Source organism: Vibrio litoralis DSM 17657 (genome assembly GCF_000426765.1).
Classification (GTDB): Bacteria; Pseudomonadota; Gammaproteobacteria; order Enterobacterales; family Vibrionaceae; genus Vibrio; species Vibrio litoralis.
Genome location: NZ_AUFZ01000018.1, coordinates 115344 through 173014, shown reverse-complemented (window position 1 = coordinate 173014; position 57671 = coordinate 115344). Strand labels below are relative to the sequence as shown.

Here is a 57671-nt window from a genome sequence, read left to right as displayed (position 1 = left end):
TGCGAGTTCAGTAAGATTAAAACAAGTTTTAGGCAAGGCAAATTGAATCGATCATAGTGATTCTATTTCTATTTAATTTAACACAGCATAAGGCTTGTTTTAACTTACCCTTTGGGAGCTTCATCCAGACCTTTATGCTGCGTCAGATTCATTTGAAAGGTAACTGACATTCCTACACGAATCTTCCTTGTTTAAAGGCCTGGATGATAGCTCTGAATTCTGCATCTTGAAGTCACTTGAGTATATATTATGCGTTATGAAAAATTATTAATGTCAAAAAATACTATTTTTGATCAAAAATAATGAGGATGAACGCAAACAACGGTGTTTGTAGATAGAAGATAGGCGCATAATCCCATACTATATAGCCACTTGTCTTTTAGTCTTGAAAATGGGCTTGATTGGCACCATATGACAAGTAGACCAAATTTATCTCAGTATTCTTAGAATTAAACTGTGAGAAGCTGAAAGCAGAGATCCGAAAGATCAGGAAGAGAGATTCGTAAATAATGTTAACTAAGTTACTGACTAGTGTCATCGGCAGCCGTAATGATAGAACGTTACGCCAGCTGAGAAAGATCGTAAATCAAATTAATAGCTTTGAACCAGAATACGAAGCATTAACTGACGAACAACTTCAACATAAGACCATTGAGTTTCGTGAGCGTTACACCAATGGTGAATCGTTAGATAAACTGTTACCAGAAGCTTTTGCAACGGTACGTGAAGCGTCAAAGCGTATTTATGGCATGCGTCATTTCGACGTTCAGCTTATCGGTGGTATGGTTCTTAACGCGGGTAAAATCGCTGAGATGCGTACTGGTGAAGGTAAAACTTTAACAGCGACTTTATCTGCTTACCTCAATGGTATTTCAGGCAAGGGCGTCCATGTTATTACCGTGAATGACTACTTAGCCAAACGTGATGCTGAGACTAACCGTGAGTTATTTGAATTCTTAGGTATGACGGTTGGTATTAACGTACCCAACATGATTCCATCTCAGAAAAAAGCCGCTTATCAATGTGATATTTTGTACGGAACCAACAATGAATTTGGTTTCGATTACCTACGCGATAACATGGCCTTTCGCCCAGAAGATCGCGTACAACGCGAACGTTTTTTTGCGGTAATCGATGAAGTCGACTCCATCCTGATCGATGAAGCGCGTACTCCGTTGATTATTTCTGGTCCAGCAGAAGACAGCTCTGAATTATACACTCGCATTAATACTTTAATTCCTTATCTAGAGCGTCAAGACGAAGAAGATACGGAAGAATATCGTGGTGATAAGCACTACACCATTGATGAGAAAGCCAAGCAAGTACACATGACTGAAACCGGTCAAGAGTTCGTTGAAGAGCTACTGATCACAAATGGCTTAATGGAAGAAGGGGAAACGCTGTATTCTCCTGCGAATATCAGCTTGTTACACCACGTTAATGCGGCACTTCGTGCTCATGTATTGTTTGAAAAAGACGTTGATTACATCGTTAAAGATGATGAAATTATCATCGTTGATGAACATACCGGCCGTACAATGCCAGGGCGTCGTTGGTCGGAAGGTCTTCATCAAGCAGTCGAAGCTAAAGAAGGCGTTAAGATTCAAAACGAAAACCAAACCTTAGCGTCAATTACCTTCCAGAACTACTTCCGTTTATATGAGAAGCTTTCTGGTATGACAGGTACAGCGGATACTGAAGCGTTCGAATTCCAATCCATTTACGGTCTTGATACGGTAGTTATTCCAACTAACCGTCCAATGATTCGTAATGATATGCCGGATGTTGTGTACCGCACTGAAAAAGAAAAATTTAATGCGATTATTGACGACATTAAAGAGCGTGTCGCCAAAGGTCAGCCGATATTAGTAGGTACGGTTTCGATTGAGAAATCTGAACTACTTTCTAATGCGCTAAAAGAGGCAAAAATTAAGCATAACGTTTTGAATGCTAAGTTCCACGAACAAGAAGCTGAAATCGTCGCTCAAGCCGGTACACCTGGCGCGGTTACCATTGCAACCAACATGGCTGGTCGTGGTACCGATATCAAACTAGGTGGTAGCTGGGAAAACCAAGTTGAGAAACTAGAAGAATCTCAAGGGTCTCCAGCAACGGAAGAGCAAATTGCACAAGTGAAAGCCGAGTGGCAAAAAGTGCATGATGCGGTTTTAGAGTCTGGTGGTTTACACATCATAGGTACAGAGCGTCATGAATCACGTCGTATTGATAACCAGCTACGTGGTCGTTCTGGTCGTCAAGGTGATCCGGGTTCTTCACGTTTCTACCTATCAATGGAAGATTCACTATTACGTATCTTTACTTCTGAGCGTATGGCTGGCTTGATTCAGAGCGGCATGGAAGAAGGTGAAGCGATTGAAAGCCGCATGCTATCTCGTTCAATTGAAAAAGCGCAGCGTAAAGTCGAAGGTCGTAACTTTGACGTACGTAAGCAATTGCTTGATTACGATGATGTCGCGAATGACCAACGTAAAGTGGTGTATGAACTACGTGACGAGTTAATGGGGGCAGAAGATATCAGTGAAATGCTTGAGCAGAACCGTACTGACGTTTTAAGTTCGGTATTTGAGCAATACATTCCGCCACAATCAATTGACGAAATGTGGGATGTAAAAGGCTTAGAAGAGCGTTTACAAGCTGATTTCGACTTACCACTACCGATTCAAACTTGGTTAGATGAAGACGACAAGCTATATGAAGAAGTATTGCTTGAGCGTGTGATCAGCGAAGCGAATACCATCTATAAGCAAAAAGAAGAAGCGGTCGGTGCGGAAGTACTACGTAACTTTGAGCGTCAAGTAATGCTACAAACTCTTGATAACTTATGGAAAGAGCACTTAGCGGCGATGGATCACTTGCGTCAAGGTATCCATTTACGTGGTTACGCACAAAAAGATCCAAAACAAGAGTTTAAGCGTGAATCGTTTGAGCTGTTTGGTGAGCTACTAGATAGCTTGAAATTTGATGTGATTTCTACCTTGAGTCGTGTTCGCGTACAACAACGCGAAGAAGTTGACCGTATGGAAGAGCAACGTCGCATTCAAGCAGAAGAAGCGGCACGTAACCAGCAGTTCCAGCATGAATCAGCTGAAGGCATGGAAGAAGAAGCTGCTGACGCTGACTCTCCAAACCAACCAAGCGTTCGCGAAGAACGTAAAGTTGGTCGTAATGAGCCTTGCCCATGTGGTTCTGGTAAAAAATACAAACAGTGTCATGGTAAGATCTAGTTATTAGATTGACTGACACAACTAAGGCCGCAGCGATTGCGGCCTTTTTATTGCTCACTTTTTTAAACTTATTTTGGGAATAGCAATGAAACGAGTTCATATTGTTGCCGCGATTATTTTAAATGCCCAACAAGACCAAATATTTATTACTAAACGCCCTGAGAAGCTGCACAAAGGTGGATACTGGGAGTTTCCCGGGGGTAAGGTCGAGCTAGGGGAATCTGCTGAGCAAGGCTTGATTCGCGAGCTACAGGAAGAAATTGATATTACTGCAACCGAGCTGTCACTGTTTGAACATTTCGATTTTGATTACCCTGAAAAAAGCCTAACCTTTGATTTCTTTACCGTGACGGATTTTTCAGGTCTGCCATATGGTAAAGAAGGGCAAGAAGGTAAATGGGTCGCGATCAGTGATTTGCATGACTACACCTTTCCAGAAGCTAATGAACCAGTGTTGGAAAAGGTTATCGAGCGTTTTTTCTGAATAAAGTTTAACGCCATCCCGTACATGAGCCTAAGCGAAGAAGATACAGGATCGCCTGCAATATGTTGAGATTCAAATTGTGGTAGGAGATCCTGAACTGCGCTCCTACGTCGCTTTTCAGGATGACAGTTTGCTTATGGTGATCATTGAGTTAGTCTGACTTCGACGCATCTCGGCTCCGCTTTTTCTTTTTTGATCTCCGAGCAGCGAAGCGCCCGAGCCTCGAGTAACGAAAAAGAGATCGCAGTTCTCACCACGATCTCTTCAAACCTAGGAACTAGAAACCAGGGACTTCCCTTTCTTTAACCTTCTGACCACCCATCTGAATCCGACATATCAGGCGCGCCCGGAATGGCTTTTTCTTCATCGGCCCATTCACCAAAATCAATCATTTGGCATTGCTTGCTACAAAAAGGGCGGTAAGCACTTACTTCCCCCCAAACTACTTCAGTTTGGCAAGTTGGACATTTAACTACGGTAACTTTCTTGGGTTGTGTTTGTGTCATATCGATGGATAACCTGAATATAAAATATTAAGTTAATTCTAACAGACTGCTAGCTTAAACTCGACATCTTGACTATAGGCCTTTGCCGTTTCAAAGCTTATAAACTTGACCACAAAGCGGTTTTTATGGCCGGATATCATAGGGTAGATCCCCAATTCTGATGGGATTTCTAGGCGTAGAATATTGGCGTCATTGGCATCGCTTTGAAAAAAACCATTATGTGCAATCTGAGATTTAAAATGACCGCCACCACGTAGAAGTTTTAACAGTAATTCAAGGGCGTGATGCAGTGGCGTTAAAGTAGAAAGCCATTTATCGACATCTAGTAAACGCTTATCTAACGGCAGGTTTTGCCAATAGTGTAGTGAGGGTAAGTCAAAGCAACAGTGGCCACCGGGCAAATTAAAACGCTGTCGAATAGCACTTAAAAAGCGGTCTTCTTTTAGTGATTGACCAAAACGTTCTGCAGCCATCACTTCACGGAAGCAAGAGTCGAGTTGCGTTAAGATGTTATCTAATAGAACTTGATCGACTCCAGGTACATTCGCCCAAGTCTTGACGGTGATTTTTTGTTTTTCGAGCTCTTTGGTGATTTCAGATTTAACATGAATTTGCTCAAACAGATCCATTAAATTAAACAGCGAGCGAAACAAAATCTGATCATCAAGCGGGGATTCAAACTTAGCGGATTTATGCAATTGAGCCATTAGAGTTTCGACTCTAAGGTAAATTCGTACTTTTTCAGTTAACGGATGTTCGAATTTAAGCATAATGCCTTCAGGTAATGGAGATACTTGTACTATTTTTACAGAAAGTGACCGGATAATGCTAGGTACTTTTTGTGTAAAACTGTGACTTGAGATAAAAGTTCCTGTTTTGACTGCTTAGTAAGCGGAGCATCATTGTTAATTACGTCATCGGCTGCTGAGAGTCGTTGTGCGCGCGAGGCTTGAGAGGCTAAGATTGAATGAACTTGCGCTTCTGGCACGCCATCACGCTGGCAAGTGCGGGCAATTTGTGTTTCAGGATTCACATCAACGACGAGCAAACGGTTGATCATGGTTTGCCAGTTATTTTCCACCAATAACGGCACTACCAGTAAAGCATAATCCGAAGTCACTTCGGTTAGCTGTTGCTTAATGCGTTGACGGATCAGTGGATGGAGTAAATTATTGAGCCACTCTTTTTCTGCGGGGTGATTGAAAATACGCTCCCTTAATGCGGCGCGATTAAGCTGTCCATCAAGGGTTAATATCTCTTGGCCAAAATGTTCGGAAATCGCCTGTAATCCTGCGCTTTGCGGTTCAACCACTTCTCTTGCCACAATATCGGCATCGACAATATTAATTGCAAATTGATCGTGGAATAGGTTAGCGACAGTGGTTTTACCGCTGCCAATGCCTCCCGTTAAGCCTACTACCATGGTCATGATTTACATTCCTAGCATATTGGTTAGATACCAAGACGTTAAGTCATTACCCCAGATTAAACAAAACCAACCGGCAATCGCGAGGTAAGGGCCAAATGGAAAAGCTTTTTCAATGCCTTTCTTTTGTAAGCGTAGCTGGATAATGCCAAAAATTAATCCAACGACCGAAGATAACAATATGAGTAAAGGGAGCTGTTGCCAACCTAGCCAAGCCCCAAGCGCTGCCAGTAATTTAAAATCGCCGTAGCCCATGCCTTCTTTGCCAGTGAGTAACTTAAACGCCCAGAAGATTGACCATAAACATAGATAACCAGCCATTGCACCAATCACCGCATCTTGCAGTGATACAGGGCTAATCTCAAACAAAGATAGCGCCAAACCTGCCCACATTAACGGTAGTGTCAGTTGATCGGGCAGTAACATAGTATCAAGATCGATAAAAGTGGCTGACACTAGGGTAAAAGTGAAAAACAGTAATGCTAGGCCATACCAATCGGCAGCAAAATTAACACCGATCACCACACATAAAATAGCAGTCAAGATCTCGATGGCTGGATAGCGAAAGCTGATTGGGTTCGCGCACTTGTGGCACTTGCCTTTGAGCATTAACCAACTAATAACCGGGATATTATCGACCGCACGAATTTGCGTATCGCATTTAGGGCAGCGTGAACGCGGCACATTGAGGTTAAAGGGCTTATTGAGTTCGCTAAGCTCTTGTTTAAGTGTAGGATCTTTTTTCAGTTGAGGAAAAAACTCGATGCACTCTTGCTTCCACTCTCGCTCCATCATGATAGGTAGACGGTGGATCACCACATTTAAAAAGCTGCCAATTAATAAGCCAAAGATACCAGCTGCAATCGGAAAGAGTGCTGGGTAATAATCAAAGATCACCATAAGATACGACAATGTCCAATAATATAAAAAATAAGTCTTGCCCTAGAATACACTAGCCATTTTAAAAATGGGAAGATAAAGTGACACAACTAAGCCACCAACCACCACACCAAGAAAGACAATGATCACTGGTTCAATAATTTTTCCTAAGTTATCGACAGTGTTGTCGACTTCAAACTCATAAATCGCCGCAACCTTGTTGAGCATATCATCGAGGTTACCGGATTCTTCGCCTATCATCACCATTTGCAACACCATCTCAGGGAAGGCATCCGCGTTACGCATCGCAATGTACATTGGCATGCCAGCGGCAGTATCTTTATGCACTTGCTCAATAGCTACTTGGTAGTGCAAATTACCTGACGTTTTCGCGGTGGTCAGTAAGCTAGTTAAAATCGGAATACCAGCACTAAAGCTGGTGGCTAATGTGCGGCTAAATTTGGCAATTGCTGCTTTAGAAAACACCCCACCGAGTACTGGCATACGCAGAGCTAATCGACTGGTTTTAAGTCGAAAAGTAAAAGATCGTTTACGCGCTTCTTTCATGGCAAAGATAAAGCCTATCAGAGCAAGGATTATGATAAATAAATAGTTTTGTAGGAAGTGTGAAAGGTTGACAACTTGTTGGGTAAACCAAGGTAGTTCAGCTCCCATGCTTTTAAACATAATCTCAAATTCAGGGATTACCATTGTCAGCATTAATATTGAGACAATTGTTGCAACAGAGATGACCATTATTGGGTAGATCATCGCTTTGACAACTTTCGATCTTAACTCTTCACTTTTTTCACGATAAGTGGCGAGGCGATGAAAAACATCGGCTAAGTTACCGGTTTGCTCACCGGTTGCCACAAGATCACAATAGAATTCATCAAAGAAAGGGCTACTGGCTAACATGGCTTTGGAGATCGGGGTACCGGCTTCGACTTGGGTACAAATTTGTGAGAGCACTGATTTCATTTCAGCTTTACGTTGGCTATCTGAGATCAACTTGATCGCCTGAACGATCGGAACGCCAGTGCCGAGCATAGTGGCTAGTTGTCTGGTGAGTACCGTAATATCTTTGCGTTTTACCTTATGGCTCATTTTGGCAAAGATCGACACACTACGTCGTTTGAGTTTCTTGATTTGGACGCGTTGTTCTTTGAGTTTGGCGCGCACCTCAACTTCGTTGATCGCCAACATTTGCCCTGATACTTTTTTGCCAGAGCTATTTACGCCACGCCATTGAAAGTTTTTGAGTGCTGGCGCTTTGAGAGTCGATGCTTGTGCCATGAGATTCTGTCCTTGTTTGGCATTCCAAATTTGTCGAAAGGTTTTAGAAGTACAGCACGCGCTGCAATTCCGCAAAGCTGGTGACACCTTGTTTTAAGTTCTCAATGCCAGATTGACGTAGTGTCGCCATACCTTGTTTTACTGCGATCATTTCAATGTCATTGGCGGAGGCTTTCTTTATCACCGCACTGGCTAGCTCAGTGGTAAATGGCATTACTTCATAAATACCCACTCGGCCTGAATAACCACCAGTACATTCCGAGCAGCCTTGCTTGGTGGCTTGATAAATCACCATGTCTTTAGGGATGTGAAACTTTTCTCGTAATGCATCAGGAAAATCATCGGGCTTTTTACAATGATTACATAAACGCCGCGCCAGACGTTGAGCAATGATCAAACTCAGTGATGAAGCCAAGTTAAACGCTTCAATCCCCATATTAGATAAACGCACCACAGTTTCAGCTGAAGAGTTGGTGTGTAGAGTGGAGAGAACTAAGTGACCAGTTTGTGCTGCCTTTACCGCAATTTCGGCGGTTTCTAGATCGCGGATCTCACCAACCATCACCACATCGGGATCTTGACGTAAGAAGGCACGTAAAGCAGCCGCAAAGGTAAAGCCAATCTTAGGTTTGACTTGTACTTGGTTGACGCCGGTTAAGTTTATTTCGACCGGATCTTCGGCGGTCGAAATATTTTTATCCGGAGTATTTAAAATCCGTAGGCCGGTATACAAAGAAACCGTTTTACCACTACCGGTGGGGCCGGTCATTAAGATCATGCCTTGTGGTTGTTGCAAGGCATCTAAATACAATTGTTTTTGCGCTTCGCTATAGCCGAGTTTATCGATATTCAGGTTAGCGGCGCTGCTATCGAGTAAACGCAATACGATCTTCTCACCCCACAAAGTTGGTAGAGTGGAGACTCGCATATCGATTGCGGTATCAGCATTAAGGCGAATTTTGATTCGTCCATCTTGTGGCAAGCGACGCTCGGCAATATCCAATTTTGATAAGATCTTGATCCTAGCAGCAAGGCGTCGACCTAAATGAGGCGCAGGGCGGTTAGTTTCCACCAAGATCCCATCACAACGTAAACGAACTCGGTAGAGTTCTTCATAAGGTTCAAAGTGAATATCCGATGCGCCTTTACGTACCGCATCGAGTAAAATTTGGTTGATAAAACGGCTGACTGGCGCTTCATCTTGGCTAAGATCTTCGGTTTCTTGAATTTCATCACTGCCAACTTCAACCAGGTTCGCCAGTTCATCTTGGGTGATATCTTTGCCTTGCGTGGCATCCGAGTTAACCGCCCGGCCATACAAACGACGAATTGCCCCTTCGAGTTCTTTACAGTCCGCGAGAATAAATTCGATTTGTTTACCGGTTGCGAAACGAAAATCGTCTTCAATATTGGTATTGGTCGGGTCGGCGACCGCAAGCAGTAAGCTATGAGAATCTACCTGTAACGGCAGCACTTGGTGATTAATGATTAAATCACGCATCCCCAGTTGTTCACATACTTGGGCAAAGCTGTAATGTTCGAGATTAGCTTGAGGTAGGGCAAATAAATGGCAAAGTTTAACTAGTAGTTGATCGCTAGAAATAAAACCAGCGTCCACGCAAGCTACGGGGACGCTTTTATTATCATTAAGAACCGTACTCACCACCATAAGCTCTTGATCGTTAGTCAAAAGCTCCGCTTGGCGTAATATGGAAGCGAGGTTGGTGTTCATTTATTATTTAGGGCAACCATCGAGTTCAACATCATTCGTTTTGAGCGGCTTGTAAACACAAGCCCAACCTGTAGTATCTCTTGTGTAAACAAGAGTATCACCGGTAGCTGAACCGTTTTTAAACTCAAATGTAATTTCATCATTTGTGTCATCAATCGTAATTTCTCCAAGTGAATTAGAGTCTTGAGCTATTCCTAAAGTTGATACAGCACTACTTAATGAGCCTTCACTTTGATACATCAATTCAGCAGGAGTTATTAAAGCTTTCATTGTTGCTAAACCTGATGCTAGTTCACCTTTCTTTACATAATCCTGATAAGCAGGAATTGCAATCGCCGACAGCACACCAATGATCGCAACAACGATCATCAATTCAATTAGCGTAAAACCTTTTTGTAGCTTCTTCTTACCTTGTTGTAATTGTTTCATTTTCATCTCCGTGAATAATTGAGTGGTATTACCACGGAAAGAGTAGAGTGAGCGGTAAAAAAGAAAATTATCCTGAGCAGCCTATTCGAGCCAGTTTGAAAACTGAGTCACTGATTACATTGGAAAAACAATTTATTGCGAGCAACATTAAACTATTGGGTGATTTGAGATGATTTTTTGACCATACGCTGACGTAAGGGAAGTATGAATTTAGTATGAAATCGGGAAAGGAAATGGGAGGGAGGTCACGGGGATTTTCGGTGCTCGTGACTAGGATGTTTCACTTCTCGTGGCTCGATGAAGATGGTTTTGGGTCCCTAGTTCCTAGTTTCTAGGAAGAGCGGATAGGTATCGCATTGTTTTTATACGCAACAATCATTTCGAATTCACTTTTGCTTTTCCAAGTAACGAGAAGCGGAGCGCCCGAGAAACGAGACACGATACAAATCCAAAAACACCTCAATCGTGAAAGCGATCGAGGTGCTAAATTTTATGATGTCAGGATCGCGTTAGCTAATCACCCTCATCGACAAATCCATCGCCCTTACATGCTTTGTCAGCGCGCCAACCGAAATATAATCTACGCCGGTTTTAGCATATTCATTTAAGGTTTCAAGGGTAATGTTGCCTGAGTTTTCTAGTGCCGCTTGGCCGGTGGTTAAGCCGTTTTCTTTACCGATTTGTTTATTGATCTCTACCGCTTTAATCATCATTTCTTTTGTGAAGTTATCTAACATGACAATGTCTGCGCCGGCACGAATCGCACGTTCTAATTCTTGTAAAGACTCGGTTTCTACTTCAACGGGTTTGCCAGGGTTTAATTGTTTAGCTGTGGCAATGGCTTTTTCGATGCCGCCACAGGCGATGATGTGGTTTTCTTTAATTAGGTAGGCATCAAACACGCCGATACGGTGATTAAAGCCGCCGCCGCAAGTTACCGCATATTTTAATGCGCTGCGTAGGCCGGGAATAGTTTTGCGGGTATCCAGTAAGCGACAATCGGTTCCAGCCAACTCTTTAGCATATTCCGCCGTTAAACTCGCGCAACCAGACAGGGTTTGGATGAAGTTCATCGCATTACGCTCGCCGGTTAATAGCGCGCGAGAGGGACCAGTTAGCGTGCAAAGCGTTTGGTTGGGTTCTACCGTATCACCATCCGCTACATGCCAGTCGATTTGTACTTGGTCGCCAAGTTGTTTGAATACTTCATCGGCCCACGCTTTGCCACAAAACACCCCGTGTTCACGAGTGATAATGGTTGCCGTGTTAGTTGCTTCAGCCGGAATTAGGCTGGCGGTAATATCTGCATTAGGATCGAGCGTGCCACCCAAATCTTCTTTTAAAGCATCACAGACCATACGGGTGATTTCAGTGGGTAATTGTTGCTTTAAATAGTCAAGACGAGATTGAGAATCGTGAGTGGTTTTCATGAGGCAAGATCCGTTGAGGTTGTTAGAGGGGGTATGATACTGCAAGGGGAAACGATTTTCGAGCGCTTCGCTCTAGAGCGTTTCACTTCTCGTTGCTAGAATTGTTTAATGAGATCTTACTTATAGGTAGAACTTTGGTTTTATCTTTACCTAGTCACGAGTAGCGCAGCGTCCGAGCAACGAGTAACGATCTTCCCACCTTGACTTAAACCTTGATTACTACAGAATAACGCCATCGAATAAATAAGGTTGCCGACTATGCACATCACCCCCGACTCTTGGCTGTCTGATACCAAACATGTGCCATCACCATTTTGCGATGCTCGCCCTGAGCAAACGCCAATCTCTTTGCTGGTGGTGCACAATATTAGTTTGCCGCCGGGGCAATATGGTGGACCTTATGTGGAGCAATTTTTTACCGGAACGTTAGATCCTAATGAACATCCATTTTTTAAAGTGATCCATGAGATGGGGGTGTCGGCGCATTGCTTTATCCGTCGCGATGGCGAGATCATTCAGTTTGTGCCATTTAATGCGAGAGCTTGGCATGCAGGCAAGTCGAGCTTTGCTGGGGTCGAGCGTTGCAATGATTATTCGATTGGGATTGAATTAGAAGGGACGGATTTAGATAGCTACAGCCAAGCGCAGTATCAATCTTTAGCGGCGATCACTAGGTTACTGATGCAGCAGTACTCTGAGATTACCTTACCGAGAATTACCGGTCATCAATATATCGCGCCGTTAAGAAAATCCGATCCCGGACTAGGGTTTGATTGGCGTTACTTTCGCAGTCTATTAAATGTTGCGAGCGATTTTCCTACCTCTGATTGAGATCACATTTTTAATAAAATTGTCAGTACTATAAAAAGTCTCTCTTTCAATTGGGAGGCTGAATCCTGATTTTGTCATTTTTTAGTAACAAATTTTCGTTACAAACGCATTCATCAGTATTGGTCGGCTTGTACTCCTTACGGGGTATTTTAAGTAAGATCAAAATCACACTTTTAACAACTTACCCCCATCTTACTTAATGAAATGACAATTTGAATGTCGACTATTTAAATGGTCTTACCAATCTTATTATTGTTTTAGTGTGATTATGTTACACGGCGGTTAACGCAGCATGCTTATTTGATGTGGGTCAATTTTGTCTGGACACTTGTGTTTGCATTCGGTAAAATTTTTGTTGTACATGGTAATTGGTCTTACCAATTTACATTCACGAGTGAGAAAATGAATTAATCATGGCTTATCAACGGATCCGTCAGCCAAAGCTTTCCGATGTGATTGAACAGGAAATCGAACGGCTGATTTTAGAAGGCACACTTTCTCCCGGGCAACAATTGCCGCCAGAGCGAGAACTAGCAAAACAATTTGATGTGTCTCGACCTTCGATTCGTGAAGCGATTCAGCGTTTAGAAGCAAAACGTTTATTAACTCGTAAACAAGGTGGCGGTACGTTTGTCACCGATACTTTGTGGACGTCTTTTTCCGATCCTTTGCTAGAGTTATTGTCGACGCATTCAGAAACACAACTCGACTTACTCGAATCTCGTCATGCAATGGAAGGTATTTCGGCTTACTTCGCCGCCTTGCGTGGCACTGAAGAAGATTTTGAACGCATTTCTCAATGCCAAAAAGAAGTCGAAAAAGCGATTGAAAATAAAGATGTGGCGCAAGAATCAAGCGCAGTAATGGCAGTGTTAATTGCGATTTCTGAAGCGGCTCACAATGTCGTGTTATTACACATTGTTCGTAGCCTCGCCCCTTTATTGCAGCAAAACGTATTACAGAATTTAGAATTACTTCATCGTCGTGATGAGGTGGTAGAAAAGGTGAGTCATCACCGCGCCAACATTGTGCAAGCGATTTTAGAACGTGAACCAGAAAAAGCACGTAAAGCCTCGCATGCCCATTTGGCTTATATCGAAGAGACCTTGTTAGATTTGACTCGAGAAGAGAGTCGCCGTGAGCGTTCACTGCGCCGAATTCAACAAGCTAACGAATCATAAGATTGGCTAGAAGCTAGTTAATCTGTCAAACCAACAAAAGGATAGATCGCCATGTCTGAAGTCATTAATAATGACGTTGATGCACTGGAAACTCAAGATTGGTTACAAGCCCTTGAATCAGTGGTACGTGAAGAAGGTGTCGAGCGCGCTCAATATCTATTAGAGCAAGTGTTAGATAAAGCCCGTTTAGACGGTGTAGACATGCCAACTGGCATCAACACTAACTATGTAAACACCATTCCGGCAGCACAAGAGCCGGCTTATCCAGGTGATACTACGTTAGAGCGTCGCATCCGTGCGATCATCCGTTGGAATGCGGTAATGATCGTATTGCGTGCATCAAAGAAAGACTTAGAACTAGGTGGCCACATGGCTTCTTACCAGTCTTCTGCTGCGTTCTACGAAGTATGTTTCAACCACTTCTTCCGTGCGCCAAATGAAAAAGACGGCGGCGATTTAGTTTATTATCAAGGTCACATCTCTCCAGGGATCTACGCACGTGCTTTCCTAGAAGGTCGCTTAACTGAAGAGCAACTTGATAACTTCCGTCAAGAAGTTGATGGTAAAGGTATCCCTTCATACCCACACCCTAAATTAATGCCTGAATTCTGGCAGTTCCCAACGGTATCGATGGGCCTAGGTCCAATTTCTGCTATCTACCAAGCGCGCTTCTTGAAATACCTTGAAGGTCGTGGCATGAAAGATACTTCTGAGCAACGTGTTTACGCGTTCCTAGGTGATGGTGAGATGGATGAGCCAGAATCACGCGGTGCGATTTCTTTCGCTGCTCGTGAAAAACTGGATAACCTATGTTTCCTAATCAACTGTAACCTACAGCGTTTAGATGGCCCTGTTATGGGTAACGGCAGCATCATTCAAGAACTTGAAGGCCTATTTAAAGGCGCAGGCTGGAATGTGGTTAAAGTGATCTGGGGTAACAACTGGGATTCACTACTTGCTAAAGATACTTCAGGTAAATTACTGCAATTGATGAACGAAACCATCGATGGCGATTACCAAACATTCAAATCGAAAGATGGTGCTTACGTACGTGAACACTTCTTCGGTAAATACCCTGAAACTGCAGCACTTGTTGCCGATATGACTGATGACGAAATCTTCGCACTTAAGCGTGGTGGTCACGAGTCTTCTAAGCTGTACGCAGCTTACAAAAACGCACAAGACACTAAAGGCCGTCCAACGGTTATCCTAGCTAAAACTGTTAAAGGTTACGGCATGGGTGAAGCGGCTGAAGGTAAAAACATTGCACACCAAGTGAAGAAAATGGACATGACACATGTTCTTCACCTACGTGACCGTTTAGGCCTACAAGAACTTCTAACAGATGAGAAAGTGAAAGAGCTTCCTTACCTAACGCTAGAAGAAGGTTCTAAAGAGTACGAATACCTACACGCTCGTCGTAAAGCTCTACACGGTTACACGCCTCAGCGTCTACCTAACTTTACTGAAGAGTTGAAAATTCCAGAGTTGGGTGAATTTGACGCATTGCTTACTGAGCAAAAACGTGACATTTCAACCACAATGGCGTTTGTTCGTTCATTAAATATCTTGTTGAAAGACAAAGGTATTGGCAAAAACGTAGTACCAATCATTGCTGATGAAGCACGTACTTTCGGTATGGAAGGCTTGTTCCGTCAAATCGGTATCTACAACCCGAATGGCCAAACTTATACTCCAGAAGACCGCGGCGTAGTGTCTTACTACAAAGAAGCGACTTCAGGTCAAGTTCTACAAGAAGGTATCAATGAGCTAGGTGCTATGTCTTCATGGGTTGCTGCGGCAACATCATACAGCACGAACAACTTGCCAATGATTCCATTCTACATCTACTACTCAATGTTCGGCTTCCAACGTGTGGGCGACATGGCGTGGATGGCAGGCGACCAACAAGCTCGTGGCTTCCTACTAGGTGCTACAGCAGGTCGTACAACGCTTAACGGTGAAGGTCTACAGCACGAAGATGGCCACTCGCACATTATGGCGAACACGGTTCCTAACTGTATTTCTTACGATCCTACTTTCGCTTATGAAGTGGCAGTTATCATGCAAGACGGTATTCGTCGCATGTACGGTGAGCAAGAGAACGTTTACTACTACCTAACCGTAATGAACGAGAACTACCACATGCCAGCAATGCCAGAAGGCGCTGAAGAAGGCATTCGTCGTGGTATCTACAAGCTAGAAACTTACGCTGGTAGCAAGTCGAAAGTTCAGTTAATGAGCTCAGGTACTATCATGAACGAAGTTCGTAAAGCAGCGCAGATCCTAAGCGATGACTACGGCGTAGCGTCTGATGTTTACTCGGTAACTTCTTTCAACGAACTGACTCGTGATGGTCAAGCAGTTGAGCGTTACAATATGCTTCACCCAGAAGCTGAGCAAAAAGTGCCTTACATTACAACAGTACTAGGTTCAGAACCTGCTATTGCTGCGACTGACTACATGAAGAACTATGCAGACCAAGTACGTGCATTCGTACCTGCTGAGTCTTACAAAGTATTGGGTACTGATGGCTTCGGTCGTTCTGATAGCCGTGAAAACCTACGTCGTCACTTCGAAGTGAACGCAGGTTATGTTGTGGTTGCAGCTCTAACTGAGCTAGTTAAGCGTGGTGATATTGAAAAATCAGTGGTTGCTGAAGCGATTGCTAAATTCAATATCGACGCAGACAAAATCAACCCACTGCACGCTTAATTCAAGAAGCGCATAGAATGACAGTGTGCTGCATTGTGAAAGACATGATGCTGCGCACTTCAATCAAAAAAGGAAAGAATAATGACAATCGAAATTAATGTACCTGACATTGGTGCCGATGAGGTTGAAGTTACTGAGATTCTAGTAAACGTTGGTGACAAGGTTGAAGAAGAGCAGTCTCTTATTACGGTTGAAGGCGATAAAGCTTCAATGGAAGTTCCTGCACCACAAGCTGGCGTAGTAAAAGAAATTAAAATCAATGTAGGTGATTCAGTTTCAACTGGTTCATTTATTATGGTCTTTGAAGCAGAAGGCGCAACAGCGGCTCCAGCGGAAGAAGCACCAAAAGCAGAAGCAGCTCCAGCGGCAGCACCTGCAGCTTCTGAATTAAAAGAAGTACACGTTCCTGATATCGGCGGTGATGAAGTTGAAGTAACTGAAATCATGGTAGCTATCGGTGATAGCATAGAAGAAGAGCAATCTCTACTGACGGTTGAAGGCGACAAAGCTTCAATGGAAGTACCGGCTCCTTTTGCGGGTGTTCTTAAAGAACTTAAAGTGAATACAGGCGATAAAGTGACGACTGGCTCACTGATCATGGTATTCGAAACCGTTTCTTCGCAAGATAACAGCGGCTCTGGTTCAGCTCCTGCTCCAGTAGCAGATCAAGCAGCAGCTCCACAAGAAACAGCAGCACCTGCGGCATCAGCAGCGAAAGAAGTGAACGTTCCAGATATCGGTGGTGATGAAGTTGAAGTGACTGAAGTGATGGTTGCAGTTGGCGATACCGTTGAAGAAGAGCAATCTTTGATCACGGTTGAAGGCGACAAAGCTTCTATGGAAGTTCCAGCGCCATTTGCTGGCGTAGTAAAAGAAATCAAAATAAATGCCGGTGATAAAGTATCAACGGGTTCATTGATCATGGTCTTTGAAGTCGCTGGCGCAGCACCTGCACCACAAGCGGCTGCTCCAGCTCAATCTGCGGCACCTGCACCGGCTTCAACTCCAGCTCCAGCAGCGGCTCAAGCACCTGCATCAACGGGTGATTTCCAAGAGAACAATGAGTACGCTCATGCTTCTCCAGTGGTTCGTCGTTTAGCTCGTGAGTTCGGTGTAAACCTAGCGAAAGTGAAAGGGTCTGGTCGTAAGAGCCGTATCTTGAAAGAAGACGTACAAAACTTCGTAAAAGAGGCACTAAAACGTCTAGAGTCTGGTGCAGCAGCATCTGGTAATGGCGACGGCAGTGCACTTGGTCTGCTACCTTGGCCAAAAGTTGACTTCAGCAAGTTCGGCGAAACTGAAGTACAGAAACTGTCTAAGATTAAGAAAATCTCTGGCGCTAACCTGCACCGTAACTGGGTAATGATCCCGCACGTTACACAGTGGGACAATGCAGATATCACTGCACTAGAAGCGTTCCGTAAAGAGCAAAACGCAATCGAAGCGAAGAAAGACACTGGCATGAAGATCACACCACTTGTGTTCATCATGAAAGCCGTCGCTAAAGCGCTAGAAGCATTCCCAGCGTTTAACTCTTCACTTTCTGAAGATGGCGAAAGCATCATTCTTAAGAAATACGTGAACGTAGGTATCGCAGTTGATACGCCAAACGGTCTTGTTGTTCCTGTATTTAAAGACGTGAACAAGAAAGGCATTTACGAGCTATCTGAAGAGCTAGCTGTGATTTCTAAGAAAGCGCGTTCAGGTAAACTGACTGCTTCTGATATGCAAGGCGGTTGTTTCACAATTTCAAGCCTTGGCGGTATCGGTGGTACAGCGTTTACTCCAATCGTTAACGCACCAGAAGTAGGTATCCTTGGGGTATCTAAATCTGAAATGAAGCCAGTATGGAATGGTAAAGAGTTTGAACCACGCCTACAGCTTCCACTTTCTCTATCTTACGATCACCGCGTGATCGATGGTGCAGAAGGTGCACGCTTCATTACTTACCTAAATGGCTGTCTATCAGACATCCGCCGTTTGGTACTGTAATGAAATAAAATAGGGTGGCTCAGCGGCCACCTTATTTTTTGAACAAGATTTTACTGTTACGCGAATAAACTATATTGATTTTTCACGTAATATGACTCAAGTAAAAAAGAATGTTGTCTAGCTCACAGGCTAACGTGAATCACTTTTCAGACCGTTAACAAGTCGATAAACTGACTGTAATTCTGAAATAGATAATTCACTCCCGTTTATTCATCATTGTACAAATGGGAACCGTCAGCTTGTCAGGGATTAAATGACTATAACGAGGTCAAAATGAGCAAAGAAATTAAAGCACAAGTCGTGGTACTTGGTGCAGGTCCTGCTGGTTACTCAGCAGCATTCCGTTGTGCAGATTTAGGTTTAGAAACGGTTCTTGTTGAACGTTACAGCTCACTTGGTGGTGTTTGTTTAAACGTGGGTTGTATCCCATCGAAAGCACTTCTTCACGTATCTAAAGTGATTGAAGAAGCCAAAGCGATGGCGAAACACGGTGTTGTATTCGGTGAGCCTCAAACTGACATCGATAAAATCCGTGTATGGAAAGATAAAGTAATTACTCAGCTAACTGGCGGTCTTGCTGGTATGGCGAAACAACGTAAAGTAACGGTTGTGAATGGCTTTGGTAAATTCACAGGTCCTAACACGCTAGAAGTGGAAGGCGAAGAAAATACAACAGTTACTTTTGATAACGCGATCATTGCAGCGGGCTCTCGCCCAATTAAACTTCCATTTATCCCACATGATGACCCACGTATCTGGGATTCAACTGATGCGCTAGAGTTGAAAGAAGTACCGAAAAAACTTCTTGTTATGGGCGGCGGTATCATCGGTCTAGAAATGGGTACGGTATACCACTCGCTAGGTTCTCAAATCGATGTAGTTGAAATGTTTGACCAAGTGATTCCAGCAGCGGATAAAGATGTTGTTAAAGTGTTCACCAAGCAAATCAAAGACAAATTCAACCTAATGCTTGAAACCAAAGTAACTGCAATTGAAGCGAAAGAAGATGGTATCTACGTTTCAATGGAAGGCAAAAAAGCCCCAGCAGAAGCTGAGCGTTACGATGCGGTTCTTGTGGCGATTGGCCGTGTACCAAACGGTAAGTTAATGGACGCAGAAAAAGCAGGTATCGAAGTAGATGAGCGTGGTTTCATCAATGTTGATAAGCAAATGCGTACTAATGTTCCTCACATTCACGCGATCGGTGACATCGTTGGTCAACCAATGTTGGCTCACAAAGGTGTGCATGAAGGTCACGTAGCGGCTGAAGTTATTTCTGGTAAGAAGCATTACTTCGACCCGAAAGTGATTCCATCAATTGCTTACACTGAGCCAGAAGTAGCATGGGTTGGTAAAACTGAAAAAGAAGCAAAAGAAGAAGGTATTAAATACGAAACAGCTACCTTCCCTTGGGCTGCATCTGGGCGTGCAATCGCCTCTGATTGCGCTGAAGGTATGACTAAGCTTATCTTCGATAAAGAAACTCACCGCGTAATCGGTGGTGCTATTGTTGGTACTAACGGTGGTGAATTACTTGGTGAAATCGGTCTTGCGATCGAAATGGGTTGTGATGCAGAAGATATTGCATTAACCATTCATGCTCACCCAACGTTGCATGAGTCTGTTGGTATGGCTGCTGAAATGTTTGAAGGCACGATCACAGACCTTCCAAATGCTAAAGCGATGAAGCGTAAGAAGTAATCACAATAACTTCTATAGGGAAAAGAGTTGTTATTAGGTTTCTAGTTTCTGGTTCCTAGTCCCTAGATGAAGCAAAAGAAGGCCGCATACTTATTTGAGTATGCGGCCTTCTTGTTATGTGTAGTGGGACTAGAGTATAGATAACCAAGGCCATCCGAAGTCTACTTTTGCTTTTCTTACTAGGGACTAGGAACTCGCTCTTTATCCCTTCTTTTCCTTAATTTTTATAAATGCACAACATATCTAAGAAGCTAGTGGTTAGCTGCGTTAGATATTGTTTATCAGGGGTACGATTCGCTTGAATGAAGAGTGAGTAACACATGCCATGGAAGAGTTTGGCGATATTACCCGGGTTATGTTTTTCTTCTAATTCACCATTTTTAATCGAGTTTGAAAACAGGTCGCGGAAGTATTGTTGATGCTTTCCATGAGTTGCCACAAATAAAGGCCAAACATCATCTCGAGTTGAGGTACTCCACTCAAACCAAATCTTAAGCCATTGTGCATCATCTAATACCGCATCAATTAATTGCTGGCAGAGGTTGTCTAGATTTTGTCTTACAGGAAGTGAATGATCGATATTTTGATTTAAAAAATTGGCAAAGTGCTGTTCAACGTCGCTTAATACCGCTTCAACCAAATCTTCGCGAGTGGGGAAGTAATTAAAAACGGTGGCGACAGAGACTTGGGCTACTTCAGCAATATCTGCATGACCACCTCGGCCAATACCGCGCCGCGCGAATACCTCTATACCAATCTCTAATAATTGTAGTTTCCTTTTCTTTGGGGTTAACCGAGTCCTTGGGCGTTTCGTAATCATATCCATACTTAAGTCCTAGCTCGCTCCCTACATAATGGTCGGAGAGCTTTATAAATAACATTATAGTTTGGGTTATTATATTTATTATATGAATGAGTCTACCTCTGTGGATTTTTGTGTCAATCGATTGAAATATCATCAGTGAGTAGAATATCTCGGGTAAAAGTTAACGTTAGGCGCTTGCAGTGCTAGAATAGGTTGCTTGACGTCAAAGTTTTACTTATTGGGTAAAACTTATTTTGTTGCAAAATCTAAATATTGAGAAAAATATGAAACACACTGTAGAAGTAATGATCTCTGAACAGGAAGTGCAAGATCGAGTGAAAGCGCTAGGCAAGTCTATTGCTGAGCATTATCAAGGATCCGAAAATTTGGTGATTATTGGCCTACTACGTGGTTCGTATGTGTTTATGGCAGATTTGTCTCGTTCTATCGAGGTTAATCATCAAATCGACTTTATGACCGCTTCTAGCTACGGTAACGGCATGAGAAGTACTCGTGATGTGCGAATCTTAAAAGACCTTGATGATGATATTAAAGGCAAAGATGTCCTTTTAGTTGAAGATATTATCGATACAGGTAACACGCTAAGTAAAGTGTGTGAAATTTTAGAAATTCGTGAACCAAACTCAATTGAGATCTGTACTCTTCTTGATAAGCCATCACGTCGTGAAGTACACGTTGATGCAAAATGGATTGGCTTTGAAATTCCAGATGAATTTGTCGTTGGTGTGGGGATTGATTACTCGCAAAACTACCGTCACTTGCCTTACATTGGTAAGGTAGTGCCACAGGAGTAATAATAAGAATTAGTAGACTATTCTTACCAGTGATGTTCACTATGAATCAAGATCATTGGTAGAGTGAAATCAAAGTCAGTATTCTTGTTGTAACAATAAAAAAGAGCGACCAAATCGGTCGCTCTTTTATTGACTATTCACTCGTTTGATTGAGTTATATGTTTAGATTTTCTGGGTTATCTTCATTTAAGATTTTAGCCAGAGATGCTTGGTGAGATATTTCAAGTGACTCACGACTGTGGCAGCGAACGCCTAGGTCATTAAGTACACCATCACCAATACCGTATACCCAACCGTGAATTTCAATGTTTTGGCCGCGTTCCCAAGCTTGTTGCAGCACGGTAGAGTTACCTAAGTTGTATACTTGTTCGGCAACGTTGATTTCACATAGTTTATTGGCCCATTCTTCTTTCGGGAATTGACCAAGCCAGTTACGGTGTTTTAGGTATAAATCACGAATGTGTAGCAACCAGTTGTTGATAAGGCCAAGGTTTGGATTATCAATCGATGCTTGTACACCGCCACAGCCGTAGTGGCCACAAATGATGATATGTTTAACTTTTAACACATCGACTGCATATTGAACGACAGATAAGCAGTTGAGGTCGGTATGAATAACTTGGTTTGCCACATTACGGTGAACAAACAATTCTCCCGAGTAGAGTCCGGTAAGACGCTCAGCGGGTACTCGACTATCCGAACAACCAATCCATAGGTATTCAGGGTGTTGTGATTCTTCTAATTTAGCGAAAAACTCAGGGCGTTCTGATTTTATCGACTGAGCCCAAGTCGAGTTATTTTGAAATAACTGTTTAATGTCTGGCATGTTATCTTCCTCATTGATCTGCCTAACTATACACAAGACTGATAAAAATCAAATCCGATTTGTGATCAAATCATCAATTCAGGGTAAAAAATATTATGTATGCATTAGAAATTCAAGCGTTACGTAAAGTCTATGCGGGTGGTGTTGAAGCGCTGAAAGGGGTTTCACTCAACGTTGAGCAAGGCGATTTTTACGCACTATTAGGTCCAAATGGCGCAGGTAAATCGACCACCATTGGCGTGATTAGCTCACTAGTTAATAAAACTTCAGGCCAAGTTAAAGTGTTCGGCTACGACATTGATACTGATTTAGTCAAAGCCAAGCAACAACTAGGTTTAGTACCACAAGAATTTAACTTCAACCCATTTGAAACGGTTGAGCAAATCGTGATGCAACAAGCGGGTTATTATGGCGTGTCAGTCTCTTTAGCCAAAGAACGTGCTCAAAAGTACCTCTCGCAGCTCGATCTATGGGAAAAGCGTAATGAGCGTGCGCGTAACCTCTCTGGTGGTATGAAGCGCCGTTTGATGATTGCTCGCGCATTGATGCATGAGCCTAAATTGCTGATTCTCGATGAGCCAACTGCTGGGGTAGATATTGAGTTGCGTCGTTCAATGTGGGAGTTCTTGAAAACGATCAACCAAGAGGGCGTAACGATTATTCTGACGACTCACTATTTAGAAGAAGCGGAAATGCTGTGTCGTAATATCGGTATTATCAACCGCGGCGAAGTGATCGAAAATACTTCGATGAAAGCCTTGTTGACTAAACTGCATGTCGAAACCTTTATTTTTGATTTGCAAGATTGCGAGCAAACGCCAGTACTTGAAGATGCTAACATCACGCATTTTTCTCCCAATAGCCTAGAAGTGGAAATTGATAAAACTCAGGGCTTAAACCGAGTATTTGAGCAATTAACGGCTCAAGGTGTACAGGTATTATCGATGCGCAATAAAGCCAACCGATTAGAAGAGTTATTTGTCACTATCGTACGCAATGGTGAAAAGACAAATACTGAGAAAAAACAAGCACAAGGAGCAACCCTGTAATGGCAGAGTTATATTGGACTGCATTTAAAAGCTTAGTTACTAAAGAGATTCGTCGCTTTATGCGTATCTGGGTGCAAACTATCGTACCACCAGCGATCACAATGACCTTGTACTTTATTATTTTTGGTAACTTAATCGGCTCACGCATTGGTGAAATGAACGGTTTTAGTTATATGGAATATATCGTGCCAGGCCTGATCATGATGTCGGTGATCACCAACTCTTATTCCAATGTGGCTTCGTCATTCTTTAGTGCAAAATTTCAGAAGAACATTGAGGAGTTGCTGGTGGCGCCGGTACCTCATCATATTATTATTTGTGGCTATGTGATGGGTGGGGTAACTCGTGGCTTAATGGTCGGTGCGATGGTGACCGGGGTATCGATGTTCTTTGTCGATTTACACATCCATCATTGGTTTATCATTATCTCGACGGTCTTTTTTACCTCGGTAGTGTTTGCACTAGGTGGGCTGATTAATGCGGTATTTGCCGATACTTTTGATGACATTTCGATTATTCCGACCTTTGTGTTAACACCACTGACTTATCTAGGTGGGGTGTTTTATTCAATTAGCTTGCTACCGGAATTTTGGCAAGGCGTGTCGAAGATTAACCCGATCGTTTATATGGTCAATGCGTTCCGTTATGGCTTCCTAGGAGTTTCCGATGTTGGTATCTACACCTCATTTGGCGTGTTAATGGTGTTTATCGTAGCTCTATATAGCGTGGCGTATTATTTAGTGTCTCGTGGTATTGGTCTGCGCAGTTAATGCTATCTACGTATAAACAACAAGGCCTGAATCAATCACTTGATTCAGGCCTTGTTGTTTAAATATCAGAAAGGAGGGTAAGCTACTCTTCTTCGCTGTTGCTATCTTGAGTGTTTTGCAGATTAAGCTCAACCACTAGATTATCAATTAAACGTGCTTTACCTAGGAATGCTGACATCAAAATCACAACTTGAGTGGTGTCTTCGTTTGGTAATTGCAGGCTTTCTGCATCACGAATAAAGATTTCATCCGGATCTAAATCTGCGGCACGTAGTTGATCGTTGCCATATTCTAGTAGCGAGGCATAATCATCACGTCCCCCACGAATTTGGCTGCCAATCCAACGCATGGTTCTTGCGAGCACTGGGGCTCTTTGACGCTCACTCAAACTTAATAGTCCGTTACGTGAACTCATCGCGAGTCCATCTAATTCACGAACGGTTGGTACGCCGATAACCTCAATATCCAAAGCAAGGTCCGTCACCATTTTTTTGATCACGGCTAGCTGTTGGAAATCTTTCTCGCCAAAGCAAGCGACATCTGGTTGAACGATATTAAACAGCTTAGTCACGATAGTGCTTACGCCGCGGAAATGCCCAGGGCGAGATGCGCCTTCTAGCATGTGTGATAACCCAGGAACTTCGATAAAGGTTTGTTTATCTAAGCCTTCAGGGTAGATGATCTCAGGTGTTGGCGTGAACACAAAATCGACGCCTTCAGTATTCAGTTTGCTGAGGTCATCATCCAGTGTTCTTGGGTAGTTGTTTAAGTCATCTGAGCGCTCAAACTGCATTGGATTGACAAAAATACTGACCACAACCAGATCGGCGTGTTCACGGGCTTTGCGAACCAGTGTGAGGTGACCTTCGTGTAAGTTGCCCATTGTTGGGACAAAAGCGATACGACGACCATCGCGACGTGCGCTTTTAAGTTGTTCTCTTAGAGAGAGAATATCGGCAAAAGTTTGCATACTTGTTCCTTACTTATATCAGCACAAAACTATTCAAAGCTATGCTCTGGGCCAGGGAAGATCCCAGCTTCAACATCTTGAATATATTGCTGAACAGCGGCTTGCATGCTGCCGGTTTCGGTTAAAAAGTTTTTTGAAAATTTAGGCATGTAGTTGGCTGAAATACCAAACATGTCATGCATCACTAGAATCTGGCCATCGGTGTCTTTACCTGCGCCAATGCCGATCACTGGAATGTGTAGCTGTTGGGTAATTTGCTTAGCCAATTGACTAGGCACGCACTCTAATACTAGAAGCTGCGCGCCAGCATTTTGTAGTGCGATGGCATCATCAATAATCTGTTGAGCTTTTTCTTGCTCACGACCTTGGATACGGAAACCGCCAAAAATATTGACCGATTGTGGGGTCAAACCAAGGTGAGCACACACTGGTACAGAACGCTCTGTCAGTTGTTTCACGGTTTCAACGAGCCAGCTTCCGCCTTCTAGTTTCACCATATTCGCGCCTGCACGCATAAGAACCGCAGCGTTGTCACAAGCTTGCTCTGGAGTGGCGTAGCTCATAAATGGCATGTCAGCCAATAACAAGCAATTAGGGCTACCCGCGCGCACGCAGCGAGTGTGGTAGGCAATATCTTCAATGGTCACGGGCAAAGTGCTTTCTTCACCTTGCAGTACCATACCGAGTGAATCGCCAACTAATAATAATGGCATTTCTTGTTGTTCAAACAACTGAGCAAAGCTAGCGTCATAAGCGGTTGATGTCGCAAACTTACGACCATCCTGTTTCCACTTGATTAAAGTGTTAATGGATACTTTTTTCATTATTTGGTCCTTATAACAACAAACTTATCGGTCTAAGCTTGCCAAATAGAGAGCCCGTTACGGTCGATACTGTCGAGCAGTGACCTGAGCTCTGTCCCATCCGGGAGAGATAAATTCGGGGCAATTTCAAACAGCGGGTAGATAACAAATTCACGTACTTTCATGCCGTAATGAGGCACGGTTAAACGTTCGTTATCAATCACTTGATCGCCATAAAGCAGAATGTCGAGATCTAAGCTTCTTGGCCCCCAACGTTCTTCTTTGCGAACACGCCCTTGTTGTTGCTCGATAGCTTGGGTGTTATCGAGTAGCTCAAGAGGTGATAATTCTGTTTGTATTTCAGCGACGGCATTAATGTAGTCAGGCTGATCTTGTGGGCCCATCGGAGTACTGGAATACAACGACGAGCAAGCAATAAGCTTAATATGGGGATGATCACGCAACGCTTCAATAGCTCGCTTCGCTTGTTCTACTGGTTCGGCTAAATTACTGCCGATAGCAATGTAGGCAGTGATCATTCTTGAGCCTTTGGTTTGGCGCTTTTTTTCTTAGCTTGTGGACGTTTACGACGGCGACCAGTTGGTTTTGGTGCGCCTAAGGCTTGTACCATATTTTGACGATGAACCGATGGAGCATCTTGGAACTCTTGCCACCACAAGGCTAATTCTTCGGTTTCGCCTTGTTCGACTTTGCCGCGCATTTCCAGCATATCAAAGCCTGCGCGGAACTTATTAAGCTCTAGCATCTGGAAGGCGCGTTTACCGGTTCGACGAGTAAGACGTAGTTGTAACTGCCAGATATCACGAATGGTCGCGCTATGACGACGTGGGATCGCTAAGTGACGCACTTGTTTATCGAGAATATGATTGCTAGCCATCATAATTGCATCGTAATGGCTCATTTTTCGAACTTCGGCTAATTCTTTAGCGTGCTTTTGCAGCGGATACCATAAGAATGCAGCAAACATAAAGGCAGGGTTAATACGCTTGCCTTCATTGATGCGTTTATCCGTCGACTTTAACGCGATTTCGACCATTTTCTCGACATCAGAATCTTGCTCTGGCGTGAAGTATTGCGCCACAATAGGGAATAGGCTCGAAAATAAATCAAATTCACGCAGTAGCTGATAGGTAGCCCAACCTTGACCTGATTGCAGTAGTTTCAGTGACTCTTCAAATAAACGCGCAGCCGGCACACCAGTCATTAAATGAGCAAGCTCTTTGATTGGAGCCGCGGTGTTAGACTCAATCGTCATATCCAGTTTAGCGGCAAAGCGAATCGCGCGAATCATACGGACCGGATCTTCACGATAACGGGTTTCCGGATCGCCTATCATGCGGATCACACCAGCTTTTAGATCTTTCACGCCATTGGCATAATCATGAATGCTGTAATCGGCAATGTTGTAATACATGGCATTGATAGTGAAATCACGACGTTCGGCATCTTCTTCTACTGTGCCGTAGACATTATCGCGTAACAGCATGCCTTCTTTTGATTGGGCTGACTGATTCTGTTCTGGCTCTTGATGGTGACCACGGAAAGTGGCGACTTCAATAATTTCACGGCCAAACATGATGTGTGCCAAACGGAAGCGACGACCGATTAAACGGCAATTGCGAAACAGCTGTTTGATCTGCTCTGGGGTCGCATTGGTGGCAATATCAAAATCTTTTGGCTCTTTGTCTAGTAGTAGGTCGCGTACACCGCCACCGACAAGAAAAGCATCGTAGCCATGATTGTGTAATCGATAGAGCACTTTCAGCGCGTTGCCACTAATGTGAGCGCGCGAAATCGTATGCTCTTGGCGAGTGATAATGTTCAGGTTAACGTCTCCATTTGAGCAGTTCTGCGCTGAGCTCGATTGGTCGGGTTTTGTGTTGGTAAATAGTTTACGACACAAATTAGCAGCTTGAGTAAAAATAACCCACCTCAGTCGTGTTGGTAATGCTGCGATGACTAAATTCTACAGCGAGAACAAATATTCAAAGCAAAGCTAAAAATTTCGCCAATGATATCCTAGCTAGCCTCATTTTAGAATGGTGAATCGACCTTTAGCGAATTGGGCAGTTGAGCAAGTGTCCAATTTTGGCATCCCCATTGCAGTATTTGCTCTATGCTAGCGGACGCAAAGTCATTCGGGGTACTAAAACCAAGAAAGCGCATCACTTGAATTAAGGTGTGCTTAGGATTTTTGATATCCACTGCTGGCGCATGGTTTTGCTTGGATAATTTATTCCCTTGCGCATCCACCGCTAAAGGGAGATGAATATAGCTGACTTCGGGCTGTTGTAAGGTGCGATACAGGTTAATTTGTCGACCAGTTGGTTCGATTAAATCCGCGCCTCTGACGACTTGTGTGACCCCTTGGTCAATATCATCGAGTACCACTGCTAGGTTATAGGCAAATAATCCATCTCGGCGTTTGATAATAAAATCTTCTTGCGCTAATTGCAGCGGGATTTGAATGGTGCCGTGTTTGTCATCGTAAAATTGTTGAATGGCTTCATCGACTTTAAGACGAATAGAGCAGTTTTCTGGGCTTTGAATAGCTTGATCTCGACAGGTCCCTAGATAAAAACCACCGGATTGCTTAATTTGTTTACGAGTGCATTGGCAGTAATAGGCATGGCCTGATTGCAGCCAAGTTTCTATTTGCTCTTGGTAGCGCTGGTGGCGTTGGCTTTGATAAACCACGGATTGATCCCAGTGCAAACCATAACTTTCTAGAGTCGATAAAATTAAGCTTGCTGCGCCCGGCATTTCTCTTGGAGGATCGAGATCTTCCATTCGAACTAGCCATTGGCCATCTTGAGATTTCGCTTGAAAATAGCTGCCAAGTGCGGCAACCAGTGAGCCAAAGTGTAACGGCCCAGAAGGGGATGGGGCAAAGCGACCGATATAGGTAGACATTAAATAAATCTTACGTGCAAAAAAATCGCCCCTAAACCCTAGATCAGATACCGTGGTATAAAGGCGACTTTGATGGTGTTATTAACCTTGCATTTGCTTTTCTTTAAGCTCTGCTAGGGTTTTACAGTCGATACAAAGATCCGCTGTTGGTCTTGCTTCTAAACGACGAATGCCGATTTCAATGCCGCAAGACTCACAGAAACCAAAGTCATCGTCTTCGATTTTGATCAGTGTTTTTTCAATTTTCTTGATAAGACGACGCTCGCGGTCACGGTTACGTAACTCTAAGCTGAACTCTTCTTCTTGTGATGCACGGTCAACCGGATCTGGGAAGTTGGCTGCTTCGTCTTTCATGTGGCTCATAGTGCGGCTAACTTCTTCATGAAGTTGGTCACGCCATGCTTTTAAAATTTTTGTAAAGTGAGCCATCTGCTCAGGTGACATGTATTCTTCACCGGCTTTCTCTTGATATGGCTCAACACCCGCAATGGCTAGAATGCCTAGCGTTTTTTTCTTGTTAATTTCTGGCATACAGCGCTCCTACTTGCTCTTTTTAACCAATCGCTGGTTAACAAGGGCGGTACATATAGCAGAAAGAATCTTGCTTGGCAAACAAATAGATTGTTGAATGTGAATCTGAATAACAAGATTGTGCTTTTAACAAAGTCTAGTCAATAAATTCAATGGGTGACGCCAATTCTATTCGCTCGGGTGATAGTTGTGCTTTATAGCAAATCACCTCGACACCAGCCTCTTTTGCTTGCTTTAAAAGTTGTGAATAATTTGAGTCTATATGGTGGGCGCAGGACACTTTTTCAATGCCTGAATGCAAAACAGCGAAAAAAAGTACCGCTCTGTGACCTGACTCCACCATTTCGATTAACTCACGCAGGTGTTTTTGCCCACGGGTGGTCACTGCATCGGGAAAGAAGCCACGCCCCACGCCAAATTCATCTTGCAGTAACGTCACGCTTTTGACTTCGATATAGCAAGCTTTGTTGGCATGTGGCGGTTGCTGGTCGGTGTTGAAGTGAGGCTCCAGCAAAATATCAATGCGGCTGTTTTCACTACCGTATTTCACTTCGGTGCGAAGGTTTTGATAACCCACCAGTTCAGGGATTTTTTGTTGTTCAATCGCTTCGACCACTAAAGCATTGGCTTTGGCGGTATTAATGCAAATAGTGTCGCCTTGTGGTGTGACCGATAGTTCCCAACTATTGGGGTATTTGCGCTTGGGATTGTCCGATGTTGAGTACCACACTTGATTGCCTGGCTCGGCGCAACCGGTCATGGCTCCAGTATTAGCACAATGCATGGTTTTGATTTCACCATCTGGCAAGGTGACATCGGCAAGAAAGCGCTTATAACGTTTGATTAAAGTGGCAGATTGCAAAGGAGGAGAAAAAATCATGATGGTTTTCGATGGCCTTTATTTTGATGGCATTAAGCTTATTGGGTAGAATCAGCGTCAATTCATCATGACATAAGGATTTACCCTTGTCACAACTTCCCATCGTTTCAGTTATCGCGGACTTGCTGTCGACGTTGCGTAGCCATTCGCAAGTGATTCTGAAAGCAGCCCCCGGAGCCGGTAAATCGACCTATCTTCCTAAAGTACTACTGCAGTCTGGTGCGGATGATATTGGGCTACAAGGCAAGATCATCATGATGGAGCCGCGTCGTTTAGCGGCTCGAAATATTGCTCATTACTTAGCAAAGCAACTAGGTGAAAGCGTCGGTCAAACGGTGGGGTTTCGAGTTAAAGGTGAATCGAAAGTCAGTGCCAACACGCGTTTAGAAATCGTCACCGAAGGGGTGATGACTCGGATGATCCAAAACGATCCTGAACTTAACGGGGTTGGCTTGGTGATTTTTGATGAGTTTCACGAACGTAGTATTCATGCCGATACTGCGCTGGCTTTTTGTTTGGAAGCTCAGCAAGCATTACGTGACGATCTAAAGGTTTTATTGATGTCGGCAACCCTAGATCAGCAAGCGCTAAAAACCCTAATGCCTCAAGCGGGTTATATTGAATCTGAGGGACGAGGTTTTCCGATTGAATATCACTATGCTCCTTTAGCGGCCAATCAATACCTAGTGCCGCGACTTACTCAACTTATTCCTTTATGGCTAGCAAAAGAGACTGGCTCGATGTTGGTGTTTTTGCCCGGAGCACGGGAAATTCGTCAATTGGCCTCCAACCTCGAGGCTCTCGATTTATCAGAGTCAGGTCTATCAGAGCAAGGCATTGATATTTGTCCTTTGTACGGCCAACTCGATGCCAAGGGGCAACAATCGGCGATCGCGGCCAGTGAATCAGGGCGACGAAAAGTAGTGTTGGCAACCAATATTGCTGAGACCAGTTTAACCATTGAAGGCATTCGCATGGTGATGGATTCGGGGGTCGAGCGAGTGGCAAGATTTGACCCGAAAACCGGTATCACGCGGCTGGAACAAACCATGATCGCACAATCTTCGGCCGAGCAAAGGGCTGGACGAGCCGGACGACTCGAAGCGGGTGTTTGTATTCGTTTATACAGCCAAGAAAACCTTAAGCAGCAGCCGGTTGTGCCTCAAGCAGAAATTCTGCATAGTGATTTAACTAGCCTACAAATGGAGTTGCTGTTTTGGGGAGCCAATGCTGCCGATGAGCTGTCTTGGCTAGATCTTCCTCCACAGTCAAATCTGCAACAAGCTAAAGGGTTATTGAAGTCGCTGGGGTTATTGACCGCTCAAGAACAATTGACCGCTTATGGTCAACACAGTCAAAAGCTAGGAGTAGAGCCTCGCTTCGCGGCGATGTTGCTCAGAGCTAAAGATTTGGGCAATGACTATTACCATAGCGCACTAGCGACACTGGCTATGTTGGAAGAGCCGGAAAAGAACAGCCAAGATATCACTCAAGATTGGCATCGTTGGAGCCAAGGTAGCCATAATAAAGCTGCTGTTTTAGCGCGCCGTAGTCAGCAAGTCGGTAGAGCTTGTGGTGTGCCATTTGATATTAAGCGGGTGGATAGCCAGTTAATTGGCGGTTGTGTTGCGCTGGCTTTTCCTGATCGCATCGCTCAGAGTCGAGCAAATGGGCAAGGTCAATTTTTATTGGCCAATGGCCATGGCGCGACTATGGATGAGCGACATGGGTTGGCGAATTACTTTTTATCGAATAAGCCTCATCTTGAGAGTGATTTAATCGTGGCGATCGATTTAATGCGTTCTTCTCATTCGATGACCAGCCAGATCTTTCGCGCGGTGAGAGTCGCAAAGCAAGATATCGAGCGGATCTTTACTGAGCAAATAGAAAGTGTCGATCATGTTCAATGGCTAGAAGCAAGAGGCTGTGTCAGCGCCGAAAAGCAACGTCGATTAGGGGCTTTAGTCTTAGAAAAGCAAGCCATTAGCGATATCGACCCGTTACTTAAGCAAGCGGCAATTCTCGATTATATTCGTCGCAAAGGTTTATCGGTACTGCCTTGGGATAAATCCAGCTCTAACTTATTGAATCGAATTAGAAATGGCATTGAATGGATGCCAGAGCAAGATTGGCCAGCGATGAGTGATGACATTCTTTTAGCAAAACTCGAACAATGGCTTGAGCCTTACATGGTAGGAATAGATAGCGTTGCCAAAATAAAGCAAATACCGTTATCGCAAGCGTTATTGTCGTACCTAGGTTGGCCGCTTAATCAAGAAATTGATAACTGGTTACCCACGCATTACCGTTTGCCTACTGGTACTAACAAAGCCATTCGTTATCAAGCGGGTGCGGAGCCAGTACTCTCGGTTCGCATGCAAGAGGTGTTTGGTGAGTCGGATTCACCATTAATTGCTCAAGGACGCAAAAAGCTCGTGCTAGAATTGCTTTCTCCGGCGCAGCGGCCTTTGCAGATCACTCAAGACTTAGCGGGATTTTGGCAAGGGGCATACAAAGAAGTACAAAAAGAAATGAAAGGGCGTTATCCCAAACATGTTTGGCCGGATGACCCTGCTAATCATGTCGCCACGACTAAAACAAAACGACATTTTTCGTAAATTGAGATGGCTCGGCCATCATATCATGGATGTTGCACGTACTATACCTTGAGTATATGCGTCGCAAATAAAAAGGCAATACATTGAACACACCAAAGAAAACCACCACAACGCGCCGTAAACCTGCGGCAAAATCAACCGCTAAATCGACTCGTAAAGCAGGGCCTGCTCGAGGGCGAAAAACGCCGCCGAAGAAAAAAACATGGCTGCAAAAGCTATGGAGCATCGGCTGGAAATTAGGCTTAGTGTTTATCGCCTTTATGGTGGCTGCAGGGTTTTATTTAAATGGTGTGGTGACGCAACGTTTTACTGGGCAATTATTTGAACTGCCCACCGTGGTGTACGCCAGAGTGATGACACTTGAGCCAGGTAGCAGCCAGACGATCACTAAGGTACGTCAGGAGCTTGATGTACTGAATTACCGTAAAGTCGCCAATCCAATGCGTGAAGGGGAATACTCTGCCTCATCAACCAAAATTGAGTTATTCCGTCGTCCGTTTACCTTTGAAAATGGCCCGGAGCCTGCACGTCATGTGATGATGTATTTTGATAATAACGGCTTGAAGCGTATCCAATCATTAGAATCAAAAGCAGATTTAGGATTTTTACGCATTGAGCCGAAGATGCTCGGTATGCTAGAAGCAAAAAAGCAAGAAACCCGCTTATTCTTAAAACGTGAGCAATTTCCTGAAGCTATGGTAGCGGCGTTACTTTCAACCGAAGACCGTGATTTTTACCAGCATGGTGGAGTCGCCCCATTAGCGATTGCTCGCGCTTTTGTGGTTAACTTAAAAGCAGGGCGTGCGGTGCAAGGTGGGAGTACTCTAACCCAGCAATTGGCGAAAAACTTATTCTTAAGTAGCGAGAAGACTTTATGGCGTAAGTTTAAAGAAGCTTATATCGCGGTGATTTTAGATTATCGTTTTAGCAAAGATAAAATTTTAGAAGCTTACTTAAATGAAGTGTACCTAGGTCAAAATGGCGGGGAAGCGATCCACGGTTTTGCCTTGGCCTCGCGTTATTATTTTGGTCAGCCATTGCAAGAGTTACGTATCGATCAATTGGCAATGCTGGTGGGTATGGTGAAAGGGCCATCTTATTACAATCCAATTCGCCACCCTGAACGTACTCAAGAACGTCGAGACTTAGTGCTTGAGTTGATGATGACGCAAAATATCTTAACCGCGTCACAGTACAACCAGGCGGTCAGTCGCGATCTTGATTTACAAAACAATCCACACCTAGGCAAACGTCAACCTGCTTATTTTGAGCAATTACAACGCGAGCTAAAAGATAAGGTCGGCGATAAATTTAAAGCCGATACTGGGTTACGTTTGTTCACGACGCTAGATCCGGTTTCACAAACCTACCTTGAACAAGCGGTGACTAAGACGCTGCCACAATTGGAGCAACGTTCTGGTAAAGGCTTACAAACTGCGGTAGTTGCCGTTGATCGCCAAACTGGTGAAATTCGCGCCATGATCGGTGGGCGTAATAGTGGCTTTGATGGCTTTAACCGTGCTTTAAGCGCTAGCCGTCAGATAGGCTCACTTGTCAAACCTTCAGTGTATTTAACCGCGTTAGAGCAACCAGAAAAATACAACCTAGGTACTACAATTGCTGATAAGCCGATCACCTTAACCAATAAGCAAGGTAAGACTTGGTCGCCGAAAAACTATGATCGTAAATTCCGTGGTGAAGTACCTTTGTATCAAGCAATGGCGCGCTCTCTTAACGTTCCAACCGTGAATCTTGGTATGCAATTAGGCATTCCAGCGGTGATGGAAACGTTGACTAAGCTCGGTATTGATAAGCAAGAAATTCGTCCTGTTCCTTCGATGTTTTTAGGTTCATTTACATTGACGCCATATCAAGTGTCACAAATGTTCCAGACAATCACCAATTCAGGTAAACGAGCGCCATTAACCGCATTAAGAACCGTAATGGATGTGGATGGTAATGTGTTATACGAAAGCATACCGAGAGCATCGCAGCAGGTACCTCAACAAGCGGCGTGGTTGACGACTTATATTATGAAAAAGGTTGTCAGTGAAGGCACAAGCCGTTCTTTACAAGGGCAGTATGGTTGGGCAACTCTCGCGGCGAAAACTGGTACCAGTAATGATAGCCGTGATAGTTGGTTTGTCGGAGTCGATGGTCGTGAAGTGGTCACGATTTGGACCGGACGTGATGACAATAAACCGACCAAATTAACCGGCGCCAGTGGTTCACTAAAAACGTATGCCAATTATTTAGCTCAGCGCGCACCAGAGCGTTTAACCTTGCCGTGGCCTAGTAAAATTGTCACCACTCATTTTGAGCAAACTCAGGCTGGTGGCTATCAAGCGGATTGCGGTGGTGATATTGAATTACCGCAGTGGGATGTGAACGGTGACCTCAAAGATCAATGTAAAAATAACCCAAGTCGTTGGCTAAAATCGTTATTTGATTTTTAATCACGGTATTTTCAATGCGTTGTGGGTAAGATAGTGGAAAGAGCTATTCAATATTAATAAGGATATGTTGTTGAAAGTCATGCGTTTGTTATTTGGGGTTGTCACGCTCCCATTAGTGTGTTGGTCGGTTAATGCCCAGCAAGTAATGCCAGATGGCTCAACCCGACCCACCATTGCGGTAGTGTTGGCGGGTGGTGGGGCAAAAGGCGCAGCCCATATTGGGGTTCTGCAAGCGCTAGAAGAAATGCATATTCCGGTCGATATTGTCACAGGCACCAGTATGGGATCTTATGTTGGCGGTTTATATGCACTAGGGATGAGTGCAGAGGAAATTCAAAAAACCTTACAAAGTATCGATTGGAATACTGGTTATAACGATCGGGTGGGTCGCAGTGAACGTCGAGTGCGTGATAAAGAGTATGACGATCGCTACCAACTGCATACCGATTTAGGGTTACGTTGGCTGGAAGTGAAAGTGCCGAAAGGGGTGGTGCAAGGGCAGAATATGCTGCAAATTTTGCGTCAGAGCACCGGAAGTTTACCTACGTTTGAATCTTTTGATGATCTGCCTGTTCATTATCGCGCGGTTGCCACCGATATAGTCAATCTTGAGCCTGTAGTGCTTGAAGATGGTGAAATTGTTGATGCCATGATGGCGAGTATGTCGGTACCGGGAGCGCTTCCGCCTTATCCATATAAAGGTATGCTGCTGGTGGATGGCGGGGTGACCAATAATATGCCGGTTGATCTTGCTCGCTCAATGGGGGCGGATATCATTATTGCCGTTGATATTAGTACCGACTATAAAACCGAGGAGCAATTAAGTACCTTTTTGAGTGTTGGTGACCAGCTATCTAACTACTTAGTTCGCCGTAGTACTCAAGATCAAACCCTACTATTAACCCCTAATGATGTATTGCTCAAACCCGCGGTTGGCAAGATGAGTACGACGGATTTCTCACAAATGCCAGAAGCCTATGGTCTAGGCTATGAAGCAGCAATTACACAACAAAACACCTTAAGTCGCTACTCTATCAACCCTAAAAATTACGCAGCTTATCAAGTTAAAAAACAGCAAAAACGCAGCGCTTTTAAGAGTGGCGCTGAACTTGAAGTTAAGCAAATCAATATTGAAAACAAAAGCCATTACAATGAGAAATTGCTGCTTAACCGATTAAATATTAAAAGTGGTGAAGAGTATACCAGCGAAGAGATTGAGCAAAAGGTGCGAGACCTCTATGCGTTGGATCGCTTTGAGCGAGTGTCTTATGACTACCAGGATAATGGTGATGGCACCACTGACCTAAATATTCAAGTAAACGAAAAAGAGTGGGGCCCCAACTACCTCGATTTTCGCTTCTTTATGGAAGATAACTTTAAGAATTCGAGTAAATACTCAATAGGGTTAACCAGTAACTTCACCGATTTAGGTGACACTGGCGCAGAGCTGCGTAGTAACCTTGAAATTGGCACCGATAAGTTATTTGGTCTCGAGCTGTATGTTCCATTGTCTTATAACCAAAATTATTTCCTGGTGACCTCTGCGACTTACAGTGATGAAAAGTCGAACTTTTTTATTCCTGTAAATGTCTCGAATACTCAAGCAGTCGATACGGAAAGTCATTTATCGGATACCGACAATGCGTTACCGGTTGATTATGTGAAACTGGTTGGTGATTTGGCGATAGGGTACCAACCGACTTTATGGCAAGAGTTGCGATTAGGGATCCGCTATACCGATGGTAATACTAGCGTAACAGGACTGCCTTTGTTTGGGGAGAGTAACTACACACGTCAAGGCGTTTATGCTCGTTATCGTTTAGATACCCTTGATGATTTTAGCTTCCCAACTCAAGGTTATTATGCCGATGCTGAGTATTTATATTCATTCGATGAGTATGATGACGCACAAGATGATCAAGTAACCGAAATTAGTACTACCTTAATGATCGCTAAAAGCTACCACAAACATTCGTTGGTTGGCCGCTTTGATTATGGTGTGGTAGATAGCGATAACACCGATCTTCCGGTCGATCCTAAAGAGCTCGGCGGTTTCTTAAACTTATCTGGTATTCCTCGTGATAGCTTGCTTGGACGAAACAAAGCCTACACTAGCTTAGTTTATCGCTATAAATGGTTTGATAATGACTTCGGCCTGTTTAAATCGCCGGTTTATCTTGGCGGCTCTGTTGAATATGGTGGGGTGTGGAATAATGCGGATGAAAAATGGGATACCGACTCTATGTATCTCGCTGGCTCAGTGTTTACCGGTGTTGATTCTCCCATCGGGCCGATTATTCTGTCTTATGGGCATACCGAAGAAGGTTATCAATCCGTGTACTTAATTGTCGGATCAACCTTTTAATTGACCTTGGTTGTCCGATTTAGGCGTATCATTAGAATAGAAAGAAGGATTTGGCCAAGTTTTTTCAGCAACTTTAGTTCCAGTTTGCTAGCTTGGTCAAACTCGCAAGATTTTAATTTTTGGTTAAATTTGTTATTCTCCAACTAACACTTTGGCTCCGACCGTATTCGATTATTAAGAATCAGCCATAATACTAATTCATAATAAAACATGGGCGGGAAGCCAAATTTCCAAGGATGTTTACCCTTTATCACAAATATAAGGGTCGACCGCAATGAGAGGAATGAGTCGTGCTTGAAGCCTACCGTAAACACGTCGAAGAGCGTGCCGCTGAAGGAATTGTCCCAAAACCTTTAGACGCAGAGCAGGTCGCTGCTTTGGTAGAACTACTGAAAACCCCACCTCAAGATGAAGAAGAGTTTATTCTTGATCTATTTGTTAACCGTATCCCACCTGGCGTTGATGAAGCCGCTTATGTTAAAGCTGGTTTTCTTACCGCTGTCGCGAAAGGCGAAGCTGAATCTCCATTAATTTCTCGTGAAAAAGCCGCTGAATTGCTAGGTACTATGCAAGGTGGCTATAACATCGAGCCATTAGTGAGCTTTTTAGATGATGAACTACTGGCGCCGATTGCGGTAACCGCACTTAAGCAAACATTACTGATGTTTGATGCTTTCCACGATGTGGAAGAAAAATCCAAAGCAGGTAATGAATCTGCGAAAGAAGTGATGCAATCATGGGCTGATGCTGAATGGTTCCTAAACAAACCTAAACTTGAAGATAAAGTAACCTTAACTGTCTTTAAAGTAACTGGTGAAACCAACACTGATGATCTATCTCCGGCACCGGATGCATGGTCTCGTCCTGATATTCCACTTCATGCTTTAGCAATGCTAAAAAATGAACGTGAAGGTATTAACCCGGATGATGCGGGTAATGTTGGTCCAATTAAACAAATTCAAGAACTAGAAGAAAAAGGTCATCCATTGGTTTATGTGGGTGATGTTGTTGGTACTGGTTCTTCTCGTAAATCAGCGACTAACTCAGTACTTTGGTTTATGGGACACGATATCCCATACGTGCCAAATAAGCGCGCGGGTGGTTTCTGTCTCGGTGGTAAAATTGCGCCTATCTTCTTTAATACAATGGAAGATGCTGGAGCATTACCTATCGAGCTTGATGTTTCTAAAATGAACATGGGTGATGTGATTGATATTTATCCTCACGAAGGAAAAGTATGCAAGCACGGCACTGATGAAGTGATTTCTACCTTTAAGCTAAAAACTGACGTACTTTACGATGAAGTTCGTGCTGGTGGTCGTATTCCATTGATCATCGGTCGTGGTCTAACCGATCGCGCTCGTACTTCTTTGGGGCTTGAGCCTTCTGAAGTATTCCGTCGTCCTGTACCAGTTGCTGAATCTGACAAAGGCTTTACCCTTGCTCAGAAAATGGTGGGTAAAGCATGTGGCGTTACAGGCGTTCGTCCTGGCACTTACTGTGAACCGAAAATGACCACAGTAGGTTCGCAAGATACTACTGGCCCAATGACGCGTGATGAGCTTAAAGATCTAGCATGTCTAGGCTTCTCTGCCGATCTCGTTATGCAGTCTTTCTGTCATACCTCTGCTTATCCAAAACCAGTTGATGTGAATACGCACCATACGCTACCGGATTTCATTATGAACCGTGGCGGTGTATCACTTCGTCCGGGTGACGGTATCATTCACTCATGGTTAAACCGTATGCTTCTACCAGATACCGTTGGTACTGGTGGTGACTCACATACTCGTTTCCCACTTGGTATTTCATTCCCAGCAGGTTCTGGCTTGGTTGCCTTTGCGGCTGCTACTGGTGTGATGCCACTGGATATGCCTGAGTCTGTTTTAGTGCGCTTTAAAGGCGAAATGAAACCGGGTATTACACTGCGTGATCTAGTTCATGCGATTCCTTACTACGGTATCCAGCAAGGTCTACTAACGGTTGAGAAAGCCGGTAAGATCAATGAATTCTCTGGTCGCGTACTAGAAATTGAAGGCCTTGAGCACCTAACGGTTGAGCAAGCATTTGAGCTTTCTGATGCGTCAGCGGAACGTTCTGCTGCAGGTTGTACAGTGAAACTTTCAGAAGAATCGATTACTGAATATCTCAACTCAAACATCGTGATGCTGAAGTGGATGATCTCTGAAGGTTATGGTGATGTTCGTACGATTGAGCGTCGTATCAAAGCAATGGAAGAGTGGTTAGCCAAACCTGAGCTAATGAACGCCGATAAAGACGCGGAATACGCTCATGTGGTTGAGATTGATCTGGCTGAGATTGATCAACCAATTCTTTGTGCGCCAAACGATCCTGATGATGCTCGCCTACTTTCTGATGTTCAAGGTACTGAAATTGATGAAGTATTCATCGGTTCTTGTATGACCAACATTGGTCACTTCCGCGCAGCTGGTAAGTTACTAGAGAAACATAAAGGTGAGCTTGATACTCGTCTGTGGATTGCTCCGCCAACGAAGATGGATAAAGATCAGTTAACGGAAGAAGGTTACTACGGTATCTTTGGTCGTGCTGGGGTTCGTATTGAAACTCCGGGCTGTTCATTATGTATGGGTAACCAAGCGCGAGTTGCTGAGAAATCAACAGTAATGTCGACTTCAACACGTAACTTCCCGAACCGCTTAGGTAATGGTGCGAATGTATTCTTAGCGTCTGCTGAATTATCTGCAGTCGGTGCCATCCTTGGTCGTATCCCGACCAAAGAAGAGTACTTAAGCTATGCAGAGCAAATTAATGCGACAGCAGCCGATACATACCGCTATCTAAACTTCCATAAGATGAAGCATTATACAGATAAAGCCGATACGGTTATTTTCCAAGAGCCAGCATAACGTTCTTGAGTTATTGTGAGTCTGATAAAACCGCTGATAATGAGTCAGCGGTTTTTTTCGTTTAGAGAGAAAGAGCTCTTGACCCCCTTTGCTAGTGTCGCTACTCGCCAAGTCGCATTTCCAATCATTACCAAGTAAACTCTCAATATCCTCCCTAAAAAGAAAAAGTGCTCCGTTATGGACTTTGAATTTAAGAAAAATACCTTAGATGGTAGTTATCGTGTGGTGTTCTCTTCAGGACATGAAGCCATTGGCCATTGGTTAATTGAAGAAATTGGTACTGATACCGCTAAGCTTGATCGCATTTTGCAACAAATTGGTGCGCAGAGAAATATTAACCAAGAATGGCGCTTATTAGGACAAGATTGGAGTTTGTTTCTTGAGCAGAATGAAGTGCACATTTCTTCTAACCATTTGTTAAGTCATGAAGCTTCCACTTATGAAGAAGAGCGAGAGGATGATCTTTCTGCTTATGATGAAGAAAGTGAATCATGGTGCGGTATTGAAGATTTTGAGCAAGTTTTGCATTCTTGGCGTGCATTTGTCGCCTAACCTTTCTTTTCCTCCCTCCTTGCTATTTTGTTGTGAATCATGCGCACTGTTATGGTGCGCGCAATTTCCCCTACAATTCCCTTTTGTTACTCATTTCTTTTAAATCAACAGCTTAAAAAGTTGGCACGCAACTTGAAAGCATTGTAAATGTTAAAGGAATGCATCATGACGAGGGAATGTAATGAAATTAATTAGTGCAATAATCAAACCGTTTAAATTAGACGATGTCCGTGAAGCGTTAGCTGATGTAGGCATTGAAGGTATGACTGTTTCTGAAGTGAAAGGCTTTGGACGTCAAAAGGGCCATACAGAGTTGTATCGTGGCGCGGAATATCAAGTAGATTTCTTACCGAAAGTGAAAGTAGAAATCGCCACCCAAAGTGACAATGTGGATCGTGTGATTGAAGCGATTATGAAAGCCGCGCAAACCGGTAAAATCGGCGATGGTAAAATTTTCGTCTTTGACCTGCAGCAAGCGGTTCGTATTCGTACTGGCGAAATGGACGACGAAGCACTTTAAAGAATAAAAGGGACGGAGAATTAAGATATGGAAATTGTAGAAATCAAATACGCGTTAGATACGTTTTTCTTACTGATATCTGGTGCACTAGTAATGTGGATGGCTGCGGGTTTTGCCATGTTAGAAGCGGGCTTAGTTCGTTCAAAAAATACCACAGAAATTTTAACTAAAAACTTTGTACTGTTCGGTATTGCTTGCACCATGTTCTTATTGGTCGGCTATAACATCATGTACGTTGGTAATGCAGAAGGTGGGGTTTTCCCATCGTTTGGCGGCCTGATTGGTTCTCAAGGTGAAGGTGCTTCACACTCTTTAGAATCAGACTTTTTCTTCCAAGTAGTATTTGTCGCGACAGCAATGTCAGTGGTATCTGGTGCGGTAGCGGAACGTATGAAACTGTCTACTTTCTTGATCTTTAGTGTGGTATTAACTGGCTTTATCTACCCAATTGAAGGTTACTGGACTTGGGGCGGTGGTTTCTTATCTGCTGCTGGTTTCAGTGATTTCGCAGGCTCAGGTATTGTTCACATGGCGGGTGCTGCAGCGGCATTAGCGGGTGTGTTACTACTTGGTGCACGTAAAGGTAAATACGGAAAGAATGGTGAAGTTCACCCAATTCAAGGTTCAAACATGCCATTAGCCACTTTAGGTACATTTATCCTTTGGTTTGGTTGGTTTGGTTTTAATGGTGGCTCTCAGCTAGCGTTATCTTCAGCGGCGGATGCAACTGCAATTGGTCAAGTTTACTTAAATACCAATGCGGCTGCGGCGGCTGGTGCAGTGGCAGCTCTAATTACGGTGAAACTGATTTGGGGCAAAGCTGATCTTACTATGATCCTTAATGGTGCATTGGCTGGTCTAGTTGCCATTACGGCAGACCCTGCATCACCATCACCAGTAATGTCACTTGTGATTGGTGCACTTGCCGGTGTGTTAGTTATCTTTAGTATCTTATTCCTAGATAAAGTGAAGATTGATGATCCAGTGGGTGCCATCTCAGTGCACGGTGTGTGTGGTGTCTTCGGTCTACTAATGGTTCCATTTAGTAACTCTGATGCAACCTTTGGCGCGCAAATTTACGGTGCGGTAGTTATCTTTGCATGGGTATTTGGTGCTAGCTTAGTGGTTTGGGGAATCCTAAAAGCAACCATGGGTATCCGAGTAACGGAAGAAGAAGAAATGGATGGTGTTGATATGCACGATTGTGGTGTTGCAGCTTATCCAGAGTTTACGTCAAGTAAATAACCTATCGTTCTGTTTTAACTACATCGTTATACTTTGTTACAAAGCCCTGCTCATTTGAGTGGGGTTTTTTATTTTTTGTGAGCTGGCAGAGGTTGAGTTAAAAGCTGCACTCTATACAATAAACGCAACTGATAATTGTTATTGTTTGTATTTGATTGAAGGATGAGTTTGATGAAAAAGCTATTTTTAGCCTCTGCGGTTGCCGCAACGACTTTTGCCCCTATTGCGATGGCGGCTGAAGAAGTGAATGTTTACTCTTATCGCCAACCATTTCTTGTTGAGCCTATGCTAAAAGAGTTTACTCAAGAAACTGGCATTAAAGTAAATGTGAAATTTGCTAAAGATGGCTTGGCGGAAAAACTAGTTCAAGAGGGCGAATACAGCCCGGCTGACGTAGTACTTACAGTCGATATTAGCCGCTTGGCTGAGCTGAGCAATAAAGATGTTGTTCAAGCCGTAAATAGTGATGTAATTAATGGCAATATCCCATCTCAGTATCGTGATAAAGAAGGCGAGTGGTTTGGCGTGACAACGCGTGCTCGTGCGGTTTATTCATCAAAAGATCGCGTAGGTAAACTACCGGCTTCATTTGATTATATGGATTTAGCGAAACCTGAATATAAAGGCAAGATTTGTACTCGTTCAGGTAAGCACCCTTACAATGTCTCTTTAGTTTCGGCGGTGATCGCTCATCATGGTGAAGCGGAAACTAAACAGTGGTTAGAAGGCGTAAAAGCGAACTTAGCACGTAAACCTCAAGGTAATGATCGTGGACAAGTTCAAGCGATTAAAGAAGGCTTATGTGATTACTCTATCGGCAATAGTTACTACTTAGGTAAAATGCTGAGCGATGATAAACAAAAAGCATGGGCTGACGCGGTTTACATTAACTTCCCAGGTCAAGAAGCCTTTGGCACACACGTAAACATCAGTGGCATGGCGATGGCCAAATATGCGCCGAATAAAGAGAATGCGCTCAAACTTATGGAGTTCTTATCTGGCGATGCTGCACAGAAAATGTATGCTAAAGACAACTTTGAATCTCCAGTTAAACCGGGTGTTGAAGCTTCAGAATTAGTGGCATCTTGGGGTGACTATAAAGCGGATGACTTGTCTTTAGATGATATCGCAGCGAATCATGAAGCAGCCGTTAAGCTACTTGATGAAGTTAAATTTGATTTATAAATTTAGCGTTATCGAGTTACTCAATAGTGACTAATAAATAGGGAGGCTCAGGCTTCCCTTTTGTCGTTTGGTACATAATATTATAATGAAAGAAAAGTATTTATCTTGGAAAATAACCAGTTGGGTCGCTGCTATCTTGCTGGTTTTGCCGATCTTGGCCATCTTTTATACCGCTATCGGTGATAGTGATGAATTGTTTGCTCACTTGTTTGCGACAGTTCTACCTACCTATACATTAAATACCTTTCTTTTAGTTATCGGCACTATGTTGCTGACATTGGTGTTTGGCCTGCCAAGTGCTTGGCTAATGGCGATGTGTAAACTGCCCGGTGAAAAAATATTGCAGTGGGCGTTAGTGCTCCCATTGGCGATGCCTGGATATATTGTGGGCTATATTTATACCGATTGGTTTGATTTTGCAGGTCCAATTCAAATCTGGCTCAGAAATACCTTTGAGCTTACCCCGCAACAATATTGGTTTCCTGATTTAAGAACCTTGCCTGGCGCGATGACTATTCTTGCCTTGGTTTTTTATCCTTATGTTTATCTTCTCGCACGCTCTGCTTTTATGGAGCAAAGCAGCTCGTTATTACAATCAGCACGCCTATTAAAATGTACCCCTTGGCAAAGTTTCTTCCGAGTCTCTCTACCTTTAGCTCGGCCAGCAATTGCGATAGGGTTGTCTTTGGTGGCGATGGAAACGATAGGTGATTTTGGTACGGTCAGTTATTTTGCTGTGAGTACCTTAACTACTGCGGTTTATGATACTTGGCTTGGCTATTCTAACTTAACGGCGGCCGCTAAAATTTCAGCGATTATGCTATTGGTGGTAGTGCTATTACTCAGCGCAGAGCGATATAGCCGACGTAAGCAAAAGCATTTTCAAGCTCAGTTCTCTAGCCATGAAGATAACCGTTATTCGCTGCAAGGATGGACAAAATTATTGGCGCTCGTATGGTGCTGGGGACTAGTGCTGGCTGGGTTTGTTTTACCAATCGCTCAACTGGTCAGTTATGCGGCGGATTACTTCAGCAGTAGCTGGACGCTCGAATTCCAATCTTATTCACTTAATAGTTTGAAAGTATCACTGAGTGTCGCATTAGTCTGTGTCTTGATCGCTTTATTCGTTAACTTCTATCAGCGCTTAAACTCTCAAGGCGGTGAGCGAGTATCGACGAGCAGTAGTCTGCCTATGCGTCTTGCTGCTCTTGGTTATGCCGTTCCCGGTACCGTGTTAGCCATTGGCATAATGGTGGCGGTATTAACCTTAGATCATAGTGTCAATGACCTTGCCAAACTGATGGAATGGGGAAGACCGGGTCTTATATTCTCCGGCACTATGTTTGCTTTGATTTTTGCTTTGACAGTACGTTTTGCAGCTGTGGCGGTGGGGAGTGTTGAAAGTAGCTTAGCCAAAGTCTCTCCAAACTTGGACATGGCAGCGCGCACGATGGGGTGTAACTCTACCCAGATGCTCAAGCGTGTTCATCTTCCGTTAGTGATGCGAGGGGCGTTGATTGCTGGTTTGTTAGTTTTTATTGAATCTATGAAAGAGCTCAACGCGTCGATTTTGCTGCGACCGTTTAATTTTGAAACTCTAGCGACCTACGTTTATAACTATGTTTCTGATCAGCAATTAGAACTAGCCGCTTTACCCGCCATATTATTAGTTTTGGTTGGATTAATCCCACTGATTTTAGTTAACCGCTCATTAGAAAAGGTGCATTAAAATGACGCAAAATTCTCAACCTTTAGAGTCAGCGGCGACCGCTTTAAATATCCAACATTTAACCTGTCGTTATTCATCGAGTGTGCAATCGAATCAGGCTACAACGCCAGTATTAGAGAAACTGAATCTGGCGGTGAACCAAGGGGAGATTGTCTGCTTACTTGGCGCAAGTGGTTGTGGTAAAACCACGTTATTAAAAGCTATTGCCGGTTTGCTACCGCTAGCATCAGGAGAAATGACCTTAAATGGCAAGGTTATCGATGATGGTGAGCATTGGTTACCGCCTGAACAGCGTAATATTGGCCTGATCTTTCAAGATTACGCGTTATTCCCACATCTGACGGTAGCGCAAAATGTGGCCTTTGGTTTATCAGAACAAAGCAAAGTTGCTCAGGCTGAGATGGTTGAAAACATGCTAAACCTAGTGCACTTAAGCGGCTTAGCAGAGCGATATCCTCATCAGTTATCGGGTGGGCAACAGCAACGAGTGGCGATTGCGCGCTCCTTGGCGTGTCAGCCAGATTTATTATTGCTAGATGAACCCTTCTCGAATATCGATACTCAAGTACGTCATGAGTTAATTCGCGATATTCGCCGTATCTTTAAGCAACAAGGGGTGACGGCGATTTTTGTTACTCACTCCCGTGAAGAAGCTTTTGCCTTCTCCGATAAAATGGCTGTCATGAACAATGGGGTTATAGAACAGTTCGGTAGTGCAGCTCAATTGTATTACCAACCTTCGAGCAAGTTTGTGGCGAACTTTTTAGGCGGCGGTTGTTATCTCCCCGCACAAAAACTCGCACCGAGCCGATTTGATACCGTACTTGGCGAATTACAAGTAGTCAGTGTTGATTCGATAGCGGTAGGGCAAGGTTGTGAAATTTTATTAAGGCCGCAGCAAGTATTATTGCAATTAGATGAGAGCAGCGAAAATCGAGTGATTGAACAGCAATTCATGGGCGATCATTGTCGTTATGTGGTGGATGTGCAAGGCGTGCAATTACTCGGTCAATCACATCATTTACTTGAAGTTGGGCAGAATGTGTCAGTGACTGTCGATTGTGATGGTGCTTTGGTATTCTAGTTTTATACCCAAGTAACTTCAAGATGCGAGTTTCAGCAAGAATAAAACAAGCTTTAGGCAAGACAAATTGAACATGATCATAGTTATTCTATCTCTGTTCAATTTAACGCAGCATAAAGCTTGTTTTAACTTGCCCTTCGGGAGCTTCATCCAAACCTTTATGCAGTGTCAGATTGGTTTGAAAGGTACCTACATTCCTTCGCCAATCTTCCTTGCCTAAAGGTCTGGATGATAGCTCTGAATTCTGCATCTTGAAGTCACTTGGGTATACACTATTTAGATTTAAGGAGAAGATGATTATGGAATTAACGGAATTTTTGCATCAAGTCACCACTGAACCGCTATCGGTAGAATTTGAGCAGACCATCGCTACGATTGATGCGAACTATAGCTTTACTCCAAGCACATTTACCAATGGTGAAGTCGAAAATGAAGCAGGGCAAAACAATGGCTCTTGTAAGATCTTTGCCTTCGCTCAAATGCATAATTTAACTCAAGCGCAAACCTTGGCTTGTTTTGGTAAGTTCTACCGTGAAGATGTATTACAGCATCCAGAAAACGATGATCATCAAAATATTCGTAATTTTATTGAGCATGGTTGGGATGGCATAAAATTCTCATCGCCAGCGCTGAATTAATTATACCAATCAAATTAATTAGGTGAACAAAAATTGCGAAGAAAAAAGCCTTGAGAACAAGGCATAAATTTCGATAAGTAGTCGCTCTACAATCAAAATTTATAACGCAGTTATCGAGGCTTTTAACAAGCAAGAGTGATCATATAATTAGTGCGATTGGTATTATTACAGCGTGCTACTCAATACATCTGGCGGCATCGGTGTTTTATTGACTCTATGTAGGCCGATGACTGCTAGTAGTGACATCGCAAGCATTAACGCCCCTAGTGGAAGCTGGTTTTGTGCTGGCATCATCGCTGCCAATAGGGTTGCCATTCCCGCGCCAAAGTTCTGTATGCCACCTAATAATGCTCCTGCCGTTCCTGCATGATGAGGAAACGGTGAGATAGCACCTGTCGTCGCCGCTGGAAATAACACACCAGCGCCTAAGAAGTAGATGGTTGCGCCACCGACTAAACTTACCGCGTTGGTGAAACCAAATACTCCCGGAATAAATATCACCAATGAGCCAATCGCAATCGCGACCAAGCCGAAGTTCAGCGCGCGCTTTTCTGAGTGACGCGCCGCAATCCAGCTCGACATTGCCGCTCCTAGCAAGTAGCCGGGAATTGGTACAATAAATAACAAACTTACCGTGGTCGCTGCCATTTTGAGCTTACCACCAAGTAGTACCCCTGCCGCGGCTTCAAATAATGCTACGCCAGCAAAAGTAGCGACTAAGCATAATAAGTAACCTTGGAATTGACGATTGCTCATTACGTAACGGTAGCTAGTTGCCACTGAGTCATAGCGACGTGATTCCTTCGGCAATGTTTCCGTCATATGGGTGAACATAATAATGGTCACGCCAATGCTAAATAGAGCCAGAAACAAGTAGCTGCTGCGCCAATTAAACGCTTCTGTTAAGTAGCCACCCAATAATGGAGCCACTAGTGGTGAAAACATCAGGCACATGCTGATCAAGCTATTGACCTTATGCAAGTCTTGCCCGGAAAAGCAATCGCGACTTAATGTTCTTGCCATCGCGCCACCACAACCAATGCCAATACCTTGGATAAAACTTGCCACTAAGAATAAGCTAAAGTTATGAGAAAAAAGCGCAATGAGTGAACCAACAATATAAATAGCTAAACCAGCCAAAATAATAGGGCGACGGCCTAAGCGATCCGATAATGGGCCATAAATAAATTGCGATAATCCATAAGGAATTAAATAGCAGGCCATCACCGCTTGCATTGAAGCTGCGGATACATGAAATTCATGTGCCATGTAACCCATTGATGGTACATACATGGTTTGCGTCATTTGGCCAACTGCCGCCAAAATGGCGATTAAGAAGGTTAGTTTGATTAAACTAAAAGGCGCAGACATGCATCTTCTCCACGATAAATTTAAGTAAGGGAAATGGGTAAATGATTGACCCTGAATTTGGCGTGGATATTAGATCTTAATGATTTATTCAGCAATAAAAATGTGAGTATCTTCACAAGAAGAAAATCAATGTGATGGATTAGTTTTTGTAATGGGTTGGTGGTTGCTATAGAGAACATTCATCCCTGCACGACCAAAAGAGAGAATTAAAAAAGATCGCAGCTCTTGATGCGAACTTTTACTTTTATACTATGTAAGTTCTATTTCAACCAAATAGCATCAATTTTACATATTTTGGATACCTTAGAGGCGTACCAAATTTTATCGCTATATAACTGAAATTGCACAGTTGATTTAGATGTGAAGATAGTGATGTGGAATAATAAATCGTAAGTCCATTTTTTCATGAAGATACATTCTTATTTTTTGTGTTTATGTTGGTAGTTATAAGCATAGCTTCCCCAATAAAATGATATTGCCGAGTTTATTAAAAACATTGGGGCTGGGAATGTTTGACCTAAAGTAAAGATGTTGATGTTTATGATGATGAATATTAAAATTGTTTTCTTTTCTTTGTATAAATTACTTTTTAATATATAATCAAGGAATATACTTATTATACACGATCCTGTTATGATTGAGCCATAAATGATATTTTCTTTTTTTAGTGTTGTTATTAAATAAACTCCTGTGGTGTAAGATATTAATATTAATATTAATAAATAGTATTTTATGTTTAGAGGGTCAGTCTTCATTCGGATAACTTCCTGGGTTTGTTTGTCTTTAAGTTTATTATCCGCATCTTGGGTTTGCGTGTTTAAAGCAATGAGCTTGCCGTCTGCAAAGACAAAGTGCTGGTTTTGAACCTCACCCGTGAGTGTGTTTTTGACTCGTTCTTAACACTTCACATACATCTGAGTTTTCAGCAATTCTCACGTAAAAGTACTTATTGAATGAAAGTGCCGTGAGTATGAGTGAGTAGGTTTCTTTAAATAGGGGGTGTGATCTTTTAAAGTCATGAAATTTTCTTCAACAAGGTTGCATTTTAGTTTTTCCTTTCCTATCTGTGCCTGAAGATAAGCTACGCCATCGGGTTTATTTGTTATATAGACTGATTTTACAACTTGTTCTCCTATACCATGACAGCTTATTTCTGAGCAGTCAGCTAAAACATTTTTAGATGTGAAGATAGTGATGTGGAATAATAATGCGTAAGTCCATTTTTTCATTAAGATATACCTTTGTTTTTATTTTTTATTTTGGTAGTTATAAGCATAGTTTCCCCAGTAAAGTGAAATTACCCCATTGATTAATACCATTAAAGTTGGAGATATATAACCTAGTGTGACGGTAGTTATGTTTACAGATATAAATGTGATAATTGTTTTTTTTCTTTGTATAATTTAGGGATGATGAAGTTATCTAATACAGCTAACAATAATGAAGATAACATAATTATTATGCTATAAATTTTATTTACTTCCTGGGCGTATATTATTAAGTAAAGTCCTGTTGAGTAAGTTAGCAGGACTGCGAGGTAATATTTTAGAGCAAGAGGATTGAGGTTTCTTTTCATGTTATAAATCTTCAGAGTTAAATTTATGGGTTATACTTCTTTCCACTCCACCAGTTATTGCATTAAAAGCTGGGCGAGCAACTGCTGGTAAGGATTTAGACAAAGCGTTCTGGCCAAATCCAATAGCTTCTGAAATAGTCATGGAGCTTATAGTTTTCTTTTATGAATCATAGTCACCAGTGGCTAAGTTTACTCCCAAAGAAGCAATACCTGTTGAGAAGCTTACAGTTGATAATGCTGCCGCTGCTGGAAAGTTGCCAACCATTAGGGCAGCATAGGCAAGATCGCCAGAAATTAAAGACGCATTATTCAAAGCTTCACTATAACCGGATAATTTTTCCTGCGATGGAGCTAGAGGGGAAATAGCGCGATCTATTGACTCCCAGCTTAAACCACCGAAAAAACCTAATGGTGGTTTATTGGGAAGATAAGCAGACCTATACTGATCATCTAGATCTGTATTATAGTAAGAATTATTAAAAAAGAAGCCAGAATTCCAATTTGTCGATATTCTATCGACTACTGAAGAATTGAATGAACCATCTGGATTATATTTTAAATTAATAATTGCTCCTGAATTTGTTATTATCCCTGTATCTTTTACATTATCCGTTCTTCCGCCATAATGGTCTGGGTCAGGACCATGCTTATTACTACCTATCGGACCTTGTGGTCTTGAATCGTTAGGAGCTCTATCTGGTCCCCCGTGCTCACCTCGACCTAAAGGATCCCTCCCTCCTCCAACATCCATCCCACCGCTTGTAAATAAAAAACCTGTAGGATCATTATATTTCAGTGGATTATTCACAACATACGCATAGCGGTTAAAACTATTAGTTAAAAATGGTGACTGAATATGTGGATCGGGACTAATAAATCGAGCTAATTCTTGGTCATAAACCCGGCCATTCATATGGATTAAGCCGATTTCACTAATCTCTTCATGGCCAGTGTAACCGCGGTTTGTTATGGCTTCTTGGGCGACGGTTAATGGATCATTGTCTTTCCATATAACTTTTCTCTGTTTACCCCATGTATCGTAACTTCTGCGTTCAACGATCAGGCCGTAGCCATCGGTGATCATATCAACCGAATTTAGGGCATCGTAATGTAGGTAGCGGACTTGTTTGTCTTTGAGTTTATTATCCGCATCTTGGGTTTGAGTGTTTAAAGCAATGAACTTGCCGTCTGCAAATACAAAGTGCTGGTTTTGAACCTCACCCGTGAGTGTGTTTTTGACTCGTTCTTAACACTTCACATACATCTGAGTTTTCAGCAATTCTCACGTAAAAGTACTTATTGAATGAAAGTGCCGTGAGTATGAGTGAGTAGGTTTCTTTAAATAGGGGGTGTGATTTTTTTAAGTCATTAAATTGCCTTCAACAAGGTTGCATTTTAGTTTTTCCTTTCCTATCTGTGCCTGAAGATAAGCTACGCCAGCGGGTTTATTTGTTACATAGACTGATTTTACAACTTGTTCTCCTATACCATTACAGCTTATTTCTGAGCAGTCAGCCAGAGCCATTTTGGATAATATGGGTATGAGGATTAATAAGATTGAAATTTTTAATCTATTCATTTTTTCTTCATTTTTATTGTTAATGTTTGAGTTGTATGGCTTACAAGCATCATCAATAGACTCTTCATCAGAAAGAGGTGTTGATTTTACTAATTTGCAATTGAATTTTAATTTTTCGAATACATCATGTTTACCTGTAAAAAATTTACTAATTAATGATATATTTCCATTTTTATTTTTTTTGGGGTACATATATGCAGTGTAATTCTTATTGTTGTTTTTTACTTTTAATTCCACGATGACATCTTCTGGTTTAAATTTTTTTGATTTTAAATTGGTTGTTAATAATGACTTTTCTTTATAAAACTCTGCTGTTAATGGGTTTAAAGTTAATGATATTTGATCAGCGACAGCTTGAAGGGTTTTTTCTAATTCGTTTTCTTTGATTTTTAATTCAAGTTTGAACGTAAATATGAAACTTTTGAAGTCGTAATGCTCTTTTGCTTCTATAAAACATAAGTTTATTTTATTTTTAATGTCATCGCAGCTTAATTTTGATTCTAAGTAAGGTTGAACCACTATATTGTATTCACTTTTTGAGTAAGTGTTGAAGGATATGAGTAATATAGCTAAAATAAACTTATTCATGTTTTTCTCTTAAAATTTATAATGTATTTGTGAAGATATTGTTGGCTCTTTGTTTCTTCTTTTAAAATCTCTTGTATTAGTTTTATAACTCTTTACGTTAGTCTTAAAAAATGTGTCACTCTTAGCCCTGAATCGATTCTCTGAGCTTTTGTGTAAATTTCTCCATCTTTGAATTGAATGGTTCGTTTTTATATTATTTTATATGCGATTGAATGTTATATAGTGTTAATACTGGTGATGTTATGATTGTAAGTATGTTTACTTTTCCTAGAATGCTGATTTTTTCGATCTTTTCCTATAATTATAGGTGTGAGTATCTAAAGTATAAATGTTAATAATATTGTAGTGGCTCTGATGTTGTTTGATGAATTAAATAATATAGTGTTATAAATAATTCACTAACTCTATTGATTCCGAAAATTTATCGCCCCAAGTATGACAAGCAGCATTATGTACATCTTTAGATATTAACTATAGTGTTTTGGCATTTCCAACATGGTTTCAAACGTGCCTATTTGGAGTGTTTTAAGACCTATAACCTTATTAACCATTTTTATATCTTTAGGCAGGAATGCTACCGCCCTCCACAGTTAAGAGGTGAATGGTTGGCGTGAATGTGTTTAATTTATATATATTTAATTTTAATAAAAAAATCAATAAGTTTCTTATGCATATATAACTTATATATCAATAATTTATGATTTTCATTTGATTTTCAAAAGGAGCAGAGGGAACTGATTGGAGGATATATAATAAAAAAGACCACGGATATCACCATGGTCTAAGAGTGTTTGTAATTAATAATTAGAAAAGGGAATTTTATCTATAACGCCAAAAACGATTTCATTTGAGCAACAACACTTTCCGCGGTTTGTTTATCTTCCATTTCCGAGAAAATACGCAGTAGTGGCTCTGTACCTGAGAAGCGGGCGATCACCCAGCCACCATTTTTAAAGTAGACTTTTGCGCCATCGTCATAGCTGACTTTTTCGACTTCGTACTCAAACTCTGGCAGTAACTTTTCAACGTAGATTTTGTTGTACAGCACTTCTTTTTGCGCGGGTTTGAATGTGCAGTCACCTTCAGCGGTGTAGGCATAACCATAGCGAGCATAGATTTCATCCAGCATTTCAGACAACTTCTTGCCGGTAACACTGATTAGTTCAACTAATAAGCTTGAGGCAAATACGCCATCTTTACCTTTGATGTGTCCACGAATGGTTAAACCGCCCGAGCTTTCACCACCAATCAAGGAATCATCAGCTTCCATTTGGCTACTAATGTGTTTAAAGCCTACGGGTACCTCAAAGCTCTTTTCGCCGTGATCGGCAGCGATTTTATCGAGTAGGTGAGTGGTAGCAATGTTACGTACTACCGAGCCTTTCCAGCCTTTGTATTCCAGTAGGTAGTAGTACAACAGCATCAAGACTTCATTTGGGTGAATGAAGTTACCTTTCTCATCAATAATACCTAGGCGATCCGCATCACCATCAGTACCAATGCCGATGTCGTAACCTTCTGCTGCCACTAGGTGCTTAAGGCGATATAATGTTGCTGCACTAGGGGAAGGCATTAGACCACCAAAGGATGGGTTTTCACCATCGTTGATCACGTCCACATCACAGCGGCCATTAATCAATACGGTTTGCAGGGCATTCTTCGCCACCCCAAACATAGGATCGATCAGTACGCGTAAATTGGCTTTTTTGATCGCTTCAATATCAATAAAGTTGATCACCGAATCGACAAAATCGTTCATTGGGTTGATGATTGCAATTCGGCCTGATTCAAGCGCGTCTTCAAAATCGACTCTTTTGACATCGCTATCATTGAGTACCGCAATTTGCGCTTCGATTTTCTGTGTGATCACTTCATCCGCATCACGGCCACCTTCAATAAATACCTTGATGCCGTTGTAGTCGGCAGGGTTATGCGAGGCGGTAATACAAGCTGAATAAGTACAACCCATTTTGTTGCTTTGAAACATCACGATTGGCGTGGGTACAAAGCGATTGATAAAGCTAACCGTAATGCCATTAGCGGCTAGAACTTCAGCAAACCAAAGGGCCGCTTTATCTGATAAAAAGCGGCGGTCATAACCAATCACGAAGCCATTATCAACGACACTTTCTTTTTGCATGATATTAGCGACAGCCTGAGCAACCAGTCGCACGTTGGCTTGGGTGAATTCCTCACCTATAAAGGCGCGCCAACCGCCGGTTCCAAATTGAATCATTTTGATGTCCTTATAAAAGAGCCGAAAAGAACGGATACTCGTTTCTCGTGGCTCGACTAATTTTGCTTTGAAAATTCCATTCTTTTAAGTTTTCTTCGAGACCCGAGACCCGAGACCCGAGACCCGAGACCCGAGACCCGAGACCCGACTATCCCATCACCACCACAACTTCATTTACACTACCCGCTGCTTGAGCAGGAATTGCACCGTCAATTGTTGAGCCATTTAGCGTGATAGATTTGACGCCTTTGCTAACGTTATTTGGGTTTTCTACCTTGATGTTGAAAGTCGCATCACGCCATTGACGAGTGACTTCAAAGCCCGGCCAGTTGGTTGGAATACAAGGATCAATATTTAAACCATCAAAGCCTAGACGTACGCCAAGGATAAAGTTGGTGACCGCAAAGTAAGCCCAACCTGAAGTACCGGTTAACCATGGGTGGTTGGCACGGCCGTGATCTTGGTGATCGCGGCCCATCACAAATTGCACGTAGGAGTAAGGTTCAGCAATGCGCTTTTCAATCATGTCGTTTTGATTGTATGGGTTTAGCGCATCATAGAATTTCATCGCTTTATCACCACGGCCCAATTTGGCTTCTGCTACCCATGCCCAAGGGTTTGGATGCGAGAAAATTGCACCGTTTTCTTTTACCCCTTGATAAACTCGAGTCACAAAACCGATATCATCGTTCGGCGTTGCGAATGAAGGTGAATTGAGGTGTAGGCCATACGGAGAATACAAATGCTCATCAACTGAGTTCATGGCAATTTCGCCACGTTCTTGTGATACTGCGCCAGACAATACCGCTAAGGTATTGGATTCAAGATGGATCTTACCTTCGGTTTGTTGGGCTGTACCGATCTTGTCGCCATCTTTGGTCAGACCACGGATATACCAGCCGCCTTCTTCATCCCATAGGTGAGTTTCACACGCCTGACGAACGCCTTCCGCCATAGTGGTGTACTTGTCGACATCTTCCATTTTGCCAAGGTATTTAGCTAGGTCGATAAATTCTTGTAGCGCCCAGTAGTGCAAGAAAGACACCATTGATGACTCACCACCACCTAGGTTTAAGCAGTCATTCCAGTCAGCACGCAAGCCTTTACAAATACCGGTATTACCGACGTATTCTGCGGAGAAATCGAGCGCCGCTTTCATGTGATCATACACAGAAGCATTGCCGCCATCGGCGTAAGGAATTTGCTCATCAAAGAACGACTCTTCACCAGTCTCCATGACATATTTACAAATAGTTGGGACGAGCCATAAGTGATCGTCTGAACAGGTATCTTCAATGCCGTGGATCTTATCTTCATCACTTGGCGTTGGGACAACAGTTGGTGATTTTGATGGTTTAACGTCAGCTTTTTCAGGATCAAACCAGTCAGGATCAAACAGGTGCAGACCATAACCGGCTTTGACTTGGCCACGGAGTAGATCGACTAAGCGCTTACGAGTCATTGCTGGGTTAGAGTGAGGCACAGAAATCGCATCTTGCGCAGTATCACGGTAACCAAGACCGGTACGGCCACCGACTTCGATAAAGGAAGCAAAGCGCGACCACACCACACAGGTTTCAGCTTGGTAAAGAGTCCATGCGTTGATCATGGTATCTAAGCCTTCATTAGGTGATTTTACCTGGAACTTGGCACAACGTTCATCCCAATGCGCTTTAATGCCCGCGAATGCGGCATCAACGTTAGCGAGATCTTGGTATTTAGTACGCAGTTTTTCGCCATTATCTTTACCAATACCTAGGATGAAAGCAAAACGCACTTCTTCACCTGGCTGGATTACAAATTGCTTATGTAGAGAGCCACAATGGTTATAACAAGTTTGCGCAGAGTTAGAGCATTTACCTTGTTCAACCGCGATTGGATTCGCTTCATCGCGGTATAAGCCTAAGAAGCTATCGCGTTGGCCGTCGTAAGAATCTGGATCAAAAGTAGAGGCTAGGTAGTAGAAGCCTTCAAAGTCATTGGTGTTGTAGTAAAGATCATATTCGATCACGCCTTCACGGTAAGCGGTGCCAGCTGAATACAAAGACATTTGGTGGTTCTGATTATCTGATTGAATATGGCTAAATGAGAATTCAACAAACGAGAAAGCACTGATGGTACGAGGTTTATCTGAAGTGTTTTTAATCACGACATCCCACACTTCCGCATCTTCTCCTTTCGGAATAAACAGAGTTTTAGTGGCGGTGATGCCGTTGTATTCACACTTGAATTTTGAGTAAGACAAGCCGTGGCGAACTTCGTAGTTGGCTTCATCTAGGCTCTTTGCCACTGGCTGCCATGAAATTGACCAGTAATCACCGGTTTCATCATCACGTAAATAAACGTAGTGCCCTGGGCGATCAAAGCTGGCATTAGGACGGAATTTGGTCACACGGTTATATTCTGGTGAGTTATAAAAAGAGTAGCCACCAGCATTGTGAGAGATCACCGTACAGAACTTTTCGGTTCCTAGGTAGTTGGTCCATGGCGCAGGTACGTCAGGGCGAGTGATGACATATTCACGACTGTCGTTATCGAAAAAACCGTATTTCATAATGTAGTCCTTACTTAAAAAATAAACCTTGGAAATGATGTTTCGTGCGTTTTATTGCCAAGGGCGAAAATGAATACCTTGGTGTGTCAAAGTGGGTAAGTGCCCATTGAGACGCGCTAAAAAATCTTCCCAGTTGCGGTGTTTCTTGTTTGTCCAACACGCCTCTGATAAAGCAAGCAGGCGAGGGAAAAGCATGTGATCAATGCGATCTTGGCTGTCGACGATTTCGCACCAAAGGCCGCATTGAATTCCAAAGA

General features: G+C 42.9%; 47 protein-coding genes (1 of these 47 only partly in view). 21 read left to right on the top strand and 26 right to left on the bottom strand.

All coding sequences use genetic code 11. The annotated features are described in order from the left end of the window. The first annotated feature begins 509 nt into the window (after nt 1-509). Together secA and mutT are read left to right on the top strand one after the other, a co-directional pair. On the top strand, nt 510-3245 hold the full coding sequence (secA, locus tag K358_RS0107965; protein ID WP_027696332.1) for a preprotein translocase subunit SecA: 2736 nt from the start codon (nt 510-512) through the stop codon (nt 3243-3245). A gap of 85 nt (nt 3246-3330) precedes the next feature. After that, a complete protein-coding gene (mutT, locus tag K358_RS0107960) occupies nt 3331-3729 on the top strand; it encodes an 8-oxo-dGTP diphosphatase MutT (protein WP_027696331.1) in 399 nt (132 codons plus the stop codon). Nucleotides 3730-4031: 302 nt separating this feature from the next. Here the strand turns inward: mutT and yacG are convergent, their stop codons facing one another. The 8 genes from yacG to nadC all read right to left on the bottom strand — a co-directional run bounded on the left by yacG (nt 4032) and on the right by nadC (nt 11427). Then, nucleotides 4032-4235, bottom strand: coding sequence for a DNA gyrase inhibitor YacG (yacG, locus tag K358_RS0107955; RefSeq protein WP_027696330.1), 204 nt, complete (start codon nt 4233-4235; stop codon nt 4032-4034). A gap of 38 nt (nt 4236-4273) precedes the next feature. Next, the gene (gene zapD / locus K358_RS0107950; RefSeq protein WP_027696329.1) at nt 4274-5005 is read right to left on the bottom strand and encodes a cell division protein ZapD; all 732 of its coding nucleotides are present in this window, start codon (nt 5003-5005) and stop codon (nt 4274-4276) included. A gap of 35 nt (nt 5006-5040) precedes the next feature. Further along, nucleotides 5041-5664 carry a dephospho-CoA kinase gene (gene coaE, locus K358_RS0107945; RefSeq protein WP_027696328.1) on the bottom strand — a complete coding sequence of 208 codons (624 nt, stop codon included), beginning with the start codon at nt 5662-5664 and terminating at the stop codon, nt 5041-5043. Between the two features lie 3 nt (nt 5665-5667). Continuing rightward, nucleotides 5668-6561: a prepilin peptidase gene (locus K358_RS0107940; protein WP_027696327.1), complete on the bottom strand. Its 894-nt coding sequence runs from the start codon at nt 6559-6561 to the stop codon at nt 5668-5670. Between the two features lie 42 nt (nt 6562-6603). Further along, on the bottom strand, nt 6604-7836 hold the full coding sequence (locus K358_RS0107935; protein ID WP_027696326.1) for a type II secretion system F family protein: 1233 nt from the start codon (nt 7834-7836) through the stop codon (nt 6604-6606). 43 nt (nt 7837-7879) lie between these two features. After that, nucleotides 7880-9568, bottom strand: a complete 1689-nt coding sequence (gene pilB, locus K358_RS0107930) for a type IV-A pilus assembly ATPase PilB (RefSeq protein WP_027696325.1) — start codon at nt 9566-9568, stop codon at nt 7880-7882. A gap of 3 nt (nt 9569-9571) precedes the next feature. Next, the gene (locus K358_RS0107925; RefSeq protein WP_027696324.1) at nt 9572-9997 is read right to left on the bottom strand and encodes a pilin; all 426 of its coding nucleotides are present in this window, start codon (nt 9995-9997) and stop codon (nt 9572-9574) included. 509 nt (nt 9998-10506) lie between these two features. Further along, nucleotides 10507-11427 (bottom strand): carboxylating nicotinate-nucleotide diphosphorylase, encoded by a 921-nt coding sequence (gene nadC, locus K358_RS0107915; protein WP_027696323.1) that lies wholly within the window; start codon nt 11425-11427, stop codon nt 10507-10509. 258 nt (nt 11428-11685) lie between these two features. Between nadC and ampD the strand changes: the two genes are divergently transcribed. The 5 genes from ampD to lpdA all read left to right on the top strand — a co-directional run bounded on the left by ampD (nt 11686) and on the right by lpdA (nt 19847). After that, entirely contained in the window at nt 11686-12258 is a 573-nt protein-coding gene (ampD, locus tag K358_RS0107910) for a 1,6-anhydro-N-acetylmuramyl-L-alanine amidase AmpD (RefSeq protein WP_027696322.1), read from the top strand. A 413-nt stretch (nt 12259-12671) separates the two neighbouring features. Beyond that, nucleotides 12672-13439, top strand: coding sequence for a pyruvate dehydrogenase complex transcriptional repressor PdhR (pdhR, locus tag K358_RS0107905; protein WP_027696321.1), 768 nt, complete (start codon nt 12672-12674; stop codon nt 13437-13439). A gap of 51 nt (nt 13440-13490) precedes the next feature. Next, on the top strand, nt 13491-16154 hold the full coding sequence (aceE, locus tag K358_RS0107900) for a pyruvate dehydrogenase (acetyl-transferring), homodimeric type (protein WP_027696320.1): 2664 nt from the start codon (nt 13491-13493) through the stop codon (nt 16152-16154). An 81-nt stretch (nt 16155-16235) separates the two neighbouring features. Then, nucleotides 16236-18146 (top strand): pyruvate dehydrogenase complex dihydrolipoyllysine-residue acetyltransferase, encoded by a 1911-nt coding sequence (aceF, locus tag K358_RS0107895; protein ID WP_027696319.1) that lies wholly within the window; start codon nt 16236-16238, stop codon nt 18144-18146. 273 nt (nt 18147-18419) lie between these two features. Then, nucleotides 18420-19847 carry a dihydrolipoyl dehydrogenase gene (gene lpdA / locus K358_RS0107890; RefSeq protein WP_027696318.1) on the top strand — a complete coding sequence of 476 codons (1428 nt, stop codon included), beginning with the start codon at nt 18420-18422 and terminating at the stop codon, nt 19845-19847. A gap of 217 nt (nt 19848-20064) precedes the next feature. Here lpdA and K358_RS0107885 read toward each other — a convergent pair whose 3' ends face one another. Beyond that, nucleotides 20065-20673 (bottom strand): TetR/AcrR family transcriptional regulator, encoded by a 609-nt coding sequence (locus K358_RS0107885; RefSeq protein ID WP_027696317.1) that lies wholly within the window; start codon nt 20671-20673, stop codon nt 20065-20067. A gap of 263 nt (nt 20674-20936) precedes the next feature. Here K358_RS0107885 and hpt point away from each other — a divergent pair, with 263 nt between their 5' ends. Further along, nucleotides 20937-21467, top strand: a complete 531-nt coding sequence (hpt, locus tag K358_RS0107880) for a hypoxanthine phosphoribosyltransferase (RefSeq protein WP_027696316.1) — start codon at nt 20937-20939, stop codon at nt 21465-21467. A 154-nt stretch (nt 21468-21621) separates the two neighbouring features. On the opposite strand, the gene can is transcribed toward hpt, so the two are convergent. After that, nucleotides 21622-22293, bottom strand: a complete 672-nt coding sequence (gene can, locus K358_RS0107875; RefSeq protein WP_027696315.1) for a carbonate dehydratase — start codon at nt 22291-22293, stop codon at nt 21622-21624. 95 nt (nt 22294-22388) lie between these two features. Here can and K358_RS0107870 point away from each other — a divergent pair, with 95 nt between their 5' ends. Both K358_RS0107870 and K358_RS0107865 read left to right on the top strand, forming a co-directional pair. Continuing rightward, complete coding sequence (locus tag K358_RS0107870; RefSeq protein ID WP_027696314.1) at nt 22389-23342, top strand: ABC transporter ATP-binding protein; 954 nt, start codon at nt 22389-22391, stop codon at nt 23340-23342. Continuing rightward, complete coding sequence (locus tag K358_RS0107865) at nt 23342-24112, top strand: ABC transporter permease (protein ID WP_027696313.1); 771 nt, start codon at nt 23342-23344, stop codon at nt 24110-24112. Before K358_RS0107870 ends, K358_RS0107865 begins: the two co-directional genes overlap by 1 nt. Nucleotides 24113-24194: 82 nt before the next feature. Here the strand turns inward: K358_RS0107865 and panC are convergent, their stop codons facing one another. The 7 genes from panC to sfsA form a co-directional block, all read right to left on the bottom strand. Next, nucleotides 24195-25082 (bottom strand): pantoate--beta-alanine ligase, encoded by an 888-nt coding sequence (gene panC, locus K358_RS0107860; protein ID WP_027696312.1) that lies wholly within the window; start codon nt 25080-25082, stop codon nt 24195-24197. Nucleotides 25083-25111: 29 nt separating this feature from the next. Further along, complete coding sequence (panB, locus tag K358_RS0107855; protein ID WP_027696311.1) at nt 25112-25906, bottom strand: 3-methyl-2-oxobutanoate hydroxymethyltransferase; 795 nt, start codon at nt 25904-25906, stop codon at nt 25112-25114. Nucleotides 25907-25938: 32 nt separating this feature from the next. Continuing rightward, nucleotides 25939-26424, bottom strand: a complete 486-nt coding sequence (gene folK, locus K358_RS0107850; protein ID WP_027696310.1) for a 2-amino-4-hydroxy-6-hydroxymethyldihydropteridine diphosphokinase — start codon at nt 26422-26424, stop codon at nt 25939-25941. Beyond that, a complete protein-coding gene (pcnB, locus tag K358_RS0107845; protein WP_027696309.1) occupies nt 26421-27809 on the bottom strand; it encodes a polynucleotide adenylyltransferase PcnB in 1389 nt (462 codons plus the stop codon). Before pcnB ends, folK begins: the two co-directional genes overlap by 4 nt. Before the next feature lie 131 nt (nt 27810-27940). Beyond that, the gene (gene gluQRS, locus K358_RS0107840; protein ID WP_027696308.1) at nt 27941-28819 is read right to left on the bottom strand and encodes a tRNA glutamyl-Q(34) synthetase GluQRS; all 879 of its coding nucleotides are present in this window, start codon (nt 28817-28819) and stop codon (nt 27941-27943) included. 81 nt (nt 28820-28900) lie between these two features. After that, nucleotides 28901-29350 carry an RNA polymerase-binding protein DksA gene (gene dksA / locus K358_RS0107835; protein ID WP_027696307.1) on the bottom strand — a complete coding sequence of 150 codons (450 nt, stop codon included), beginning with the start codon at nt 29348-29350 and terminating at the stop codon, nt 28901-28903. Nucleotides 29351-29486: 136 nt separating this feature from the next. Beyond that, the gene (gene sfsA, locus K358_RS0107830) at nt 29487-30230 is read right to left on the bottom strand and encodes a DNA/RNA nuclease SfsA (RefSeq protein ID WP_027696306.1); all 744 of its coding nucleotides are present in this window, start codon (nt 30228-30230) and stop codon (nt 29487-29489) included. 86 nt (nt 30231-30316) lie between these two features. Between sfsA and hrpB the strand changes: the two genes are divergently transcribed. From hrpB to K358_RS0107780, 10 genes are all read left to right on the top strand, one after another. After that, nucleotides 30317-32848 (top strand): ATP-dependent helicase HrpB, encoded by a 2532-nt coding sequence (hrpB, locus tag K358_RS0107825; RefSeq protein ID WP_027696305.1) that lies wholly within the window; start codon nt 30317-30319, stop codon nt 32846-32848. A gap of 83 nt (nt 32849-32931) precedes the next feature. Further along, the gene (mrcB, locus tag K358_RS0107820) at nt 32932-35304 is read left to right on the top strand and encodes a penicillin-binding protein 1B (protein WP_027696304.1); all 2373 of its coding nucleotides are present in this window, start codon (nt 32932-32934) and stop codon (nt 35302-35304) included. A 79-nt stretch (nt 35305-35383) separates the two neighbouring features. Beyond that, on the top strand, nt 35384-37669 hold the full coding sequence (locus tag K358_RS0107815) for a patatin-like phospholipase family protein (RefSeq protein WP_244875240.1): 2286 nt from the start codon (nt 35384-35386) through the stop codon (nt 37667-37669). 290 nt (nt 37670-37959) lie between these two features. Next, nucleotides 37960-40557, top strand: coding sequence for a bifunctional aconitate hydratase 2/2-methylisocitrate dehydratase (acnB, locus tag K358_RS0107810; RefSeq protein WP_027696302.1), 2598 nt, complete (start codon nt 37960-37962; stop codon nt 40555-40557). Between the two features lie 177 nt (nt 40558-40734). Next, nucleotides 40735-41109 carry a YacL family protein gene (locus K358_RS0107805; RefSeq protein ID WP_027696301.1) on the top strand — a complete coding sequence of 125 codons (375 nt, stop codon included), beginning with the start codon at nt 40735-40737 and terminating at the stop codon, nt 41107-41109. Between the two features lie 181 nt (nt 41110-41290). Then, a complete protein-coding gene (gene glnK, locus K358_RS0107800; RefSeq protein ID WP_027696300.1) occupies nt 41291-41629 on the top strand; it encodes a P-II family nitrogen regulator in 339 nt (112 codons plus the stop codon). Nucleotides 41630-41656: 27 nt separating this feature from the next. Beyond that, the gene (locus K358_RS0107795; protein WP_027696299.1) at nt 41657-42874 is read left to right on the top strand and encodes an ammonium transporter; all 1218 of its coding nucleotides are present in this window, start codon (nt 41657-41659) and stop codon (nt 42872-42874) included. 171 nt (nt 42875-43045) lie between these two features. After that, nucleotides 43046-44059, top strand: a complete 1014-nt coding sequence (locus tag K358_RS0107790) for a Fe(3+) ABC transporter substrate-binding protein (protein ID WP_027696298.1) — start codon at nt 43046-43048, stop codon at nt 44057-44059. 85 nt (nt 44060-44144) lie between these two features. Next, a complete protein-coding gene (locus K358_RS0107785) occupies nt 44145-45788 on the top strand; it encodes an ABC transporter permease (protein WP_027696297.1) in 1644 nt (547 codons plus the stop codon). Between the two features lies 1 nt (nt 45789). Further along, the gene (locus K358_RS0107780; protein WP_027696296.1) at nt 45790-46872 is read left to right on the top strand and encodes an ABC transporter ATP-binding protein; all 1083 of its coding nucleotides are present in this window, start codon (nt 45790-45792) and stop codon (nt 46870-46872) included. Between the two features lie 103 nt (nt 46873-46975). Here the strand turns inward: K358_RS0107780 and K358_RS19230 are convergent, their stop codons facing one another. Beyond that, complete coding sequence (locus K358_RS19230) at nt 46976-47122, bottom strand: hypothetical protein (RefSeq protein ID WP_156888703.1); 147 nt, start codon at nt 47120-47122, stop codon at nt 46976-46978. 49 nt (nt 47123-47171) lie between these two features. On the opposite strand from K358_RS19230, the gene K358_RS0107775 reads away from it, so the two are divergent. Then, nucleotides 47172-47510 carry a HopJ type III effector protein gene (locus K358_RS0107775; RefSeq protein WP_027696295.1) on the top strand — a complete coding sequence of 113 codons (339 nt, stop codon included), beginning with the start codon at nt 47172-47174 and terminating at the stop codon, nt 47508-47510. Between the two features lie 165 nt (nt 47511-47675). Here K358_RS0107775 and emrD read toward each other — a convergent pair whose 3' ends face one another. The 8 genes from emrD to K358_RS0107735 form a co-directional block, all read right to left on the bottom strand. Beyond that, nucleotides 47676-48881: a multidrug efflux MFS transporter EmrD gene (emrD, locus tag K358_RS0107770; protein ID WP_027696294.1), complete on the bottom strand. Its 1206-nt coding sequence runs from the start codon at nt 48879-48881 to the stop codon at nt 47676-47678. Nucleotides 48882-49813: 932 nt separating this feature from the next. After that, nucleotides 49814-50110 (bottom strand): hypothetical protein, encoded by a 297-nt coding sequence (locus K358_RS0107760; RefSeq protein WP_027696292.1) that lies wholly within the window; start codon nt 50108-50110, stop codon nt 49814-49816. Nucleotides 50111-50458: 348 nt separating this feature from the next. Further along, a complete protein-coding gene (locus K358_RS19225) occupies nt 50459-50599 on the bottom strand; it encodes a hypothetical protein (protein ID WP_156888702.1) in 141 nt (46 codons plus the stop codon). Between the two features lie 18 nt (nt 50600-50617). After that, on the bottom strand, nt 50618-51541 hold the full coding sequence (locus K358_RS19575; RefSeq protein WP_027696291.1) for an RHS repeat domain-containing protein: 924 nt from the start codon (nt 51539-51541) through the stop codon (nt 50618-50620). Between the two features lie 276 nt (nt 51542-51817). After that, nucleotides 51818-52624, bottom strand: coding sequence for a hypothetical protein (locus tag K358_RS0107750; RefSeq protein WP_027696290.1), 807 nt, complete (start codon nt 52622-52624; stop codon nt 51818-51820). An 823-nt stretch (nt 52625-53447) separates the two neighbouring features. Further along, nucleotides 53448-54860 carry a phosphoglucomutase/phosphomannomutase family protein gene (locus K358_RS0107745; RefSeq protein WP_027696289.1) on the bottom strand — a complete coding sequence of 471 codons (1413 nt, stop codon included), beginning with the start codon at nt 54858-54860 and terminating at the stop codon, nt 53448-53450. Between the two features lie 148 nt (nt 54861-55008). Next, on the bottom strand, nt 55009-57414 hold the full coding sequence (locus tag K358_RS0107740) for a glycoside hydrolase family 94 protein (protein WP_027696288.1): 2406 nt from the start codon (nt 57412-57414) through the stop codon (nt 55009-55011). Nucleotides 57415-57465: 51 nt separating this feature from the next. Then, on the bottom strand, nt 57466-57671 hold the final stretch of the coding sequence (locus tag K358_RS0107735) for a beta-N-acetylhexosaminidase (RefSeq protein WP_027696287.1). The gene runs 1714 nt beyond the window's last position; only the last 206 of its 1920 coding nucleotides appear in the window; the start codon falls outside the window, past its right edge; the stop codon is at nt 57466-57468.

Coding starts and splice junctions, on each gene's coding strand:
- glnK (WP_027696300.1), top strand. CDS start 41,291: ATGAAATTAATTAGTGCAATAATCAAACCGTTTAAATTAGACGATGTC.
- zapD (WP_027696329.1), bottom strand. CDS start 5,005: ATGCTTAAATTCGAACATCCGTTAACTGAAAAAGTACGAATTTACCTT.
- panC (WP_027696312.1), bottom strand. CDS start 25,082: ATGCAAACTTTTGCCGATATTCTCTCTCTAAGAGAACAACTTAAAAGC.
- pilB (WP_027696325.1), bottom strand. CDS start 9,568: ATGAACACCAACCTCGCTTCCATATTACGCCAAGCGGAGCTTTTGACT.
- aceE (WP_027696320.1), top strand. CDS start 13,491: ATGTCTGAAGTCATTAATAATGACGTTGATGCACTGGAAACTCAAGAT.
- yacG (WP_027696330.1), bottom strand. CDS start 4,235: ATGACACAAACACAACCCAAGAAAGTTACCGTAGTTAAATGTCCAACT.
- K358_RS0107940 (WP_027696327.1), bottom strand. CDS start 6,561: ATGGTGATCTTTGATTATTACCCAGCACTCTTTCCGATTGCAGCTGGT.
- K358_RS0107750 (WP_027696290.1), bottom strand. CDS start 52,624: ATGAATAAGTTTATTTTAGCTATATTACTCATATCCTTCAACACTTAC.
- secA (WP_027696332.1), top strand. CDS start 510: ATGTTAACTAAGTTACTGACTAGTGTCATCGGCAGCCGTAATGATAGA.
- nadC (WP_027696323.1), bottom strand. CDS start 11,427: ATGAAAACCACTCACGATTCTCAATCTCGTCTTGACTATTTAAAGCAA.
- K358_RS0107780 (WP_027696296.1), top strand. CDS start 45,790: ATGACGCAAAATTCTCAACCTTTAGAGTCAGCGGCGACCGCTTTAAAT.
- K358_RS0107775 (WP_027696295.1), top strand. CDS start 47,172: ATGGAATTAACGGAATTTTTGCATCAAGTCACCACTGAACCGCTATCG.
- can (WP_027696315.1), bottom strand. CDS start 22,293: ATGCCAGACATTAAACAGTTATTTCAAAATAACTCGACTTGGGCTCAG.
- folK (WP_027696310.1), bottom strand. CDS start 26,424: ATGATCACTGCCTACATTGCTATCGGCAGTAATTTAGCCGAACCAGTA.
- K358_RS0107795 (WP_027696299.1), top strand. CDS start 41,657: ATGGAAATTGTAGAAATCAAATACGCGTTAGATACGTTTTTCTTACTG.
- K358_RS0107745 (WP_027696289.1), bottom strand. CDS start 54,860: ATGATTCAATTTGGAACCGGCGGTTGGCGCGCCTTTATAGGTGAGGAA.
- pdhR (WP_027696321.1), top strand. CDS start 12,672: ATGGCTTATCAACGGATCCGTCAGCCAAAGCTTTCCGATGTGATTGAA.
- K358_RS0107935 (WP_027696326.1), bottom strand. CDS start 7,836: ATGGCACAAGCATCGACTCTCAAAGCGCCAGCACTCAAAAACTTTCAA.
- K358_RS0107760 (WP_027696292.1), bottom strand. CDS start 50,110: ATGAAAAAATGGACTTACGCATTATTATTCCACATCACTATCTTCACA.
- K358_RS0107815 (WP_244875240.1), top strand. CDS start 35,384: ATGCGTTTGTTATTTGGGGTTGTCACGCTCCCATTAGTGTGTTGGTCG.
- K358_RS19230 (WP_156888703.1), bottom strand. CDS start 47,122: ATGCAGAATTCAGAGCTATCATCCAGACCTTTAGGCAAGGAAGATTGG.
- emrD (WP_027696294.1), bottom strand. CDS start 48,881: ATGTCTGCGCCTTTTAGTTTAATCAAACTAACCTTCTTAATCGCCATT.
- aceF (WP_027696319.1), top strand. CDS start 16,236: ATGACAATCGAAATTAATGTACCTGACATTGGTGCCGATGAGGTTGAA.
- lpdA (WP_027696318.1), top strand. CDS start 18,420: ATGAGCAAAGAAATTAAAGCACAAGTCGTGGTACTTGGTGCAGGTCCT.
- panB (WP_027696311.1), bottom strand. CDS start 25,906: ATGAAAAAAGTATCCATTAACACTTTAATCAAGTGGAAACAGGATGGT.
- K358_RS0107785 (WP_027696297.1), top strand. CDS start 44,145: ATGAAAGAAAAGTATTTATCTTGGAAAATAACCAGTTGGGTCGCTGCT.
- K358_RS0107805 (WP_027696301.1), top strand. CDS start 40,735: ATGGACTTTGAATTTAAGAAAAATACCTTAGATGGTAGTTATCGTGTG.
- sfsA (WP_027696306.1), bottom strand. CDS start 30,230: ATGATTTTTTCTCCTCCTTTGCAATCTGCCACTTTAATCAAACGTTAT.
- coaE (WP_027696328.1), bottom strand. CDS start 5,664: ATGACCATGGTAGTAGGCTTAACGGGAGGCATTGGCAGCGGTAAAACC.
- K358_RS0107885 (WP_027696317.1), bottom strand. CDS start 20,673: ATGGATATGATTACGAAACGCCCAAGGACTCGGTTAACCCCAAAGAAA.
- K358_RS19575 (WP_027696291.1), bottom strand. CDS start 51,541: ATGATCACCGATGGCTACGGCCTGATCGTTGAACGCAGAAGTTACGAT.
- K358_RS0107740 (WP_027696288.1), bottom strand. CDS start 57,414: ATGAAATACGGTTTTTTCGATAACGACAGTCGTGAATATGTCATCACT.
- ampD (WP_027696322.1), top strand. CDS start 11,686: ATGCACATCACCCCCGACTCTTGGCTGTCTGATACCAAACATGTGCCA.
- gluQRS (WP_027696308.1), bottom strand. CDS start 28,819: ATGTCTACCTATATCGGTCGCTTTGCCCCATCCCCTTCTGGGCCGTTA.
- K358_RS0107790 (WP_027696298.1), top strand. CDS start 43,046: ATGAAAAAGCTATTTTTAGCCTCTGCGGTTGCCGCAACGACTTTTGCC.
- K358_RS0107925 (WP_027696324.1), bottom strand. CDS start 9,997: ATGAAACAATTACAACAAGGTAAGAAGAAGCTACAAAAAGGTTTTACG.
- mutT (WP_027696331.1), top strand. CDS start 3,331: ATGAAACGAGTTCATATTGTTGCCGCGATTATTTTAAATGCCCAACAA.
- hpt (WP_027696316.1), top strand. CDS start 20,937: ATGAAACACACTGTAGAAGTAATGATCTCTGAACAGGAAGTGCAAGAT.
- dksA (WP_027696307.1), bottom strand. CDS start 29,350: ATGCCAGAAATTAACAAGAAAAAAACGCTAGGCATTCTAGCCATTGCG.
- K358_RS0107870 (WP_027696314.1), top strand. CDS start 22,389: ATGTATGCATTAGAAATTCAAGCGTTACGTAAAGTCTATGCGGGTGGT.
- K358_RS0107865 (WP_027696313.1), top strand. CDS start 23,342: ATGGCAGAGTTATATTGGACTGCATTTAAAAGCTTAGTTACTAAAGAG.
- K358_RS19225 (WP_156888702.1), bottom strand. CDS start 50,599: ATGACTATTTCAGAAGCTATTGGATTTGGCCAGAACGCTTTGTCTAAA.